General features: G+C 65.9%; 50 protein-coding genes, 1 tRNA gene and 1 pseudogene (1 of these 52 cut by a window edge). 19 read left to right on the top strand and 33 right to left on the bottom strand.

Annotated features, from left to right (window positions below):
* The 8 genes from purL to BLT73_RS09480 form a co-directional block, all read left to right on the top strand.
* A protein-coding gene (purL, locus tag BLT73_RS09515; RefSeq protein WP_090523247.1) for a phosphoribosylformylglycinamidine synthase subunit PurL crosses the window boundary here: on the top strand, positions 1–1,429 show its 3' portion. The gene continues 749 nt to the left of window position 1, outside the view; 1,429 of the gene's 2,178 nt are visible here — the last part of the coding sequence; its start codon lies beyond the left edge, outside the window; the stop codon is at positions 1,427–1,429.
* A gap of 349 nt (positions 1,430–1,778) precedes the next feature.
* Positions 1,779–2,159: a HesB/IscA family protein gene (locus BLT73_RS09510; RefSeq protein ID WP_090523245.1), complete on the top strand. Its 381-nt coding sequence runs from the start codon at positions 1,779–1,781 to the stop codon at positions 2,157–2,159.
* Between the two features lie 51 nt (positions 2,160–2,210).
* Positions 2,211–2,945 carry a triose-phosphate isomerase gene (gene tpiA, locus BLT73_RS09505; RefSeq protein ID WP_090523243.1) on the top strand — a complete coding sequence of 245 codons (735 nt, stop codon included), beginning with the start codon at positions 2,211–2,213 and terminating at the stop codon, positions 2,943–2,945.
* 7 nt (positions 2,946–2,952) lie between these two features.
* A complete protein-coding gene (locus tag BLT73_RS09500; RefSeq protein WP_090523241.1) occupies positions 2,953–4,023 on the top strand; it encodes an Mrp/NBP35 family ATP-binding protein in 1,071 nt (356 codons plus the stop codon).
* Positions 4,020–4,625 (top strand): molybdenum cofactor guanylyltransferase MobA, encoded by a 606-nt coding sequence (gene mobA, locus BLT73_RS09495; protein ID WP_090523239.1) that lies wholly within the window; start codon positions 4,020–4,022, stop codon positions 4,623–4,625. The genes BLT73_RS09500 and mobA overlap by 4 nt, the downstream gene beginning before the upstream one ends.
* A 224-nt stretch (positions 4,626–4,849) precedes the next feature.
* Positions 4,850–5,056 carry a 50S ribosomal protein L32 gene (rpmF, locus tag BLT73_RS09490; protein WP_090523237.1) on the top strand — a complete coding sequence of 69 codons (207 nt, stop codon included), beginning with the start codon at positions 4,850–4,852 and terminating at the stop codon, positions 5,054–5,056.
* Between the two features lie 22 nt (positions 5,057–5,078).
* Positions 5,079–6,182: a phosphate acyltransferase PlsX gene (gene plsX, locus BLT73_RS09485; protein ID WP_090523623.1), complete on the top strand. Its 1,104-nt coding sequence runs from the start codon at positions 5,079–5,081 to the stop codon at positions 6,180–6,182.
* Complete coding sequence (locus BLT73_RS09480) at positions 6,179–7,138, top strand: beta-ketoacyl-ACP synthase III (RefSeq protein WP_090523235.1); 960 nt, start codon at positions 6,179–6,181, stop codon at positions 7,136–7,138. The genes plsX and BLT73_RS09480 overlap by 4 nt, the downstream gene beginning before the upstream one ends.
* 27 nt (positions 7,139–7,165) lie before the next feature.
* Here BLT73_RS09480 and BLT73_RS09475 read toward each other — a convergent pair whose 3' ends face one another.
* The 4 genes from BLT73_RS09475 to BLT73_RS09460 all read right to left on the bottom strand — a co-directional run bounded on the left by BLT73_RS09475 (position 7,166) and on the right by BLT73_RS09460 (position 11,783).
* The gene (locus BLT73_RS09475; RefSeq protein ID WP_090523233.1) at positions 7,166–8,131 is read right to left on the bottom strand and encodes a GNAT family N-acetyltransferase; all 966 of its coding nucleotides are present in this window, start codon (positions 8,129–8,131) and stop codon (positions 7,166–7,168) included.
* A 27-nt stretch (positions 8,132–8,158) separates the two neighbouring features.
* A complete protein-coding gene (rnd, locus tag BLT73_RS09470) occupies positions 8,159–9,337 on the bottom strand; it encodes a ribonuclease D (RefSeq protein ID WP_090523231.1) in 1,179 nt (392 codons plus the stop codon).
* A gap of 102 nt (positions 9,338–9,439) precedes the next feature.
* On the bottom strand, positions 9,440–10,567 hold the full coding sequence (gene tgt, locus BLT73_RS09465) for a tRNA guanosine(34) transglycosylase Tgt (protein WP_090523621.1): 1,128 nt from the start codon (positions 10,565–10,567) through the stop codon (positions 9,440–9,442).
* Between the two features lie 28 nt (positions 10,568–10,595).
* Positions 10,596–11,783, bottom strand: a complete 1,188-nt coding sequence (locus BLT73_RS09460; protein ID WP_090523229.1) for a BaiN/RdsA family NAD(P)/FAD-dependent oxidoreductase — start codon at positions 11,781–11,783, stop codon at positions 10,596–10,598.
* A gap of 94 nt (positions 11,784–11,877) precedes the next feature.
* On the opposite strand from BLT73_RS09460, the gene BLT73_RS09455 reads away from it, so the two are divergent.
* The 3 genes from BLT73_RS09455 (at position 11,878) to BLT73_RS09445 (ending at position 14,596) form a co-directional block, all read left to right on the top strand.
* A tRNA-Gln gene (locus BLT73_RS09455) sits at positions 11,878–11,952 on the top strand.
* A 376-nt stretch (positions 11,953–12,328) separates the two neighbouring features.
* Positions 12,329–13,273: a class I SAM-dependent methyltransferase gene (locus tag BLT73_RS09450; protein ID WP_090523227.1), complete on the top strand. Its 945-nt coding sequence runs from the start codon at positions 12,329–12,331 to the stop codon at positions 13,271–13,273.
* Positions 13,274–13,900: 627 nt separating this feature from the next.
* Positions 13,901–14,596, top strand: coding sequence for a sugar transferase (locus BLT73_RS09445; protein ID WP_090523226.1), 696 nt, complete (start codon positions 13,901–13,903; stop codon positions 14,594–14,596).
* Positions 14,597–14,824: 228 nt separating this feature from the next.
* On the opposite strand, the gene BLT73_RS09440 is transcribed toward BLT73_RS09445, so the two are convergent.
* The 4 genes from BLT73_RS09440 to BLT73_RS09425 all read right to left on the bottom strand — a co-directional run bounded on the left by BLT73_RS09440 (position 14,825) and on the right by BLT73_RS09425 (position 19,398).
* Positions 14,825–16,189 (bottom strand): O-antigen ligase family protein, encoded by a 1,365-nt coding sequence (locus BLT73_RS09440; RefSeq protein WP_090523224.1) that lies wholly within the window; start codon positions 16,187–16,189, stop codon positions 14,825–14,827.
* Complete coding sequence (locus BLT73_RS09435; RefSeq protein WP_090523222.1) at positions 16,186–17,028, bottom strand: glycosyltransferase; 843 nt, start codon at positions 17,026–17,028, stop codon at positions 16,186–16,188. Before BLT73_RS09435 ends, BLT73_RS09440 begins: the two co-directional genes overlap by 4 nt.
* The gene (locus BLT73_RS09430; protein ID WP_176805023.1) at positions 17,025–18,035 is read right to left on the bottom strand and encodes a Wzz/FepE/Etk N-terminal domain-containing protein; all 1,011 of its coding nucleotides are present in this window, start codon (positions 18,033–18,035) and stop codon (positions 17,025–17,027) included. The genes BLT73_RS09435 and BLT73_RS09430 overlap by 4 nt, the downstream gene beginning before the upstream one ends.
* 322 nt (positions 18,036–18,357) lie before the next feature.
* Positions 18,358–19,398 carry a glycosyltransferase family 2 protein gene (locus BLT73_RS09425; protein ID WP_090523218.1) on the bottom strand — a complete coding sequence of 347 codons (1,041 nt, stop codon included), beginning with the start codon at positions 19,396–19,398 and terminating at the stop codon, positions 18,358–18,360.
* A 232-nt stretch (positions 19,399–19,630) separates the two neighbouring features.
* Between BLT73_RS09425 and BLT73_RS09420 the strand changes: the two genes are divergently transcribed.
* Both BLT73_RS09420 and BLT73_RS09415 read left to right on the top strand, forming a co-directional pair.
* Positions 19,631–20,575, top strand: coding sequence for a glycosyltransferase family 2 protein (locus BLT73_RS09420; RefSeq protein ID WP_090523216.1), 945 nt, complete (start codon positions 19,631–19,633; stop codon positions 20,573–20,575).
* Complete coding sequence (locus tag BLT73_RS09415; RefSeq protein WP_090523214.1) at positions 20,568–21,683, top strand: glycosyltransferase family 4 protein; 1,116 nt, start codon at positions 20,568–20,570, stop codon at positions 21,681–21,683. The genes BLT73_RS09420 and BLT73_RS09415 overlap by 8 nt, the downstream gene beginning before the upstream one ends.
* Before the next feature lie 24 nt (positions 21,684–21,707).
* On the opposite strand, the gene BLT73_RS17780 is transcribed toward BLT73_RS09415, so the two are convergent.
* The 15 genes from BLT73_RS17780 to chvE form a co-directional block, all read right to left on the bottom strand.
* Positions 21,708–23,141: a M10 family metallopeptidase C-terminal domain-containing protein gene (locus BLT73_RS17780; RefSeq protein ID WP_090523213.1), complete on the bottom strand. Its 1,434-nt coding sequence runs from the start codon at positions 23,139–23,141 to the stop codon at positions 21,708–21,710.
* Between the two features lie 114 nt (positions 23,142–23,255).
* Positions 23,256–24,335: a cellulase family glycosylhydrolase gene (locus tag BLT73_RS09405; RefSeq protein ID WP_090523211.1), complete on the bottom strand. Its 1,080-nt coding sequence runs from the start codon at positions 24,333–24,335 to the stop codon at positions 23,256–23,258.
* 46 nt (positions 24,336–24,381) lie between these two features.
* Positions 24,382–25,371, bottom strand: a complete 990-nt coding sequence (locus BLT73_RS09400; RefSeq protein WP_090523209.1) for a hypothetical protein — start codon at positions 25,369–25,371, stop codon at positions 24,382–24,384.
* A 60-nt stretch (positions 25,372–25,431) separates the two neighbouring features.
* Entirely contained in the window at positions 25,432–26,877 is a 1,446-nt protein-coding gene (locus tag BLT73_RS09395; protein WP_090523208.1) for an oligosaccharide flippase family protein, read from the bottom strand.
* A gap of 108 nt (positions 26,878–26,985) precedes the next feature.
* Positions 26,986–28,020, bottom strand: a complete 1,035-nt coding sequence (locus tag BLT73_RS09390; RefSeq protein ID WP_245727209.1) for an aldose epimerase family protein — start codon at positions 28,018–28,020, stop codon at positions 26,986–26,988.
* Positions 28,017–28,991 (bottom strand): galactofuranose ABC transporter, permease protein YjfF, encoded by a 975-nt coding sequence (gene yjfF / locus BLT73_RS09385; protein WP_090523618.1) that lies wholly within the window; start codon positions 28,989–28,991, stop codon positions 28,017–28,019. Before yjfF ends, BLT73_RS09390 begins: the two co-directional genes overlap by 4 nt.
* On the bottom strand, positions 28,988–30,007 hold the full coding sequence (locus BLT73_RS09380) for an ABC transporter permease (RefSeq protein ID WP_090523206.1): 1,020 nt from the start codon (positions 30,005–30,007) through the stop codon (positions 28,988–28,990). Before BLT73_RS09380 ends, yjfF begins: the two co-directional genes overlap by 4 nt.
* Positions 30,004–31,521 (bottom strand): sugar ABC transporter ATP-binding protein, encoded by a 1,518-nt coding sequence (locus tag BLT73_RS09375; protein ID WP_090523205.1) that lies wholly within the window; start codon positions 31,519–31,521, stop codon positions 30,004–30,006. The genes BLT73_RS09380 and BLT73_RS09375 overlap by 4 nt, the downstream gene beginning before the upstream one ends.
* A 59-nt stretch (positions 31,522–31,580) precedes the next feature.
* The gene (ytfQ, locus tag BLT73_RS09370; protein WP_090523203.1) at positions 31,581–32,540 is read right to left on the bottom strand and encodes a galactofuranose ABC transporter, galactofuranose-binding protein YtfQ; all 960 of its coding nucleotides are present in this window, start codon (positions 32,538–32,540) and stop codon (positions 31,581–31,583) included.
* Positions 32,541–32,703: 163 nt separating this feature from the next.
* Positions 32,704–33,627 carry a Gfo/Idh/MocA family protein gene (locus BLT73_RS09365; protein WP_090523201.1) on the bottom strand — a complete coding sequence of 308 codons (924 nt, stop codon included), beginning with the start codon at positions 33,625–33,627 and terminating at the stop codon, positions 32,704–32,706.
* On the bottom strand, positions 33,627–35,369 hold the full coding sequence (gene araD, locus BLT73_RS09360) for an L-arabinonate dehydratase (protein WP_090523199.1): 1,743 nt from the start codon (positions 35,367–35,369) through the stop codon (positions 33,627–33,629). The genes BLT73_RS09365 and araD overlap by 1 nt, the downstream gene beginning before the upstream one ends.
* A gap of 8 nt (positions 35,370–35,377) precedes the next feature.
* Positions 35,378–36,367 carry an AraD1 family protein gene (gene araD1 / locus BLT73_RS09355; protein ID WP_090523197.1) on the bottom strand — a complete coding sequence of 330 codons (990 nt, stop codon included), beginning with the start codon at positions 36,365–36,367 and terminating at the stop codon, positions 35,378–35,380.
* 3 nt (positions 36,368–36,370) lie between these two features.
* Positions 36,371–37,558 (bottom strand): multiple monosaccharide ABC transporter permease, encoded by a 1,188-nt coding sequence (mmsB, locus tag BLT73_RS09350; protein WP_090523195.1) that lies wholly within the window; start codon positions 37,556–37,558, stop codon positions 36,371–36,373.
* A 3-nt stretch (positions 37,559–37,561) separates the two neighbouring features.
* Entirely contained in the window at positions 37,562–39,091 is a 1,530-nt protein-coding gene (gene mmsA / locus BLT73_RS09345; RefSeq protein WP_090523193.1) for a multiple monosaccharide ABC transporter ATP-binding protein, read from the bottom strand.
* A gap of 62 nt (positions 39,092–39,153) precedes the next feature.
* Positions 39,154–40,209, bottom strand: a complete 1,056-nt coding sequence (gene chvE / locus BLT73_RS09340; RefSeq protein ID WP_090523191.1) for a multiple monosaccharide ABC transporter substrate-binding protein — start codon at positions 40,207–40,209, stop codon at positions 39,154–39,156.
* 134 nt (positions 40,210–40,343) lie between these two features.
* Here chvE and BLT73_RS09335 point away from each other — a divergent pair, with 134 nt between their 5' ends.
* On the top strand, positions 40,344–41,312 hold the full coding sequence (locus BLT73_RS09335) for a LysR family transcriptional regulator (protein WP_090523189.1): 969 nt from the start codon (positions 40,344–40,346) through the stop codon (positions 41,310–41,312).
* A 23-nt stretch (positions 41,313–41,335) separates the two neighbouring features.
* Here BLT73_RS09335 and BLT73_RS09330 read toward each other — a convergent pair whose 3' ends face one another.
* From BLT73_RS09330 to BLT73_RS09305, 6 genes are all read right to left on the bottom strand, one after another.
* Positions 41,336–42,337 carry an ABC transporter ATP-binding protein gene (locus BLT73_RS09330; protein ID WP_090523187.1) on the bottom strand — a complete coding sequence of 334 codons (1,002 nt, stop codon included), beginning with the start codon at positions 42,335–42,337 and terminating at the stop codon, positions 41,336–41,338.
* 10 nt (positions 42,338–42,347) lie between these two features.
* Entirely contained in the window at positions 42,348–43,370 is a 1,023-nt protein-coding gene (locus BLT73_RS09325) for a Gfo/Idh/MocA family protein (RefSeq protein WP_176805021.1), read from the bottom strand.
* A complete protein-coding gene (locus BLT73_RS09320; RefSeq protein ID WP_090523614.1) occupies positions 43,367–44,206 on the bottom strand; it encodes a carbohydrate ABC transporter permease in 840 nt (279 codons plus the stop codon). The genes BLT73_RS09325 and BLT73_RS09320 overlap by 4 nt, the downstream gene beginning before the upstream one ends.
* 12 nt (positions 44,207–44,218) lie before the next feature.
* The gene (locus tag BLT73_RS09315; RefSeq protein WP_090523185.1) at positions 44,219–45,139 is read right to left on the bottom strand and encodes a carbohydrate ABC transporter permease; all 921 of its coding nucleotides are present in this window, start codon (positions 45,137–45,139) and stop codon (positions 44,219–44,221) included.
* A gap of 123 nt (positions 45,140–45,262) precedes the next feature.
* Positions 45,263–46,522: an ABC transporter substrate-binding protein gene (locus BLT73_RS09310; RefSeq protein WP_090523183.1), complete on the bottom strand. Its 1,260-nt coding sequence runs from the start codon at positions 46,520–46,522 to the stop codon at positions 45,263–45,265.
* A gap of 66 nt (positions 46,523–46,588) precedes the next feature.
* Positions 46,589–47,470: an N-acetylmuramic acid 6-phosphate etherase gene (locus tag BLT73_RS09305; RefSeq protein ID WP_090523182.1), complete on the bottom strand. Its 882-nt coding sequence runs from the start codon at positions 47,468–47,470 to the stop codon at positions 46,589–46,591.
* Between the two features lie 174 nt (positions 47,471–47,644).
* Between BLT73_RS09305 and BLT73_RS09300 the strand changes: the two genes are divergently transcribed.
* Genes BLT73_RS09300 through nagA form a run of 4 tightly spaced genes read left to right on the top strand, consistent with a single transcriptional unit; the run spans position 47,645 to position 51,412 of the window.
* Positions 47,645–48,484 carry a glucosamine kinase nucleotide-binding domain-containing protein gene (locus BLT73_RS09300; RefSeq protein ID WP_090523613.1) on the top strand — a complete coding sequence of 280 codons (840 nt, stop codon included), beginning with the start codon at positions 47,645–47,647 and terminating at the stop codon, positions 48,482–48,484.
* Positions 48,481–49,251: a GntR family transcriptional regulator gene (locus BLT73_RS09295; protein WP_090523180.1), complete on the top strand. Its 771-nt coding sequence runs from the start codon at positions 48,481–48,483 to the stop codon at positions 49,249–49,251. Before BLT73_RS09300 ends, BLT73_RS09295 begins: the two co-directional genes overlap by 4 nt.
* Positions 49,248–50,273, top strand: coding sequence for an SIS domain-containing protein (locus BLT73_RS09290; protein WP_090523177.1), 1,026 nt, complete (start codon positions 49,248–49,250; stop codon positions 50,271–50,273). The genes BLT73_RS09295 and BLT73_RS09290 overlap by 4 nt, the downstream gene beginning before the upstream one ends.
* Positions 50,273–51,412, top strand: a complete 1,140-nt coding sequence (gene nagA / locus BLT73_RS09285) for an N-acetylglucosamine-6-phosphate deacetylase (protein ID WP_090523161.1) — start codon at positions 50,273–50,275, stop codon at positions 51,410–51,412. Before BLT73_RS09290 ends, nagA begins: the two co-directional genes overlap by 1 nt.
* A gap of 284 nt (positions 51,413–51,696) precedes the next feature.
* On the opposite strand, the gene BLT73_RS09280 is transcribed toward nagA, so the two are convergent.
* On the bottom strand, positions 51,697–52,140 hold the full coding sequence (locus tag BLT73_RS09280) for a hypothetical protein (protein WP_090523159.1): 444 nt from the start codon (positions 52,138–52,140) through the stop codon (positions 51,697–51,699).
* A gap of 116 nt (positions 52,141–52,256) precedes the next feature.
* Between BLT73_RS09280 and BLT73_RS09275 the strand changes: the two genes are divergently transcribed.
* Positions 52,257–52,502 (top strand): DDE-type integrase/transposase/recombinase, encoded by a 246-nt coding sequence (locus BLT73_RS09275; protein ID WP_425438815.1) that lies wholly within the window; start codon positions 52,257–52,259, stop codon positions 52,500–52,502.
* A gap of 216 nt (positions 52,503–52,718) precedes the next feature.
* On the opposite strand, the gene BLT73_RS09270 is transcribed toward BLT73_RS09275, so the two are convergent.
* From BLT73_RS09270 to BLT73_RS17585, 3 genes and pseudogenes are all read right to left on the bottom strand, one after another.
* Entirely contained in the window at positions 52,719–54,716 is a 1,998-nt protein-coding gene (locus tag BLT73_RS09270) for a Stf0 family sulfotransferase (RefSeq protein WP_090523151.1), read from the bottom strand.
* A 100-nt stretch (positions 54,717–54,816) separates the two neighbouring features.
* A complete protein-coding gene (locus tag BLT73_RS09265; protein WP_090523149.1) occupies positions 54,817–55,206 on the bottom strand; it encodes a hypothetical protein in 390 nt (129 codons plus the stop codon).
* Between the two features lie 660 nt (positions 55,207–55,866).
* Positions 55,867–56,646 (bottom strand): annotated as a pseudogene (locus BLT73_RS17585) (IS3 family transposase); the annotation flags it as partial.
* Between the last annotated feature and the right edge of the window lie 94 nt (positions 56,647–56,740).

Here is a 56,740-nt window from a genome sequence, read left to right as displayed (position 1 = left end):
AGCCTGTCTGGAGCTGATGGCATCGGGCAGCGTCATCTCGATCCAGGACATGGGCGCGGCCGGGCTGACCTGTTCCGCCGTGGAGATGGGCGATAAGGGGGGCTTGGGCATCCGGCTCAACCTCGACCATGTACCGCAGCGCGAGACGGAGATGACGGCCTATGAGATGATGCTGTCGGAAAGCCAGGAACGCATGCTGATGGTGCTCAAGCCCGAGAAGGAGGCCGAGGCGCGGGCGATCTTCGAGAAATGGGATCTGGATTTCGCCATCGTCGGCGAGACGATTGCCGAGGACCGCTTCCTGATCCTGCACGGCAACGAGGTGGTGGCGGATCTGCCGCTATCGAAACTCTCCTCGAGCGCGCCGGAATATGACCGGCCCTGGGTGGAGACGCCCCCGGCCGGGGCGATGCCCGATCTGCCCGAGATCACCCCGCTCAATGCGTTGCGGGCGCTGATCGGGTCTCCGAATTACGCGCATAAGGGCTGGGTGTGGGAGCAGTATGACACGCAGGTCGGTGCCGACACGGTGCGCCGTCCCGGACTTGGCGCGGGGGTGGTGCGGGTCCACGGCACGGGCAAGGCGCTCGCCTTCACCGCCGATGTCACCCCGCGCTATGTCAGGGCAAACCCGGTCGAGGGCGGCAAGCAGGCCGTGGCGGAGGCCTATCGCAACCTCTGCGCGGTGGGGGCGCGGCCGCTGGCGACGACGGACAATCTGAATTTCGGCAATCCCGAAAAGCCCGAGATCATGGGCCAGTTCGTTGGCGCGATCAAAGGCATTGGCGCGGCGGTGGCCGCGCTCAACATGCCGATCGTGTCTGGGAACGTTTCGCTGTACAATGAAACCGACGGTCAGGGGATCCTGCCAACGCCGACGATTGGTGCGGTGGGTCTGCTGGAGAGCCTCGACGATCTGATCGCAGGCGTGGCCGAGGAGGGCGATGTGGCGGTGCTGATCGGTGAGACCGCCGGGCATCTCGGACAGTCGGCGCTCGCGGCCGAAGCCTTCGGGATCGAGGCGGGCGATGCGCCCCCCGTCGATCTGGCGGCGGAGCGGCGCCATGGCGAGTTCCTGCGCGCCAACCGCGCCCTTATCCGCTGTGCGACGGATCTGTCCGATGGCGGGCTGGCGCTTGCGGCCTTCGAGATGGCCGAGACGGCGGGGATCGGGGTGCGGCTGCACACCGACGATATTGCCGCGCTCTATGGCGAAGATCAGGCCCGCTATCTGGCGGTCTGCGACGCGGCGGGGGCGGATGCGCTGCTGAAAGCCGCCGAAGCCGCCGGGATTCCCGCGGCGGAGGTTGGGCAGTTCGGCGGCATGGCCGTTCAGATGGGCGAAGATGCGGGCGATCTGGCGGAGCTGTCGGCGCTGTATAGGCGGGCGTTTTCGGATGCGATCCACGGCGAGGAGCCGCTGGGGTAAGGCCGGATTGCGATTTGGTCGTCGATTTGCAGGCCCGGCCCGGAATCAAGGCGCGCAGCCCCGCCGGGCCAGCGGCCGTCCGCCCCATCGGGCGGCCGCTTCGGTGCCGCCCCACGCCGAACGGCTGTTCAGCGGGTTTGAACGATAAAGCGCCTCACCCGGCTGCCGGATGCGGCCGCCCACGGACGACCGCCGGCCCTCTGTCAGGCAGTGTTGGCGACGCGGCGCGGTGCGCGAGGGCAACTTTTGCTTGCGCAATTATTCCGGCTGACGGTCCGCAACCGCTGTAGTCTTGAGAAATCGGCGTCAACTTCTTACCTTTGTCACAGCGCAACCAAAGGCTGACATCATGTTCTCGATCCCCGGACAGGCCCCGGTCACCATCACCCCGGCGGCGGAACGCCAGATCACCCGGCTGATGGCCGGCAAGGAGGCGTTCGGCCTGAAGATCGGGCTGAAGAAAGGCGGCTGCGCGGGGATGGAATACACCATGGACATGGTGGCCGCGGCAGACAAGGCCGATGAGGTGATCGAGCAGAACGGCGCACGCGTGCTGATCGCGCCCACCGCGCAGATGTTCCTGTTCGGCACCGAGATCGATTATGAGACCGGGCTGCTCGAATCGGGCTTCAAGTTCCGCAACCCCAATGTCACCGATGCCTGCGGCTGCGGGGAATCGGTGTCGTTCTCTCTCGATGAGCTGGCCGCCGGGACGCAGCCCAAGGCTTGAAGCCCGCGCGGCACCCGCCTATCCCTGTCGCATATTTCAGGAGGATCGCGCATGTCCGCAAGAAAACTCGCCGCAGGGAACTGGAAGATGAACGGGCTGACCGCCGCGCTGTCCGAGCTGGACGATCTGGCCGGGCGCGAGAATGGCTGCGACGTGCTGATCTGCCCGCCTGCCACGCTGATTACCCCGGCCGTGGCCCATGCGGGCGAGATCGCGATTGGCGGTCAGGATTGCCACGCGAAGGAGAGCGGCGCCCATACCGGCGATATTTCGGCCGCCATGCTGCGCGATGCGGGCGCCACCCATGTCATCCTGGGCCATTCCGAACGCCGCGCCGATCATGGCGAAACGGATGCGCAGGTCGCGGCCAAGGCCGTTGCCGCGCATGAAGCGGGGCTGACGACCGTGATCTGCGTGGGCGAGACCGAGGCACAGCGCGATGCGGGCGAGACGCTGGACGTGATTGCCGCGCAGCTTGCCGGATCGGTGCCGGATTGCGCCACCGCCGCGAACACCGTCGTCGCCTATGAGCCGGTCTGGGCCATCGGCACCGGGCGCACGCCGACGGGAGAGCAGATCGCAGAGGTCCATGCGCTGATGCGCGAGACGCTGTCGGCCCGCTTCGGGGATGGCGGCGATGTCAGCCTGCTCTATGGCGGCAGCGTGAAGCCCGGCAATGCCGCGGAGATCTTTGCCATCGACCATGTCAACGGCGCGCTTGTCGGCGGGGCCAGCCTGAAGGCCAGCGATTTCGGACCGATCATCGATGCTCTGGCGCAAGCGTAAACCCGCCATGGCCCTGACCCGCGACACGGTGATCGACGCGCTGCGCGGCGTGGCCGCCCCGGACGGGCGCGGCAATCTGGTCGATGCCGGCATTGCGCGGGCGATCAGCGTCGAGGAGGGCGGCGAGGTCCGTTTCGTGCTGGAGATCGACCCGGCGCAGGCCAAGCCCATGGAGGCCGCCTTGGCCGAGGCCGAGGCGGCGGTGCGCGCGCTTGACGGGGTCAGCAAGGTCAGCGCGGTGATGACCGCGCATAGTGACGCGCCGCCGCCGCCGGATCTGAAGGCGCAGTCGCAGAAGAAGCCCAACGCGCCGGAGCGCGTGCCGGGGGTGAAACATGTGATCGCCATCGCCTCTGGCAAGGGCGGGGTCGGGAAATCCACCGTCGCCGCCAATCTCGCCGCCGCTCTGGCCGCCGAAGGGCGGCGGGTCGGGCTGCTGGATGCCGATGTCTACGGCCCCAGCCAGCCGCGCATGCTGGGGGTGACGGGGCGTCCCTCCAGCCCCGACGGCAAGACCATGATCCCGCTGGAAGGGCATGGGGTGAAGCTGATTTCGCTGGGCCTGCTGACGCAGGAGGATGAGGCGATCATCTGGCGCGGCCCGATGCTGATGGGCGCGTTGCAGCAGATGCTGTTCCAGGTGCAATGGGGCGAGTTGGACGTTCTGCTGGTCGATCTGCCGCCGGGGACCGGCGATGTGCAGCTTTCGCTGTCGCAGCGGGCGCATCTGGACGGGGCCGTCATCGTCTCCACCCCGCAGGACATCGCGCTGCTCGATGCGCGCAAGGGGATCAACATGTTCAAGCGACTGAACGTGCCGATCCTCGGGCTGATCGAGAACATGGCGGTGCATGTCTGCCGCAATTGCGGACATGAGGAGCATATTTTCGGCGAAGGCGGCGTGGCGGCGGAGGCGAAGACGCTGGGTGTGCCGCTGCTTGGCGCGTTGCCGCTGGAACTGGCGGTGCGCGTGGCCGCAGATGACGGCACGCCGGTGGCGGTCTCGGCCCCGGACAGCGCCGCATCGCAGGCCTTCCGCAAGCTGGCGAAGGGTCTGGTGGCGGCCGGGGTGGCGTGACCTCCGCCGCCCCCCTGCCCGCGGTGATCCTGGCCGGCGGGCGCGCGACGCGGATGGGGGGCGGCGACAAGGTTTTGCTGTCCCTCGGCGGGGCCACGCTGCTGGATCAGGTGATCGCGCGGCTGCGCCCGCAGGCCGGTGCGCTTGCGATCAGCGCCAATGGCGATCCGGCGCGGCTGGCGCGGTTCGGACTGCCGGTGCTGGCCGATCCGCTGCCCGGATATCCCGGACCGCTGGCCGGAGTGCTGGCCGCGATGAGATGGGCCGCCGGGCGGGGGGCGCAGGCGGTGATCTGCGTGGCGGGCGACACGCCGTTCCTGCCCGCCGATCTGGCCCGCCGCTTCGACCGCACGGCCCCGCCGGACCGGATCGTGCTGGCCGCCGCGCCGGGACCGGATGGCGCGCGGCGGCTGCACCCCACATTCGGGCGATGGCCGGTGGCGCTGCGCGACGCGCTGCGGGCGCAGTTGCAGGACGGGCGCGGCCGCATCCTCGATTTCGCCGCGTGCCACGATCACCTCATCGCGGATTTCGATGACGACGCCGCCTTCTTCAACGTCAACACGCCCGAGGATCTGGCCCGCGCGCAGCACCTTGGCTGAGCGGGTGGCCGATCTGCCGCAGTCGCGCGGCGCGGGCATATACGGCTTGAACATCGGCCGAGAATCGCTATGTTCCGGCCTTCACGAGCCGCGCGCTCGGGCCCAGCCGACCGGACAGGTTTTCACTTGCCTCCGGCACGGTTGTGACCTATTGCCGCGGCTCTGATCCGTTTTCTGACACCGGCCCCGCATGGGATGCGCGGCCCCTGACCCGAGGTTGAGACATGGCTGTCCCTCAGAACCGAGTGACCCGTTCCAAGCGGAACATGCGCCGCGCGCATGACGCATTGTCGGCGGCGAACCCCAATGAATGCCCGTCCTGCGGCGAGCTGAAGCGCCCGCATCACGTCTGCCCGTCCTGCGGCCATTACGCCGACCGTGAAATCGTGGCGCAGACGGCCGAGATCGACCTGGACGACGACGCGGCCTGATCGGCTTTCGCTGATGTCGCAGATGACGGACAGCAATTCACCGCGCCGCCCCTCTCACGGGGGCCGCGTGGTGATTTCCGTTGATGCGATGGGCAGCGATCACGGCCCGTCCGCGATTGTCGATGGCATCGCCAAGAGCGCCGACAAGAATCCCGATATCAGCTTTATCGTCCACGGCCCGAAGGACGAGCTGACGCGGCTCATCACCCGCCGGAGCGATCTGGCCGATCGCTGCGAGATCCGCGACATGCCGGGCGTCGTGTCCATGGATGACAAGCCCAGCCAGGTGATCCGCGGCGCGCAGGGCACCTCGATGCTGTCGGCGGTCGATTCCGTGCGCGCGGGCGAGGCCTCGGTCGCGGTCTCCTGCGGCAATACCGGCGCGCTGATGGCGCTGTCGATGATCCGGCTGCGCAAGCTGCCGGGCGTGAACCGGCCCGCCATTGCCTGCCTGTGGCCGTCGCGCAACCCGCAGGGCTTCAACGTCATGCTGGATTGCGGCGCCGATATTCGCGCCGATGCGCCCGATCTGCTGCAATATGCGCTGATGGGTGCCGCCTATGCCCGCAACGGGCTGGGGGTGGAGCGCCCGCGCATCGGCCTGCTGAATGTCGGCACCGAGGAGCATAAGGGCCGGGCCGAGCTGCGTCATGCGCATGAGATGATCCTCGACGCGCAGGAAACCGGGAATTTCGATTATGTGGGCTTTGTCGAGGGGGGCGATTTGCCCTCGGACAAGGTGGATGTGATCGTCACCGACGGCTTCACCGGCAATGTCGCGCTGAAAACCGGCGAGGGCACGGCCAAGCTGGTCGGCGCCTTCCTGAAGGACGCATTCGGCAACTCCATCATGTCGAAATTCGCCGCGCTGCTGGCGATCACCTCGCTCAAACGCCTGCAGAAGCGGATCGACCCGCGCCGCGTGAATGGCGGGGTGTTTCTGGGGCTGAACGGGATGGTGGTGAAATCGCACGGCTCGGCCGATGCGACCGGCGTGTCGGCGGCGATCAAGCTGGCCTTCCGGCTGGCGCAGTCGGGCTTTCAGGACCGGCTGGCGGAGCGGGTGGCCCGCGCCGCCGCGAGCGTCGAGGAAACCCGGCCCGCGCCGGACGAGGAGCGCACGTGACACGACGCGCCGTCATTCGCGGCACCGGCCGCTATCTGCCCGAGCGCGTGGTGGAGAATGCCTGGTTCGAGGACAAGGTGGACACCTCGGACGAATGGATCCGCTCCCGCACCGGGATCGAGCGGCGCCATTTCGCGGCCGAGGGCGAGACCACCTCCGCCATGGCGATCCGCGCCGCCGAACAGGCCATGTCGCGGGCGGGGCTGTCTGTCGATCAGATCGATGCGGTGATCGTGGCCACATCGACACCGGACCTGACCTTTCCGTCGGTCGCCACGATGGTGCAATCGGGGCTGGGGCTGACCAGGGCCTTTGCATTCGACGTGCAGGCGGTCTGCGCGGGCTTCGTCTTTGCGCTTGCCAATGCCGACGCCATGATCCGCGCGGGCCAGGCCGACCGGGTGCTGGTCATCGGGGCGGAGACGTTCAGCCGCATTCTCGACTGGTCCGACCGCGGCACCTGCGTGCTGTTCGGCGACGGCGCCGGGGCGGTGGTGCTGGAGGCCGCCGAGGGCGCGCGCGGGATCCTGTCATCGGATCTCAACAGCGACGGCTCGTTCCGCGATATCCTTTATGTCGATGGCGGGGTCTCGACCACCGGCAGTGCCGGCAAGCTGCGGATGCAGGGCAATGTGCTGTTCCGCCACGCGGTCGAAAAGCTGGCCCAGACCGCGCATCGCGCCATAGAGAAGGCCGGGCTGACCACTGCGGATGTGGACTGGCTGGTGCCGCATCAGGCCAATGCCCGGATTATCACCGCCACCGCGCAGCGGATGAGCCTGCCGATGGAAAAGGTCGTGCTGACCGTGGCCGATCACGGCAACACCTCCGCCGCGTCGATCCCGCTGGCGCTGTCGGTCGCGGATGAGGCCGGGCGGTTCAGCGAAGGCGACGTGATCGTGACGGAAGCCATCGGCGGCGGGCTGAGCTGGGGCAGCGTGGTGGTCCGCTGGTAAGCACCCGTCGCGCCTGCGCCGGCCCGTTCAGCCGCGCCGCATGACCAGCCCTGTCTCGGGCCGTGCCCGCCCGGCGGAGACGAGCAGCCGCGTCTCGCCTGCCGCGAACCCCGCTTTCTCCAGCACCCGGCGCGAGGCGGCATTATCGGCAAATACCTGCGCGGTCAGCGTGTCGAGATCGAACCAGTCCTGCACCGCGTCGCAGAAGACCGGCAGCACCTCCGACGCGATCCCCTGCCCGGCCGCCTCCGGCGCGAGGAAATAGAATACCGCCGGATCCGCGCCCGCATCGACGCCGATGGAGCCGATGCAGCGCCCGTCCCGGCGGATGGCCAGCCTGACGGGACGCGTGACCGGATCCATCGCCGGGCGCATGATGCGGGCGAACTCTGCCCCGGTCTGGCCGGGGAAGAAGCGCATCAGCATCCGCGCCGTCGCGGGCTCAGTCGCAATGCGGTGGAGCGCCGGGAAATCGGCTTCGGTCATCGGGGTCAGCAGGCCGCGCGGGGTGCGGATCGACAGCGCGGCGACGAAGGCGCTGCGGGTCAGCTCCATGTGCCGCTGCGGCACGCTGCGCCCGTCGAAGCGCCGCGTGACCTGCCCGGCCCCGGTCTCGCGGAAGCCCACCCCCTCCAACAGCGCGCGGGAGGCGATGTTGCCGTCGAGATGGTTGGCCCGGACGGGATCGTCACTGGCGGCGAAATGCCGGAACAGGGCGATCTGCAGCGCCCGGCGGGCGATGCCGCGCCGGCGCAGCGGCGGTGCGATCCAGTATCCGATCTCGCCCCGCACCCGGATCACCCCGGCGAACTCGCCATCCGCGATGATCGCCATGTCATCCGGCGTGGCAATCTGATCGACGAATGCCACCGCATCCGAGCGTTGATAGGGAAACGGCAGCGTGGTGAGCCACTGCACGGTCTCCGCATCCTGAAGATTGCGCCAGATCGCATCGACATCGCCGTGCGCGGGCGGGCGCAGGGTGATGCGCATCTCAGCCCGCCGGCCGGGGCGCGGCGGTCATGCCAGTTCGACGACGCTGACCGCCCCGCCTGCCGCGGACAGCGCGATCTCGCCATTGGCCAGGCGCAGCGCGTCGCGGCCGAACACCTCGGCCCGCCAGCCCTGAAGCGCGGCCACGTCGCGCGCGCCCTGGGCGATGGCGTCCAGATCGGCGGTGGTGGCGATCAGCTTGGGCGCGACCTGCGCGGCCTCGGCCTTGGCTTTCAGCAGCACCCACAGCAATTCGCCGAGCGCCCCGTTGCCGGGCGGGCCGGGCTGTTCCTTGGGCAGGCGCGGCGGGTCGGGACCCTCCATCCCGGCCTTGATGGCCGCAAGGATCCCCTGCGCAATCTCGGGCTTGCGCCCCTCGCGCAGCAGCAGGCGCGACTTGCCCAGCTCCGCCTCGCTTTGCGGCTTGGTCGAGGCCAGCTCGACAAGCGCGTCATCCTTGAACACGCGCGCGCGCGGGACGTTCCGGCTCTGCGCGTACTCCTCGCGGAACTCGGCCAGCTTGCGCACGATGGCCATGAAGCGGGGCGAGTTGGACCTTGTGCGCACGCGCTGCCAGGCCTCGGCGGGGCGGGTGATATAGGTTTCGGGATCGACGAGCACCGCGGCCTCCTCCGCCACCCAGGCGGCACGGCCGGAGCGGTCGAGCTGACCCTTGAGCGATTCGTAGATCGCGCGCAGATGGGTCACATCGGCGATGGCGTAATTCTGCTGCGCTTTGGAGAGCGGGCGCTGCGACCAGTCGGTGAAGCGCGAGGATTTGTCGAGATTGGCCTTGGCGATCTTGCGCACCAGCGTCTCATACCCCACCTGCTCGCCGAAGCCGCAGACCATCGCAGCGATCTGGGTGTCGAAAAGCGGTGTGGGAAAGATCCCGGCATCGTGGAAGAAGATCTCCACATCCTGGCGCGCGGCGTGGAACACCTTCACCGTCGCCTCGTGGCGGAACAGATCGTACAGCGGCTCCAGCGACAGGCCGGGCGCCAGCGGATCGACGAGCACGGCCGGCCCGCCATCCGATTTCGGCCCCGAGGCCGGGGGTAGCGCCATCTGGATCAGGCAGAGCCGGGAGTAGAAGGTCCGCTCGCGCAGGAACTCGGTGTCGATGGTGACATAGGGCTGGGATTTCGCATCTTCGCAGAAGGCCGCCAGCGCGTCGGTGGTGGTGATCGTGGTGAACTCGGTCATTCTGGCCTTTCCGCAAGGTGGCGGGTCATCCGCCAGCACCGTTCGGCATAGGGTTTCCACGGTATACTGAAAAGGAAATTCGATGAATCGGCCGATATCCGCTCAGACCGGCGGGATATCGCCGCCGGCGCGGGTGGCGTGGAAATCGGCGGCGAACCCGTCCAGCCCGCCCGCTGCGATGGCGTCACGCAGCCCCTGCATCAGATCCTGATAATAATGCAGGTTGTGCCAGGTCAGCAGCATGCCGGAAATCATCTCGCCGGCGCGGAACACGTGATGCAGATAGGCGCGGCTGTAACCCGTGCAGGCGGGGCAGCGGCATTCCTCGTCCAGCGGGCGCGGATCGTCGGCGTGGCGGGCGTTCTTGATGTTGACCTGCCCGCGCCGTGTCCAGGCCTGCCCGGTCCGGCCCGAGCGCGAGGGCAGCACGCAATCCATCATGTCCACACCGCGCTGCACCGCGCCCACGATGTCATCGGGCTTGCCCACCCCCATCAGATAGCGCGGCTGTGCCTGCGGCAGCAGGTCGGTCGCGTAATCCAGCACGCCGAACATCGCCTCCTGCCCCTCGCCCACGGCCAGCCCGCCAATGGCATATCCGTCAAAACCGATGGATGTAAGCGCCTCGGCGCTTTCCTCGCGCAAATGGCGGATCACCCCGCCCTGCATGATCCCGAACAGCGCATGTCCGGGCCGGTCGCCGAAGGCATCGCGGGACCGCTGCGCCCATCGCATCGACAGCCGCATCGCCTCGGCCTGCCGTTCCTCGGTCGCGGGCAAGGCGGGGCATTCGTCGAAGGCCATGACGATATCCGAGCCGAGCTGGCGCTGAATCTCCATGCTGGTTTCGGGGCTGAGGACATGACGCGACCCGTCGATATGGCTGGCAAAGGTCACGCCGTCCTCGTCAAGCTTGCGCAGATCGGCCAGCGACATGACCTGAAACCCGCCCGAGTCAGTCAGGATCGGGCGATCCCAGTTCATGAATTTGTGCAGCCCGCCCAACCGCTCGATCCGGTCGGCACCGGGGCGCAGCATCAGGTGATAGGTGTTGCCGAGCAGGATATCCGCCCCCGTGGCGCGCACCGAGTCCGGCAGCATCGCCTTGACCGTCGCCGCCGTGCCCACCGGCATGAAGGCGGGGGTGCGGATCTGGCCGCGCGGCGTGTCGATCACGCCCGCCCGCGCCCGCCCATCCGTGGCGTTGAGGGTAAAGGAAAATCGGCTCATCTCGCGCCCTTTCTTGCGACCCCGCCTTCTAGCGTCCGCCGCGCGCCAGCGAAACCCCCGCCGCATGGGCCGAGGCCCAGGCCCATTGGAAATTATACCCGCCGAGCCAGCCGGTCACATCGACACATTCCCCGATGAAATACAGCCCCGGCGCGTCGCGGGCCTGCATGGTCCTGGCGTCGAGCCCGCGCGTATCGACGCCGCCCACCGTCACCTCGGCGGTGCGGTATCCTTCGGAGCCGACGGGCCGGACCTGCCAGCGATGGATCCGCGCGGCGATGCCGTCGAGCGTCTTGTTATTCTGGTCGGCCAGCCTCGCGCCGGTCAGCCCCAGATCGGCTGTGACCGCCTCGGCCAGCCGCGCGGGCAGATGCGCAGACAACACCGTGCCTACCGCCACGCGCCCGCCCTGCCCCCGGCGGTCCCGCAGCGCCGCCGCCAGATCGGCGCCGGGGCACAAATCGATCTCGACCGTATCGCCGGGCTGCCAATAGCTGGAGATCTGCAGCACCGCCGGACCCGACAGCCCGCGATGGGTAAACAGCAGCGCATCGCGGAAACGGGTCTTGCCGTGCCGGATTTCGGCCTCGACGGACAGGCCGGCCAGCGGTTTGCACAGCGCCAGATCCTGCTCGGCAAAGGTCAGCGGCACCAGGCCGGGCCGCGTCTCGACAATGTCCAGACCGAATTGCCGCGCGAGGTCATAGCCAAGCCCGGTCGCGCCCATTTTCGGGATCGATTTCGCGCCCGAGGCGACCACCACGCAGCCCGCCCGCACGACCCCGCGCGAGGTCTGCGCGATAAACCCGTCAGCACCGCGTGTCAGGCCGTTTAGCGTGGTTTCCAGCCACAGCTCTGCGCCCTCCATCCGGCGGATCAGCATCTCGGTGATCTGGGTGGCCTTCCCGTCGCAAAAGAGCTGACCCAGCGTCTTTTCATGCCAGGCAATCCCCGCCTGATCGACAAGTGCGACGAAATCCTGCGGGCTGTATGCGGCAAGCGCCGAGGCACAGAAGCGCGGGTTTGCCGACAGGAACCGCTCGCGCGACGTGGCGAGGTTGGTGAAGTTGCACCGCCCGCCGCCGGAAATGCGGATCTTCTCGGCCGGGCGCGTCGCGTGATCCATGACCACCACCCGCGCCCCCTGCGCCTGCGCGCTGCCCGCACAGAACAGTCCCGCCGCACCGGCCCCGATAATCAGAATATCGCACTCCATCCCGCCGCCATACGCGCCGCGAAATCCGCCCGCAAGTTTTTCGCGCCTCCCCCTTGCACCGCCCCGAAACGGGCGCTAGATACGCCCGCACCGTTGGGGCGTAGCCAAGTGGTAAGGCAGCGGTTTTTGGTACCGTGTACCGTAGGTTCGAATCCTACCGCCCCAGCCAGTCACTCTCGGAACAGCCATTCCCGGACCGGACGACGCGGCGATCCGCTAGCGGGTTTTTTGCAGTTCGGCGGACAGGTGGCGTTCGGGTCCGCCGCACGGTGCCGACCAGATGCAGGCCGCGCCCCGCGAGGCGCCGCAGACCGGCTTGTCGTGAAATCGTCATCTCCTGTTCGACATCCTGCGTGGCCGCCGTCAGTCGGCCTGTCCGGTGGCGCCGGCCCCCTTCGGCGGATCCCGGTTCGGCAGGGTTTTGCCGGCGGACGCGTTATGGGCAGCCGCCAACGCAAACGTGAATGCGCCGTCAGGCGCGTCTTGCAAATCGGCGGTATAAGGTCTTCATTCTGCCCCGTGTCTTTTTAACGAGGTCTGGTCACATGCTTATGACCGTTGATGAGTGTTTCCCGCTGCTGCGCTGTCCGCGCAGCGGGTCCGAGCTGCAGCGCGACGGGGATGGCGCGATCCGATGTGCCGAAGGGCATCATTACAACTCGGTCGGCGGAAAGCCGGTGCTGGTGGATTTCTCGGATTCGGTGCTGGTTCGGGACGAGGTCATGGCCTCGCAGGCCGACAGCCAGATCCATCGCAGCGAATATCGGGGTCTCACCGCCGGGGTGAAGCGCCTGCTCTCGCCGCAGAAGCAGGCGACCGTGCAGAACGTCGCGCGGCTGGTTGCGGATCTGGAGGCGATGGGCCGGCCGGTCCGGCTGCTGGTGATCGGTGGCGGCAGTGTCGGCCAGGGGATGCAGCCGCTCTACGATCACCCCGATATCCGCATCGCCGGGTTCGACATCTACGACACGCCCAATGTGCAGTTCATCGCCGACGGCCATCACCTGCCGCTGGCGGATGACAGCATCGACGCGGTGGTGATCCAGGCGGTGCTGGAACATGTGCTGCAGCCGGGCGAGGTCGTGTCGGAGATCTGGCGGGTGCTGAAACCGGGCGGGCTCGTCTATGCGGAGACCCCGTTCATGCAGCAGGTCCACGAGGGCCCCTATGACTTCACCCGCTTCACCGAGAGCGGGCACCGATATCTGTTTCGCCGCTTCGATTGTGTCGCCTCGGGCGCGAGCGGCGGGCCGGGGATGCAGTTCATGTGGTCGGTCGATTACCTGGCGCGCAGCCTGTTCCGCTCGCGCAGGGCCGGGAAGCTGGCCAAGCTGGCGTTTTTCTGGACGCAGTATCTCGACCGGTTCATCCCGGACGATTACGCGCAGGACGGGGCGAGCGGCGTGTTCTTCTACGGCCGGAAATCGGCGGAGACGCTGACGCCCCACGGCATCATCGCGCATTACCAGGGCGCGCAGAAAACGGGCTGAGCCGCCGCCTTCGCTCCTCAGGCGATCTGGCGACGCGTGGTGCCGCACCCGTGTCGCGTCCGGCGGTTCATCTGCGCCCGACAGCGCAAGGCGGCCGCCGATTGCCGATTGACGCTACGACAGCTTCCCGAAAAGCAGCCTCGCCGCCGCCATCCCCTCTCGCATGAGGCGAGTTGCGCCGTTTATCTGCATGGCTGCCATGCACGAGGCGCGGAAAACCGTCCCTCGGCGCCGCGACGAGCCGGATTTCCGGCAAATTCCCGCCACCCTCAAAAGTTTATGCCGGCGCCACGACGACATCCTGGGATTGAGTTCTGGTTGGTTCCCGTCGGAGCCGGAGTTTATACGCTAACAGCTACCTCGATTTGTAATTGCAACTGCCCGAAATCGCGCAGGAAATCACGCGTCATAACCAATGTTAGCCGATCACATTTCCGCCATCCCTTTAGTTGCAACTGAAATGATCAGCTAGAACGGACTTGTCCGTTTAGAAATGCATTGCCCCACGCTGCGGCGCAGCACTTTACAGCATTATAGCCGGTGATTAATTGGTCTCACGAGTCAGGCGAAAGCCTCGAATGAGTGCCCGACGCGGTTCAGCCGCCAGGAAATAATCGGTGAAGATAAATGGTAAATGTTGAAAATCAACTTGTTACGAATGCTTCAAACGGTGGGGCAGCCCTGGGTCGCCCGCAGGGCGGTCCCGCGGAGTGGTATCGGAACGGGGGCAAGCGCGTCTTTGACGTGGTGGCGAGCCTGTTCGGGATATTAATACTGGCTCCCGTTCTGATTGTATTGGGTAGCGTAATTTATCTGCATGATAGAGGTAAACCATTCTTTGTTCACAAGCGCCTCGGCCAGGGTGGCGAAAGCTTTGGCTGCATCAAGATGCGGTCAATGGTTGCCAATGCGGAGGAGAAGCTGAACGAGGTGCTGAAAAAGCACCCGGAATGGCGCCAGGAATGGGAAGAGAGCCAGAAGCTGACCAATGATCCGCGCGTCACCCGCGTCGGCAATTTCATCCGCAAGACCAGCCTCGATGAGATCCCGCAGCTCTTCAACGTGCTGCGCGGAGATATGAGCCTGGTGGGGCCGCGCCCGATCGTGCGTGACGAGTTGCCCCGCTATGGCGAAGACGCGGTCTCCTATTTGCGGCTGCGCCCCGGTTTCACCGGGCTGTGGCAGACCACCGGCCGCAATGACGTGTCCTATGACGAGCGTGTGGCGATGGACGTCACCTATGAGCGCAATGTCTCCTTCACGGAAGATCTGCGTATCCTGGTGATGACCATCGTCACCATGCTCAGACGGACCGGTAAGTAACGAGTGTCGTGTAACCAAAACCCGGATCGGGGGCAGATGCGCAAGCATCTGCCCCCGTGACGTTTCGGCGGGGCGGCAAGGCAGGTCGTTGCGGTCCGACCGGGTCGAGGCAGGGACCGCAAGCAAGTCCGTCAGGGATCGCGGCGGCTTGTGCCACATCGCTGCTCGGAGATTGCAGTCCCGATCCTTGACGGGGCCATTTCAGCCAGAGGCGCCGTCTCGGCTCCGTCAGCGCCGCGTGACCCCAACTGGCGGCCTGGGCAGCGCATAGCCCACGCCGAGCGCGATCCAGCCACCGAAGAAGCGGAAACTGTCGATGCTCGCCCCCAGCAGCATCCAGCCGATCAGCGTCGTCGCCACCGCCAGATGCATCCGCCCCAGATAGGTCACACCGCTGGCGTAACGCAGGGAGCGGAACAGCGACGGAAGGATCAGCGCCAGCCACAGCCCGTATCCCACCACGCCCAGCTCGGAAAGCAGCCGCACATGCAGCGAATAGGCCGGGGGCCAGCCCAGTTCGATATCCGCTTCGGTCAGATAGGAGCGGACCTCCCAGCTCCGCAGATCCTCCCCGCGGACATGGGCGGGATAGTTGAACCCGTATTGGCCGAACCCCACGCCGAAGACCGGCGCCTCGCGAAACATCGAGACTCCGGCCTGGATCGCCGCCAGCCGCGTGACGTTTGACATGTTCTCATCGCCGCCGGACGGGTCGATCAGCCCCTCCGTGCTGCCATATTCGATCATGTTCGAGACAACCTCGACGACGGATCTCTGCCCCCCCGGCACCAGGAACAGCGCCAGCAGGGCCGCACAGCCGAGCGTCGCGAGATGGATCATGTGGTCGCGCCGGTGCCGCAGGAAGGCCCAGATCAGCACCAGGAACTGGATCCCCATGACCAGCATCGCGGTGCGCGACTGCATCAGCACCATCGCGATCACGACGATCAGCGTATAGAGCACGAGCTGGCCGCGCGTGGCATGGGTGACGGCGAAGGGAAAGATGAATGTCAGCATCACCGCCGCCCAGGAGGATTCGAAGGCGGTCAGGCGCAGCCGGATCGGGTAGAACTCGCTGGTTTCGGCATGGACGAAAACCGACAGCGCATCGAAAAGCTGGGTCAGCCCCGGAATGCCGTACCAGGAGGCGACTTCCAGCACGCCGAAGCCCGCCATCACCAACAGCCCCCATTGCGCACCCCTGGAGATGTCGCGCATCTGGCCGTTGCGGGCAAAATTATAGAACATCATCGCCACCACCACACCCAGCACCATCGCCATGGCCTGGGTGATGATCCGGCTCATGCCGCTGCGGCCCTTGAAATGGGCGACCGCGATCTCGTCGTAATTCACCACGACACTGGCCACGATGGCGAGGATCAGCGCCAGGAAGATCAGGGTGAAGGCGGTCGGCATGGCCAGCCGCGCCGGGCGGCTGAACAGGAAGATCAGCCCCAGCGGCATGACATAGATGAAGGCGTCCTTCGACAGCTCGCCGGCCGGGATGAGCGGCAGAAGATCGTTGAAGACCGTCGACACCACCAGCAGGATGACGACCGCCGCGGGCGCGAGCCGCCGGGCCGAAGCCGTCATCTCCAGACCTTCTTCTTGACCGCCGTGATCCAGTCGAAGGGGATGGCCATGAACCCGACCGTGCGCGCCAGACCCAGATACGCATGGGGATCGGTGGCGCCGAAATTGTCCCGCTGCACCCGCAGCCGCGCGCGCAGGTTGCGCTTGCGCTTGGCGGCGGTGGTGCCGGTTTCGCTGACGATATACTGTGTCAGCACCTCGGGGATATTGGCGATGCGGAATTTCCGGGCCATGCGCAGGAACAGGTCGTAATCCTCCGCCGTCTTGTAGCGGTCGGAATAAAGCCCGACCTCGCGCAACGCCGCCGCGCGGATCATGATCGTCGGATGCAGCATCGCGGGGACGTAGCGCTGCTTGCGCCGCATCTCGGCCTCGTCGCTGGGGAAGCGCAGGGTGAACAGATATTCCCCGTCATCGTTCACGCAGCGTGCCCAGGTGCCGACGATGCCGACATCGGGATTGGCGTGCATGAAGGCCAGTTGCTTCTCGAACCGGCCGGGCAGCGGGATGTCGCCGCAATCCAGCCGCGAGATGAACGGATAGCCGCGATCAAAGATGGTCTCGATCCCGGCGTTCAGCGCGTGCTCGATGCCCTGGTTGCGCGCCAGCCGGTGCAGCGTGACCCGATGCGGCCCGGCCATGTCATCGGCCCGGATCGGCTCCGGCGAGCCGTCATCGACGACGACGATATCGAGCGGGTGCGGCTCCTCGGCCAGAATGCGCAGCGTCTCGGTCAGCCCGTCCTGGTCGCGGAAGACGGGGATCAGCACGCAGATCTCGGGACGATCGCGGCCGCTTGGCGGGGTGGCGGACGGCGCCCGGCTCTCGCCCTGGCTCATCGCGTCACCTCCGCCGCATCCGCGGCCCGCCGCCGCTGCCGATTGGCGCGGATCATCCCGATCGAGAGACCCAGCAGGAACCCGGCCATGACGCCGAGCGCCAGGATCACCGGCTTGACGTTGAAGCCGCTGGGGCGGGTCGGCACCACCGCCGGAGAGAAGAGCTGGACATAAATCTCCGGCTCGCCCATCCGGCTCTGGATCTGGCGATGCTCCAGCAGAAGCTGCTCATACACCACGGCGGTCGCGGCCACCTCGCGCTCGGCCTCTCGCTGGCGGGAATAGAGCTCGGCATTCTCCGCAATCGCCTCGTCCTGGCGCCCCTCGGCCCAGACATCGGAGCGCTGTGACAGCAGGCGCAGCCTTTCGCGCATGGTCTGCGCGGTCTGTTCGGCGGTCTCCAGCCCGTTGGTCAGCTCGGTGATCTGGCTCTGGAGATTGTTCAGCATCTCCTCATAGACCTCGTTGCGCATCTCCAGCCGGTATTGCAGATAGCCCTGCGCCACCGCATTCGCCATGACCGCGGCAAGCTCCGGGTTTTCGGAGTTGAACTGGATGTTCACCACGAAGGACCGGCCGCTATTCGAGGCGTCGAAATTCTGCGAGACATGGCGCAGCAGGCCCTTGCGGTGCTCCTCCTCCGACAGCTCCTCCTCTCGGGGCTGATCGGGGGGATAGGCGGCCTCCTCCAGCATCGCCATTTCCTCGGGCGAGAGCTGTTCGAGCGCGTGGTTCAGCACGACATTGGTGCCGATCGTCTCCACCATGGTCGAGGTGGCGGTGGCATCGCCGGTCTCGTCGGCGATCTGGTCGTCCACGGTAATCAGGCCGGACCGCCCGGCATCGGAGATCAGCCGCGCGGTGGCCGAATAGGTCTCCGGCAGGGAGTTGGCGACGTAATAGGCCCCGGCCCCGCCCAGCACGCTGAGCAGGATAATCAGGATCAGGTTGCGCCAGAGCGCGCGGAACACGTCACCGAAGGTGAAAGAGCTGGGCGGTTTATGCATGACACTGGCTCCGGGGCCGGGCGCGACGGGGCAACGAATGCGGGGGCAGGCTGGCATGGGACCGGGCCGCGCGGAGGGGCCGGATCGGCAGACCCCGCGCCATCTTGGCCGGCGGGGCGGAAACTCGAGAATACAACGTCGTCACCTTCTACAACAGGATCGGCCCGCCGCAGAGCAGCAAGCCAACGCGCCGCTCTTATCGCAACAGGCCGGGGAAGGTCGAGCGCGGATGCGCGCGGACGGGTCGAAATCGCGTGAACGCCACGGAAAACGCGCCTTTCCGCCGATGGCGACCCGACGCGCGGTCGGATGGCTATGGCGCCTAGGGATCGGGTGCCGCGTCCTCCCCGCCCGCCGCGTCCTGAAGCGCCGCGCAGATCTCGCGCGCTCGGCGGTCCAGCCGGTTCCACCTTGCCAGCATCTCGCCGCCATCCCGCGCCAGCGCCGGGTCGCCGCGCAGCTTGCGAACGGCGCCGCGCAGCGTTTCGTAGCCGCCCTGCCCCAGCACCATGCCGACCCCGCGCCGCGCCGATTCGCGGGCCGAGACCGGCGGGAACAGGCTGCGGGCCAGGCTGGCATAGGCTGCCCCGCGTCTGCCGGAATCGGCCAGCCGCCAGACCCGGTCCTGCAGGTGATAGCCGCTTTTCGCCGCGCGCGACCAGTCATGCGATTCGCGCCGGAACCAGTCATAGGACAGATCGGCGGTCTCGCGCCCCATGGTCAGCCGTCCGGGATCGGGGGTCTCATCCTTGACGAGCGTCGGCACGGTCGCGATCTCGAACCCGATCCCGGCGCGATCCATGCGCATGGCCAGATCGGTGTCCTGATTGACCCGCAATGTTTCGTCGAACGGGAAGCGATGGGCCAGCGAGACCGGCATGGTCAGCATCGAGGTCTGCACCCGACCCGCGTCGCGATAGACATACTCGACCAGCGATGCGCCCGCATGCCAGACTGGCTGGGCGATGTCGCGCAACTCTCCGTCGATATGGATGGCGGCATGGCTGACCAGAACCCGCTCGCCATTTTTCGGATCGGCATAGAAACTGCGGATCTCGTCGTAGCGGCCGGACAGCCAGATATCGTCCGAATCGAGGAAGCTGACATGGCTGCCGCGTGCCTCGCGCGCGCCGCGATTGCGGGCGGCCGGGCCGCGCTGATGGCGGGGCTGGCGCAGGATGCGGACGCCCATCTCCTCCAGCATCGCGTATTCGGCGCTCAGATCGGTGCGGGAGAAGTCATCGACGACGATAATCTCGATCGCGTCTGCAGTCTGATCCTGCACCGACAGAACCGCGCGCAGCAGAAGATCGGCGCGATTGCGGTTCGGAATGACAACAGAAAGTGAAAATGGCTCTGACATGAAATAACGCGCAGCTGGAAGACGGCTCCACTTGTAAACCGCTGGAACCGATCCCTCACTGCCCTATGTCCCGATAGGCCGCAACCCGAATGCTCGGCAATTCTCCACCGGGACGGTACCGGATCGACGAATCCGCTTGCGGCGGCGCGATCCGGCCATAGGATCCGCGCGGTTCGCCGGATCGCCCGGCGGCGTTTGACGATTGTTCCGGTTTCTTGTTGTGGACTGCCTGATGGAAGACGACCCCTCCCCCGACGATGCGGCGCAGGCGGCGCCGTTTTTCTCCATCGTGATTCCGGCCTATAACCGCGCCGACAAGATCGGCCGGACGCTGCAATCCTGTCTGGCGCAGACCGAGCCGGATTTCGAAATCGTCGTGGTCGATGACGGCTCGATGGACGGCACGGCAGATCGGGTCGAGGCCATCGACGACAGCCGCATCCGCTGCATCCGGCAGGAGAATGCCGGCGCATCGGCGGCCCGCAATCGCGGCGTTTCGGCGGCGCGGGGCCGGTTCATCGCATTTCTGGATTCCGACGACGAGTTCCTGCCGGAAAAGCTCTCCCGGTTCCGCGCCGCCATCGAGGCCGCGCCGGACGCGGCCCAAGCCGCATGGTATTCGCCGCTGTATTTTCACCGCGGCGACGACAACCGCATGGTCAAGCCCGACCGCGCCATAGAGGCGGGCGAGACGGTGGGGGATTACCTCTTTGCCGCTGACGGGCTGATGCAGACCTCGACGCTGGTGATTCCGCGCGGGATGATGACCCGCCTGGGCTTCGATTCCTCGCTGCGCTGCCTGGAGGATCTCGATCTCTGCCTGCGTCTCGAAGAGGCGGGTGCCACCTTCCGCATGCTGCCCGACCCGCTGGTGATCTGGTATGACGATCAGGCGGAGGGGCGGCTGTCCTATACCACCTCCCCCCAGGAAATCGCGGATTGGGTGCGCCACCAGGCGCACCGGCTGACCGCGCGGGCGGAAAGCGGGTTCATGGCGCGCTTCATGGTGCCGGAGATCGCCCGGACGCAGCCGGTTCGCGCCCTGCGGATGTTGCGCCGCGCGGTCCGGCTGGGCGGGGTGTCGGCCCGGCGTGCCGGGGCGATCCTGGCCCGCGGCGTGGCGCCCGGCCCCTACCGCATTCTGCGCGACCGGCTGGTGAGGCGGCGTCATGGCTGAGCGGAGCGGGGCCGGCCGGCCCAGGCGCGTCGTGCATGTGACCGAGGCGCCGCTTGGCGGCGTGGCCACCTATCTCGACGAATTGCTGACCGCGCAGCTTGCGCTGTCACCGGACACGCAGTTTGATCTCATCAGCCCGGAGGTGAACCGCGCAGCGCTGACCTTTGGCGAGCGGTCTAATTTCACCTTCATCGGAATGGAGATGCGCCGGGGAAACCGCCGCGATCTGATCTCGCTGGCCTGGCGCACGATCCGCCATATCCGCCGCACACGGCCCGCGATCCTGCATATCCATTCCAGCTATGCCGGGGCCGCGATCCGGGCGCTGTCGGCGTTCATTCCGCGCGGAACACGCGTGGTCTATTGCCCCCATGGCTGGGCCTTCTCGCGCGAGGGCAGCCGCAAGATGCAGCGCGGCGTGGCCGCCGTGGAACGGGCGCTGAGCCGGGTGACGGACCGGATCATCTGCATCTCGGATTACGAGCGGCGCGAGGCGCTGTCGGTCGGCATCGGCGCGGCCAAGCTGGCGGTGATCGACAACGGGATCAGCCCGCGCGGCGACCGCCCGGCCCTGCCCGCAAGCGATCCAGACGCGCCGTTGCGCATCGCCTTCGCCGGGCGTTTCGACCGGCAGAAGGGCTATGACGCCTTCCTTGAGGTGATGGAACGGCTCGGTCCGCGCGCCACCGGCCACGCCATCGGCAGCGCCATCGTGTCGAGCGACGCCCTGCCGCCGGTGCCAGAGAATGTCGAATTGCTGGGCTGGCAGAAGCGCGAGGCGGTGTTCGATCTGTTCCGCCGCGCCGATCTGCTGCTGGTGCCGTCGCGATGGGAAGGCTTCGGACTGGTCGCGGTGGAGGCGATGCAGGCGCGGCTGGCGGTGTTTGCCAGCCGGGTGGGCGGCCTGCAGGACATTGTCGTCGATGGCGAGACCGGACGGCTGTTCACCCCCGATCGCGTCGATGAGATCGTGGCGCTGATCGAGGCCGCGCGCTCGCACGACCTCCGCCGCTACGGCGACGCCGGCTATGCCCGATTCGTGGAGAAATACACGGCCGAGCGGATGGCGCGCGAGGTGAATGCACTCTATGCCGAGTTGCTCACCTGAGCACGCGCCATCGCCCGTGCCGGATCACAGGATGAAATCATCCACGCTCAGCGCATGAACCCCGTTCAGCCTGATGCTGAAATCGAAGGCGCGGTCGCCGTTCAGATCCCCCTGCACATAGGTCCTGGCGTTCTGGTGATCGACATAGACCCCGAGATCACCCGCCTCGCGCAGATAGGCCCCGCCGATGAAGTCGAATGCCTGCATCCCCGATGCGGTGCTGTCGGCATCAATGGCGCTGAGGTCGATCACGTCCTGCCCGCTCGTGAAATCGGTGATCTTGTCCCAGCCCATGCCCTTCGCGAACAGGAACACGTCGCTGCCCGATGCGCCGGTCAGCACGTCATTGCCTGAACCGCCGGCAAGGTGGTCATCGCCGCCATGTCCCAGCAGCGTGTCATTGCCGCCCAACCCGTTCAGCACGCTGTCGCCATCCATGCCGGACAGGCGGTCCGCCCCTCCGGTGCCGTCCTGCAGATCGACGGCGGCGGGCGCGATGCTGACGGCCTGGCGCACGTTGTCGGCATTGCCCAGCTCGCGAAACGCCCAATAGGCCTCGCGCTGCGCCCCATCCGCGCCGACGAGGCCGAAGCCCGGCTCGAAGGTCGAATCCTGATAGCTAAACCACATGATCGGCCCGGCCCAATCGGTGTCCTGCGCCAGATCCACCGCCTCGCGCAGGATCCGGGCCTGATCGGCCTGCGACACGGTCACGGACTGGCCCCATGTCGGCGCGCCAAGTTCGGTCATCCAGACCTTCTTGTCGGCATCGCCATTCGCGATCATCGTGTCGCGGATGCCGTCCTCCATGATCTGCCAGCCATTCCAGGCCTGGCTGCTGCCGGGAAACAGCGGAAAGGTGTAGGGGTGGTATCCGACCGCGTCGAAATAATCCCCGCCGCCGCTGGCATAGATGCGCTGCAGGTAATCCACCGCGCCGTACATGCCGTTTCCGGTCTGGGGCACCGCGGCCGTGCCGCCGCTGATGATGACGTCGTTGCTGTCCACGGCCTTGATCGCGTTCCAGCTTTCCCGCAGCACGCCGGAATAGCTTTCCGGCGAGACGCCACCCTTGTTGGGCTCGTTCAGGATTTCCCAGTAATCCACGATATTGCCGTAGCGCGCCGCCGCAGCCCCGGCAAACTCGCCGAAGGCGCGCTGTTGCCAGCCGCTGGACAGGCTGCTGCCGACCCAATCGGGGGTGTTGTTGAGCACCGCGACGATCTCGATCCCGGCCGCGTCGACGGCATTGAACACCTTGTCCACCAGCGACCAGTCCATCCGGCCGCCCGCACTGCGCTGGATCGAATCCCAGTGCAGGTCTATGCGCAGCCAGTCGACGCCCAGGCGGACGTAATCCGCCAGCTCGGCCTCCATCTCCGCGGTGGATGTTCCCAGCAATTCGCCAAACGGCGTGGCCATGCCAAGCTGGCCAGGTACAACGTCTCGTGTCGCCATGTTATGATCTCTCAATCAGGGTATGAATAGGAAGTCCGGCCGCAACCATCGGCCGAAGCGGAAAAATTTCACCGTGTAACCCTAACCGTGAGTATAACTTTTCCCTATCTTACCCTATCTCGTGAAGCCCCGCATTTCATGCCACGCAGGTTTCCGCCGACCGTCATGGTCGATCACGCCGAACCAGTTCTCATTGCTCTGCGGATCTTCGCCGAGATCCCGGTAACTGTACCAGAAGAGCGGCCCCGCCCAGTCCAGTTGCCGCGCCAGGCGCAGCGATTCGGCAAACATCTCGGCCTGCGCCGCTTCGCTGATGCCGCCGTGTCCGTCATTGGTCGGCGCGCCGTATTCGGTGATCCAGATCTTCTTGTCGGAATCGCCGTTTTCCCGCATGATGTCACGGATTTCGCCGGTCATCATCGCCCAGCCATTCGCCGGATCGCTGCCCGACGGCCCCTCGGGATAGCTGTAGGGGTGAAACGCCACCGCATCGAAGCTGTCACCCGCCCCCGCCGCATAGATCGCGGCCAGGAACGCGGGCGCCGCGTAGTGTCGCATGATGACGGGCGGGCCGGTCCAGGCCGCCGGGGAAAGCCCGCCCAGCAACACCGTCGCCTCGGGGTCGGCGGCATGGATCGCGTCATAAGCTGCGGCAAGAACGGCTGCGTAAGCCGCAGGATCGGGGCGCGGCGGCCAATTACTCGCCAGGTTGGGTTCGTTCCAGATTTCCCAGACATGAATGTCGCGCGGCGCATAGCGTCGGACGGCCCGCTCGACAAAGCGCGCATAGAAATTCGGATTGCCCGGCGAGGATGCGGCATCGCGGTCCGCCCGCGCCCAGTCCGGCGTCGTCCCCACTACCGGCAGAACGTTCAGATCATGCCGTGCGGCATAGTCCACGATCCGGTCGAATTCGGACCAGTCGGCATTGCCCGGCCCCCCGGCCTGCACATCCGCCCAGTAGAGATCGGTGCGCACCCATTCCATCCCGAGCGCCGCATATTCCGCGAACTCGGCATCCAGCCCGGCATCGTCCAGATCGCGCAGCGCGTTTAGCCCGACCGCCATGCCCAGCACGCCCGGCGCGTGATCGGGATCCTCCTGCGCCGCAACCCGCCCCGGCATCGCCATCACAGCAAATGCGAAAAGAATTGCCACGACCGCGCATCGCAGCACCCGGTTTGCGTTCGCCATGATCGCGCGCCTTTCCCTGTATTGCCTTGCCGGTCCGACAGCCGGATCAGAGCAGATGCAGCCCGCGCAGCCGGCCCATGACGCGGGTCTCGTGCTGCAGCCCGCCGAGACGGCACAGAAGCCTGCGGAACAGGCTGCGGCGGTTCAGCTTGAATCCTCGCGTCGATCGGCGCGCGCCGGGAACCTCGATCCAGTCCGGCGCGTCGATCCCGGAGTCGCGGTCCAGCCGGTGCAGACCGGCCAGGAAGCGGTCGATCATCACTAGGGCGCCCTGCCGTGCCACGGGGGGCACGTTCTCCGGCGGCTCCAGCCAGGGGTTGGTGTTGATCTCGAAAAGCTGCGGCCGGCCGTCGATGATCGCGTAATCGGCGCGGCCGTAATCGACCCGGGCCACATCGAAGGCCCGGCGCAGCGCCGCACCGTCCTCGTCGCCGGACAGGAACTCCAGCTCGCGCGCGCCCTGCGGCACCGTGGCCGGATCGGCGTATTCACCCTTGCACACCCAGTGATGGCTGGCATCGAGCGCCGAGGCAAAGACGCTGTCTCCCACCCGCATATAGCCGCGCTTCTCGAACAGCCCGTCGGCGTTGCGCGCATCGACGAATTCGGTGATGCCGTAGCCCTCGCGCGAGGGCAGCGCGGCGAGTGCCGCCGCCAGTTCCTCGGGCGAATGAAGAAGCTGCGAGCGGGGTCCGCTGTGGTCCTGCACGTTGCGCAGAAACACCGGGTATAGCAGATCCGCGGCAGGCGTCGCGGCGGGCATCAGCCGGAACCCGTTGATCCCCGCCTCGTGCAGCCGCGCCATGACCTCCATCCGCGTGCCGACCCGGTCGGGCCGGTTCAGGATGCGCAACTCCGGTGCAACCGCGAGCAGAAAATCCAGCCGCGCGGTGCTGTCGGAGAGCTGGTCCGGGCTCAGCCGTTCGATGTCGAGGAACAGATAGCTCGCCCGCGGCAGGCGCGGCGCCGAGATGAATTCATCATAGGACAGGATGATGATGCGGCCATGCAGCGCGTGGTCCCGCGTCTCGAGCACGTCGCGGACCGTGTATTGATGCGACTCTGAGATGACAAATACTAACACGACCAACCAGAACTATCTGTCACGGACGAACCCGATGAAACCACGCAGGCAGGCAGGGCACACCACCAGCATGGCGACCGGATAGACGACCATGCCGGTCAGCACAATAGCCAGCAACTTCGTGCCCGACACGGCGATCTCGGGGTCGCGCAGATACAACCAGTGGATGATCCCTGCCATGATCAGCGCGCCCAGCCAGATGCGCGCCATGCGGGTGAGCGCGGGGACCATGTCTCGGCCCAGCAGGAAGATGGCAAAGGCCACGGCGACGACGACGGTGGCGGCCTCGTAGGACACGAAGGCGATCCCGGCCGCCGCATCCAGCCCGGCCCGCGCCGCCAGCACGAAAAGCAGCGCCATCGCGGCAAGCGCCAGCGTGCTGCTGATGAGCCCGTATTCCGGCCGGCCGAGCGCCGAGTAGCCCGAGAAATAGAAGCGGAACGGCAGCGACAGCCCGACACCGAGGCAGAGCATCTGCGACAGCGGGATCGAGGCCTCCCATCCCGGCCCGACCAGCATCGGCAGCAGCACCGGGGTGCTGATCGCCAGCCCGACAAAGGCCGGGATGATGACGAAGCCGGTGGCGGCGGCGATGTCGCCGGCTTTCGCGGTCAGCCGGCTAACATCGGTCTGCAGGCGCACCAGCACCGAGAAGGCGAGGTTGTGGCCCACGCTCATCAGCGCCATGCGCAGCGGATCGACGATGCGCAGCGCGATGTTCAACTGACCCAGGATCGCCTGCCCGAAATAGGCGTTGACCAGAAAGGACAGCGCCGCCGGCCCGGCATTGGTCACGCCCACATCGGCCAGGTGCAGCCAGGAGAAGCGGAACAGCTCGCGGAACCGCACCGCGTGCCAGCGCATCGGCAGCCAGATCCGCTGGCCGCGCCAGTGCAGGAACCCCAGGGCGAGGATCGGGAAGAACACCAGCGGCAACAGGCGTTGCAGGACCAGGGCATAGACCCCCCAGCCCGCGAAGGCGGCCAGCACCGCGGCGCCGCAGGCCAGCACGGTGCTGGCGGCGGTGCAGATCGACAGATCGACGAAGCGCCGGTGCCGGCGGGCGATGGCCCGCGCCACGGCGCCGGGGCCTTGGGCGAATAACAGCAGGCTCGACACGATCAGCGCCATGGCAAAGCCCGGCGCATCGGCCAGATGCTCGATCGCCGGGCCGCACAGCACCGAGATCAGCACCGAGACCACGGTCAGCACTGCCGACACGAACAGCGCGGTTTCCAGATGCGCGGTATAGAGCTTGCGGCGCTGCGCCAGCGATTCCTCGAATGGCAGGCCGATGAACGCCGCCATGATCGTGTTCACCCCCAGCACCATGCTGGCCAGGCCGAACTCCTCCGGCGACAGGATCCGAGCCACGACCATCGTGCTGCCGAGTTGCACGGCCAGACGGGTGATTGTATCGGCGGCCGACGCACCGATCCACAACTTGAAACGCGCCATAACAACCTCGGCAAAAACGAGCGGGTTTTGCAGCGGATTCCACCAAGGCGCAAGGGTGCATCCGGGGCCCGGCCCGGATCGCCGCGGGAGTTCGCCTATGACGCCGGGTCAGGTCCGTCCGGGCCGCGCGAAGCGGTAGCGCGTGGTTTCGGAAAAAACGTCACCGGGCCGCAGGATCGGGTCAGGGAAATCCGGGCGGTTGGGCGCGTCGGGCCAGAACTGCGTTTCCAGCGCCACACCGGCATGGGTTTCATAGATGCGCCCCTCCAGTCCCGGCAGCCCGGACAGATGCGCGCCGTCATAAAGCTGGAGCCCGCAGGCCGTCGTCTCGACCTGCATCGCAAGCCCGCCCTGTCCGGTCAGCCGCGCGACCGGGCGCAAGGTTCGCGGCGCGTCGGAGAGGCAGAAATTATGATCATACCCGCCGGGTCCGATCTCGCGCGCCTGCCGGAAATCGAAACGCGTGCCCGCGACCGCCGCGATCTCGCCGGTCGGGATCAGATCGTCATCGACCGGCAGATACCGCTCCGCCGCGATGGACAGGCGGTGGCCGCGTATGTCGCCGCCACCGTCGAGATCGAAATAGCCGTGATGGGCCAGGCTGCATGGCGTCGCCGCGTCCGACCGGGCGGAGAGCGTGATGGTCAGCGTAGCATCGGCCAGCGTGAACTGGGCGGTAAGATTCAGATGGCCGGGAAATCCCATATGGCCGTCCGGCAGGCTCAGACCCAGCGTCACCCGATCGCGACGGTGCGACCGGACCTCCCAGATCTGACAATCGGTGCCGTCCGAGCCGCCATGCAGCGTGTGACGATCCAGGAAATTGCGGTCGGTCTGGAAATCCTCTCCGCCCAGAGAAAACCGCCCCTGCCCGATCCGGTTGGCATAGCGCCCGACAATGGCGCCGACATAGCGCATCTCGCCGAGATAGGCGGCGATGTCCGGCGATCCCAGCACCAGCGGATGATCGATCCCGTCGAGCCGCAGCTCCTGCACGATGGCACCCAGCGTCAGCACGCGCGCGCGCAGCCCGCCGCCCTCCAGCGTGATGCCGCGCACCGGGCGCCCATCGGGCAGGATCGCCTCGTCCGTCTGCATCGCCGCGGCGCCGGTCGCGCTGCCGTCCGATCCGTTCCGCGTCATCCCGCCTCTCCCGAAAAAGATCCGCGGGTCAGGCGCAGCAGCGCCTTTTGCAGCAGGATGAACACCAGCAGCAGCACCCCGATGACGATCTTGGTCCACCAGCTCGACAGCGAGCCGTCGAACACGATATAGGTCTGGATCAGCCCCATGGTCAGCACCCCGACCAGCGTGCCGAACATGTAGCCCGCCCCGCCGGTCAGCAGCGTGCCGCCGATGACCACCGCGGCGATCGCGGTCAGCTCGGTCCCCACCGTAGCGAGCGAGTAGCCCGACCCGGTATAGACCGAGAACACGATACCCGAGAGCCCGGCCATCAGCCCGGAATACGCATAGACCAGCATGATCGTGCGCCCCTGCCGCACCCCCATCAGCCGCGCCGTCTGTTCGCCACCGCCAAGCGCATAGACGCTGATGCCGAACCGCGTACGATGCGCGATGACCATGCCCAGGGCCACACTCAGCAGCATCAGCACCCCGATCAGCGTCAGCCGCCCCTTGCCCAGCATCAGCCAATAGGCATCCTGCAGAACGTCATAGAAGGGATGCTGGATCGGCACCGACTGGATGGACAGCATATAGGCCGCACCGCGCGCCAGGAACATCCCGGCCAGCGTCACGATGAAGGGCGGCATGGCCAGCCGGTGGATCAGGACCCCCATCGCCGCGCCAAAGCCGGTGGTGATCGCCAGCAGCAGCGCGAAGACCGCCAGCGGGTGCAGCCCGGTGTCACGCAGCATGACCGCGATGAACACGCCGGAGAAGGCGATCACCGATCCCACCGACAGATCGATCCCGCCCGACAGGATCACCAGCGTCATGCCGACCGCAACGATGCCCAGATAGGCATTGTCGGTCAGCAGGTTGCCGATCACCCGCGTCGAGAGGATGAACGGAAATTGCAGCCAGCACAGGAAAAAGGCCAGCAGGAAGATGGCGATGGTGGCATAGAGCGGAAGCGCGCGTCGTGTCATGCCCCGCCCTCCGTCCGGGTCCGGTCGGGCGGCGGCGCGCGCTGTGTCTCGCGCCAGACCCGCCATTCCGCCGCGATGCGCGGCGATTGCAGCACCAGGATGATCAGCACCAGCCCGGCCTTGATGACAAGGTTGTATTCGGGCGGAAACCCGGCCAGCAACACGCCGGTATCGATGGTCTGGATAATCATCGCCCCCAGCAGAGAGGCTGTGACCGAGAACCGGCCGCCGAGCAGCGAATTGCCCCCGATCACCACGGCGAGGATCGCGTCCAGCTCCAGCCACAGGCCGGCATTATTGGCGTCCGCGCCGCGGATATCGGCGGTCACCACGATCCCGGCAAGCGCCGCGCAGAGGCCGGAGGCGACATAGACCGCGATCAGCAGCACGGTGGCGTTCACCCCCGAAAGGGCGCTCGCGCGGCGGTTGATGCCGATCGCCTCGATCAGCAGGCCGAGCGCACTGAGCCGCATCAGCAGCGCCGTGCCAAGCCCCGCGATCAGCCACATCCAGGCCGGCACCGGCAGGCCGAGCATCATTCCCGAGCCGAAAAACGCGAAACCGGCATCGGTGAAGGTCAGGATCCGGCCTTCGGTGATGAGCTGCGCGATGCCGCGCCCCATGGTCATCAGGATCAGCGTCGCGACGAAAGGCTGGATGCCGACCACCGCCACCAGCACCCCGTTCCACAGCCCGGCGAGCGCCCCCGCGCCGAGCGCCAGCAGCAGCGCCGGGCCGACCCCCAGCCCGCCGGCAATGGCCGAGGCCGCGACCGCGCCGCAGATGGCCATCACCGTGCCGACCGACAGATCGATGCCGCGGGTGGCGATCACCAGGGTCATGCCGATGGCCAGCAGCGCCACCGGTGCGCCGCGCTTGAGCACGTCGATCACCGGGCCGACCAGGCGGCCGTCATGGTAGGAGATGCTCAGGAAGCCCGGAAAGAAGAAGGACACGAGTGCCACGAGCGCGGCGAGCGCGATCAGTTGCGGTGCGATGCGACCCAGCAGGCTCATGCCGGCACCTGCCCGCGTCTGTCCGTCGCCTCGCTGGCTATGGCGCGCATGATCTCGTCGCCGGTCACGCGCGGCCCGGTCAATTCCGCCACATGGCTGCGGTCGCGCAGCACGATCACCCGGTCGGCCACGGCGACGAGTTCGTCGATCTCGGAGCTGATGACCATGACCGCCATACCGGCCTCGGTCAGCTCGTGGATCAGGCGCAGGATTTCCGCATGCGCGCCCACATCGATGCCGCGGGTCGGCTCATCCAGGATCAGGAAGCGCGGATTCATCGCCAGCCAGCGGGCCAGCACCACCTTCTGCTGGTTGCCGCCCGACAGCTCGCCCACCGGTTTCTCGCGGCTCGTGGTGCGGATATCCAGCCGCCGGATGTAATCCTCGGCCAGCCGGTTCTGCTCGGCGCGGCCGATCGGCCTGGCCCAGCCACGCCGCGCCTGCAGCGCCAGGATGATATTCTCGCGGATGGACAGATCGGCTACGATCCCGTCGGTCTTTCGGTCCTCGGGCGCGAAGCCGAAGCCCTCGGCGATGGCGGCGGCGGGGCTGGAGAGTTTCAGCGGGCCGTCCATGTCCCTTGCGCTGCCGGTCTGGGCCGGGCGGACCCCGAAGATCATCTCGGCGGTCTCGGTGCGCCCGGAGCCAAGGAGCCCGGCCAGCCCGACCACCTCGCCCTGCGCGATTCCCAGATCGAAGGGGGCAACGACGCCGCTCCGGCCATAGCCCTCGAACCGCAGGAAGGCCGGACGGTCCGCGTCGGGCTCCTCGGCGCTCTGCGTCTCGACCTCGTCTTCCAGTTCGCGGCCCAGCATATGCTCGATCAGCGCCACCCGGCTCAGATCCGCGGTCGCCGCCGTCACGATTTTGCGGCCGTTGCGCAGCACCGTCACCCGGTCGCTCAGATCGAAAACCTGATCGAGGAAATGCGACACGAAGACGATGCCCAGCCCGTCCGCCCGCAACCCGCGCACCACGTCGAACACCATCTCCACCTCGCGCGCATCGAGGCTCGCCGTCGGCTCGTCGAGGATCAGCACCTTCCCCGACAGGGCCACGGCGCGGGCGATGGCGATGATCTGCTGGATCGCGACCGAGTAGCTGCCCAGATCGCGGTCCACGTCGATCTTTAGCCCGTAACGCGCCAGCATCTCGCGGGCGGCGCGGCGTGTGGTGGCGGCGTCGATCAGCCCGAACCGGCGCGGCTCGCGTCCGAAGATCAGGTTTTGCGCCACGGTCAGGTTGGGAAGAAGATTGACCTCCTGGTAAACCGTGCCGATGCCAAGATCCTGCGCTTCGACGGTCGAGCGCGGATCGATGTGCTGTCCGTCCAGCACCATCTCGCCGCCATCGCGCCGATAGGCCCCGGTCAGGCATTTGATGAGCGTCGATTTCCCGGCGCCGTTCTCGCCCAACAGCGCATGGACCTCGCCCGCCGCGAGATCGAAATCGACGGCGTCAAGTGCGCGCGTGCCCGGAAAGCTCTTGGTCAGGCTGCGGATCGACAGGACCATGTCACCCCCTCCACTGCGATGAGCGCCGGGCCGCATGGCGCGGCCCGGCCGACCGGGGATCAGTAGCCCAGATCCTTCCGCGCCTCGTATTCGCCGGCGGGATCGTCGACCTGGGTGTAGAGTTTCGACTCCGTCTGGATGAATTTCTCCGGCGCGGTGCCGTCGGCCCAATAGGCTTCCAGCGCGTCGAAGGCCGGCCCGGCCATGTTGGGGGTCAGCTCGACCGTGGCGTTGGCCTCTCCATCCGCCATGGCCTGGAAGATATCCGGCACGCCGTCGATTGACACGATCAGGATATCCTCGCCCGGTGCCAGCCCGGCCTCCTTGATGGCCTGGATCGCACCCACCGCCATGTCGTCATTATGGGCGTAAAGCGCGCAGATATCGGCGCCGCCATTCTCTGCCTGGAGGAAGCTTTCCATCACCTCCTTGCCCTGGGCGCGGGTGAAATCGCCGGTCTGGCTGCGCACGATTTCCAGGTTGTCGTGGCCTTGGATGGCGTTCTCGAAGCCGGTCTTGCGGTCGATGGCGGGGCTCGATCCGGTCGTGCCTTGCAACTCGACGATGCGGCAGTCTCGGTCGCCGACCTCGCCGACCAGCCATTCGCCCGCGACCTCGCCCTCATGGACGAGATTGGAGCCCACGGCGGTCAGGTAAAGTTCGTCGGCGCTGTCCACCTGCCGGTCCAGCAGCACGACGGGGATCTCCGCCTCCTGCGCCTCTTCCAGCACCGAATCCCAGCCTGTGGCCACGACCGGCGCGAGCAGGATCGCATCCACGCCCTGCGCGATGAAGGAGCGGATGGCCGCGATCTGGTTTTCCTGACGCTGCTGCGCGTCGGAGAATTGGAGCTGGTAGCCGCGCTCCTCGGCCTGGTTGCGGGTCAGCGTGGTTTCCGCCGCGCGCCACCCGGATTCCGAGCCGATCTGGGCGAAGCCCACCACCTCGCCCTCGGCGAAGCTGGCAGTGGCGGATGCGGCGAGTATGGCCGCGCCGGACAGGAATGTCGTGAATTTCATCGTCAGGTTCCTCCCTTTCTGGTTAACGGGGCGGCGTCTGCCCGGCCCCTTCAACAGCCGGCATTTTGCCGGTTCACCGCCGCAAGCGGCGCTGCCGCCGGTTGCGGATCTTCCCGTTCGATCCGACCAGCCCGCACCACGAAAAACCGCGCGGGCGGATGGGTCAGAACGCGAATGCCTCCACCACGTTGCGCCGGCCCAGCAGGAAGGCGTCGGCGACCAGCATCATTGGGGCGAGATCAACATCGCTCGCCCCGTCCCGCACCAGCTCGGCCATGCGCGCGTAGAGCGCTGGGTATTCGCCCATGATGCTGTTCTCGCCACCCGCCGGGGTGCCGTCGATTTCCAGCACATTGCCGCCCATGCGCAGGGCCAGATGCCCGGCATCTGTCTGAAACTCCACGTCCCAGGTTTGCGGCCCCTCCTGGCGGAAATCGAGATCGGCCGAGATTCTGCCGCCGAATTCCAGCCGCGCGGCGATGGGCGCCTGCCGGTTTTCCGGCACGTCCAGATCGGCCGAGATCAGGCGCAGCTTTTGCGGCAGGATCTCGGTCAGGATCGACAGCGCGTTGATGCCGGGATCGAACACGCCCATCCCGCCCGCCTCCAGGATCCAGTCCTGCCCGGGATGCCATTTGCGGATATCCTCGCGCCAGGTGATGCGGCCCTCGCGGATCTCGCGACCCGAAAGCCAGCGTTTCGCCGCCGCCACCGCCTCGGCCTCGCGCGAGTGCCAGGTGGCGAAGATGCTGACCCCCTGCGCGCGGGCCATCTCCTCCAGGATTCGCACCTCGGCCAGCGTGGCGCCGGGCGGTTTTTCCAGCATCAGGTGACGTCCGGCGCGCAGCACCGCCTGCGCGGCGGCGAAGCGCGGCACCGGCGGCAGGCACAGGCTGACCGTGCCGATCTTGGGCCGCGCGGCCAGCATCTCGTCCAGATCGGTGAAGCCCTCCACCCCCTCGATCCGGCCATTGCGCGAGACCGTTGCCGCAAGCGTCCAGTCCGGGCTTGCCGCGATGGCGGGCACATGCTGGTCGCGGGCGATCTTGCCGATGCCGACGAGCGCGATCTGTCCGGGCGCGGCCATCAGTGGCTGTCCTTTCCGACCGGATTGCCGCGGCAGCCGCGCAGAAAGTCCAGATCGGCGCCGGTATCCGCGCCCATCACATGGGTCTGATGCAACCAGCCATAGCCGCTTTCGGCCTGCTCATGGGTCGGGGTCCAGTCGGCCAGCCGCGCGGCCAGCTCGGCATCGCTGATATCCAGATGCAGGCGGCGGTTGGGCACATCCAGCTCGATCATGTCGCCATTGCGCACCACGGCCAGCGGCCCGCCCGCCGCGGCCTCGGGGCTGGTATGCAGCACCACCGTCCCGTAGGCCGTGCCCGACATGCGCGCGTCCGAGATGCGGACCATATCGGTAATCCCCTTCTTCAGCACCTTGGGCGGCAGGCCCATATTGCCGACCTCCGACATGCCGGGATAGCCCTTGGGTCCGCAATTCTTCAGCACCATCACGCAGCTTTCGTCGATATCGAGCGCCTCGTCATTGATCCGCGCCTTGTAGTCGTCGATATCCTCGAACACGACCGCCCGGCCGCGATGGCTGAGCAGATGCTCGGACGCGGCAGAGGGTTTGAGCACGGCGCCATTGGGCGCGAGATTGCCGCGCAGCACCGCGATGCCGCCCTGCGCGGTCAGCGCCTGATCGAGCGGCAGGATCACGTCCTCGTTGTGGTTGATGACGTCCCTGACCTCGTCCCATATCGTCTCGCCGCTGACGGTCAGCGCGTCCTTGTGCAACTGCCCGCCTTCGCCGAGCCGTTTCAGCACCACCGGCAGGCCGCCGGCATAGAAGAATTCCTCCATCAGGTATTTGCCCGACGGCATCAGGTTCACGATGGTGGCGACGTCGCGCCCGCAGCGGTCCCAGTCATCCAGCGTCACATCGACGCCGACGCGGCCGGCAAGCGCCAGCAGATGCACCACCGCGTTCGTTGAGCCACCGATCGCGCCGTTGGTGCGGATCGCGTTCTCGAAGGCCTGCGTGGTCAGGATGTCCGACGGTTTCAGATCGTCCTTGACCATCTGCACGATGCGCCGCCCCGAAAGCTGCGCCATCACCCGGCGGCGGCTGTCCACGGCGGGGATCGCGGCATTGCCCGACAGCGCCATGCCGAGCGCCTCGGCCATCGAGGCCATGGTCGAGGCCGTGCCCATCGTGTTGCAACTGCCCGAGGAACGGCTCATCGACTGCTCGGCCTCCAGAAACTCCGCCTGGGTCATCTCTCCGGCCTTCACCGCTTCGGAGAATTTCCACAGATGCGTGCCGGACCCGACCCGCTCGCCCCGGAAATAGCCGTTCAGCATCGGCCCGCCGGTGACGACGATGGACGGGATGTCGGTCGAGGCCGCGGCCATCAGCAGGCTGGGCGTGGTCTTGTCGCAGCCCACCAGCAGCACTGCGCCATCCATCGGCTGGCCCCGGATCTGCTCCTCGATCGACAGTGCGGCGAGGTTGCGGAACATCATCGCGGTCGGGCGGAAGGTGTTCTCGCTGGCCGAGAAGACCGGCACCTCGACGGGAAAACCGCCCGCCTCCCAGATCCCTGCCTTCACCTTCTCGGCCAGTTCGCGCAGATGGCCGTTGCAGGGCGTCAGGTCCGACCAGGTGTTCAGGATGCCGATCACCGGGCGGCCGTCGAACAGGTCATGCGGATAGCCCTGGTTCTTCAGCCAGCCGCGATGATAGATCGTGTCGCGCGATGTGCCGCCATACCATTCCTGCGAACGCAGCTTGCGGGGCCATGCGGCGGGTTTGAACGTCATGGCGAACCTCAGAGCCTGGCGACGGCGACGGGGGCCGCGAGGGAATCGCGCTGCCGGATCGGATTGCGCAGCGGCAGGCCGAAATCCGGGCAGGCGATCTCGAACATGTCGCCGGGGCTGGTGGTGATGCCATCCGCGAAGGACAGCGTGGCGGTGCCAAAGAAATGCACATGCACGTCGCCCGGCTGGCGGAACAGATCGTATTTGAAGTGGTGATGTTCCAGATTGGCGAGGCTGTGGGACATGTTCGCCTCGCCCGACAGGAAGGGTTTCTCCCAGATGACCCCATCGTCGCGGTAGAGCCGGCTGGTGCCTTCGACATGGTCCGGCAGATCACCGATCAGCAGCTCCGGCCCGTAGCTCGCCGGGCGCAGCTTGGAATGCGCGAGCCACAGGTAATTGCCGCGTTCTGTTACGTGGTCGGAGAATTCGTTGCCGAGCGCGAAGCCCAGCCGGAACGGCTGACCATCACCGGAGATCACATACAGACCGGCAATCTCCGGCTCCTCGCCCGCATCGAGCGCGAAATCCGGGGAATCGAGCGGCGCGCCGGGACGGGCGGCGGCGTAGCCATTGCCCTTGTAGAACCATTCCGGCTGCGCGCCGACCTGCCCCGCACCAGGCTTACCGCCCTCCAGCCCCATGCGGAACATCTTCATCGAGTCGGTCAGATCCTCCGCCGCGGCCTTCTGGTGCATCGCGTCGCGGGTCGAGGCCGAGCCAAGATGGGTCAGGCCGGTGCCGGTCAGATGCAGATGCGCCGGATCGGGATGATCGAGCGGCAGCAGCATCCGCCCGTCCGCCAGGGCCGCGGCCAGATCGACCGCATCGCCCAGGGTCCGCGACGCGATCTCTTCGCGCAGCGAGCGGCCCGCGGCGATGGCGGCAAGCGCCAGCTCGCGCGTCGTCTCGACCTCGGGCAGCAGCCTGGCATCCGCGCCGTCCCGCACCGCCACGGCGCGGCGCCCATCGGTTAGGGTGAGCTGTGACAGATGCATGGATCAGGCTTCCTTGTTCTTGTTGTAGACGTCGAAGAAGACCGCGGCGAGCAGCACCATCCCCTTGATGACCTGCTGGTAGTCGATGCCGATGCCCAGGATCGACATGCCGTTGTTCATCACCCCCATGATGAAGGCCCCGACCACCGCGCCGACGATCTTGCCCGAGCCGCCGGCCATGGAGGCGCCGCCGATAAACACCGCGGCGATCACATCCAGCTCGACCGCGAATCCGGCCTTGGGCGTGGCGGTGTTCAGCCGTGCGGCGAAGATCAGCCCGGCGAGAGCCGCCAGCAGCCCCATATTCACGAAGGTGAGGAAGGTCAGCCGCTCGGTGCGGATGCCCGACAGTTTCGCGGCCTTGGCATTGCCGCCCACCGCATAGACGCGGCGGCCGATCGTGGTGCGCTCGGTCACGAACACATAGATCACCGTCAGCACGACCATCGACAGCAGCACGTTGGGCAGACCGCGGAACCAGGCCAGTTTCCAGGTCACGAACAGCAGTGCCGCCGCCACGATGGCGTTGCGGAATACGAACAGGCCCCAGGGCTCGTCCTCGATCCCGTAGCGGGCATTCTGGGCGCGGGCGCGCAGGCCGAACCAGACCAGCAGGACCGCCGCCGCCACACCCACCGCCAGCGCCAGCCCGTTGGGCCGCCCGATCCCGAACAGATCGGGAATGAAGCCGGTGGACAGGGACTGGAAGCTTTGCGGGAACGGGCCGATGGACTGCCCGGCCAGCAGCCACAGCGACAAGCCGCGGAACACCAGCATCCCGGCCAGGGTGACGATGAAGGAGGGGATTTTCCAGTAGGCCACGAAATAGCCCTGGACCGCGCCGATCGCCATGCCGGTGATGAGACAGCCGATCATCGCCACGCCCACCGGCAGATCCCAGTTCACGATCATCACCGCGGCAAGCGCCCCGATGAACCCCATCACCGAGCCGACGGACAGGTCGATATTGCCGCCCACGATGACCAGCAACATGCCGAGCGCCATGATGATGATATAGCTGTTCTGCAGGAACAGGTTGGTGATGTTGACCGGGCGCAGCAGCACGCCGCCGGTGACGATCTGGAAGAACAGCATGATCGCGATCAGCGCGAAAAGCAGCCCGTATTCCCGGATATGGCGCGCGATATAGGCGCCGATGCCGATCCCGCCTGCGCGTTCTGCCTGTTCCATGACCTATTCCCCCTTGTCCCTGACAATCAGCGACATGATCGATTCCTGGCTGGCCTCAGCCGCCGCCAGCTCGCCCACGAAGCGGCCCTCGTTCATCACGTAGATCCGGTCGCACATGCCCAGCAACTCGGGCATCTCCGACGAGATCATGATGACGGCCTTTCCCGCCGCGCTGAGTTCGTTGATGATGCTGTAGATTTCATATTTCGCGCCGACATCGATGCCGCGCGTCGGTTCGTCGAGGATCAGCAGTTCCGGCTCGGTGAACAGCCATTTCGACAACACCACCTTCTGCTGGTTGCCGCCCGACAGGTTCATCACCTTCTGAAACACCGACGGCGTGCGGATGCGCAGCGCCTTGCGGTATGTCTCGGCCACCTCGGTCTCGCGCTTCTCGTCCAGAACGCCGCGCGCCGAGACCCCGTCCAGATTGGCCAGCACGGTGTTTCGCCGGATCGTGTCCTCCAGGATCAGGCCGAGCGTCTTGCGGTCCTCGGTCACATAGGCGAGCCCGGCATTGATGGCGCGATCCACGGTCGAGACATCGACCGGCTTTCCGTGCATCCGCACCTCGCCCGAGACATTGCGGCCGTAGGATTTGCCGAAAATGCTCATCGCAAGCTCGGTCCGTCCCGACCCCATCAGCCCGGCAATGCCCACCACCTCACCCGCGCGCACCGTCATCGAGACATCCTCGATCACCTGCCGGTCGGCATGTTCGGGGTGCCAGGCATTCCAGTCCGACAATTCAAAGATGACTTCGCCCGCCCGCGCCTCGCGTTCGGGATAGCGATGCGCCATGTCGCGCCCGACCATGTCGCGCACGATGCGGTCCTCGGTCAGTTCACCCCCGCGCGCGTCGAGGGTCGAAATGGTGGCTCCGTCGCGGATCACGGTGACGCTGTCGGCCACGCGGCGCACCTCGTTCAGCTTGTGGCTGATGATGATCGAGGTGACACCCTGCCCCTTCAGTTCCAGCAGCAGGTCCAGCAGCGCCTGGCTGTCGGATTCCGACAAGGCAGCGGTGGGCTCGTCGAGGATCAGCAGCCGGACATTCTTCGACAGGGCCTTGGCGATCTCGACAAGCTGCTGCTTGCCGACGCCCAGGCTGTCCACCTTGGTGCCCGGCGCCTCGCGCAGCCCGACCTTGGCCAGAAGCCCCTCGGTCTGCTGAAAGGTTTCGTGCCAGTCGATCACGCCGCTGCTGGCGCGCTCATTGCCGAGATATATGTTTTCCGCGATGGACAGCAGCGGGACGAGCGCCAGTTCCTGGTGGATGATGATGATGCCGCGATCCTCGCTGTCGCGGATGCCGCGGAATTCGGCGGTGTCGCCGTCATAGACGATCTCGCCCTCGTAGCTGCCGATGGGATAGACACCCGACAGCACCTTCATCAGCGTGGATTTCCCGGCGCCGTTCTCGCCGCAGATCGCGTGGATCTCGCCCTCGCGCACGGAGATGCTGACATCGTCGAGCGCCTTCACGCCGGGGAATGTCTTGGTGATGTTGCGCATTTCCAGAAGCGCGGTCATGGGCTTGCTCCGCTGGAGGCAGGCCGGGGCCGCGCGGCATGCGGCGGCCCCGGCGGATCGGGTTACTGGATCTGGCCTTCCTCGTAATAGCCGGACTCCAGCAGGATCTCTTCCCAGTTGGATTCGTTCACGCCGACCGGCTCCAGCAGATAGGACGGCACGACCTTGACGCCGTTGTCGTAGGTTTCGGTGTCGTTCACCTCGGGCTCCTCGCCCTCGAGCATGGCGTTGACCATATCGACGGTGACGCGGGCCAGCTCGCGGGTGTCCTTGAACACGGTCGAATACTGCTCGCCCGCGAGGATGGACTTGACCGACTGCACCTCGGCGTCCTGGCCGGTGACGATAGGCATCTTCATGTCGCCTGAGCCGTAGCCCACGCCCTTCAGCGAGGAGAGGATGCCGATGGACAGCCCGTCATAGGGCGACAGCACGCCATGCACCTGCTGGTCGGTGTAGTTGGCCGACAGGATGTTATCCATCCGCGCCTGCGCGGTGGCCGGATCCCACCGCAGCGTGCCGACCGTGTCCATGCCCATCTGCCCCGACGGGATCACGATGGAGCCGTCATCGATCAGCGGCTGGAGCACCGACATCGCGCCGTCATAGAAGAAATAGGCGTTGTTGTCGTCCGGGCTGCCGCCGAACAGCTCGACATTCCACGGCTCCTGATCGGGGAAGCGCTCTTCCAGACCGCTGACCAGCGAACTGGCCTGCTCCACACCCACCTTGAAGTTGTCGAAGGTGGCATAGTAATCGACATCCGGCGTGTCGCGGATCAGCCGGTCATAGGCGATCACCTTGATGTCAGCGGCCTTGGCGTTGGCGAGCGCGTTCGACAGCGTGGTGCCGTCGATGGCGGCGATCACCAGCACATCGACGCCCTTGGTGATCATGTTCTCGACCTGCGCGAGCTGGTTGGGGATGTCATCCTCGGCATATTGCAGATCGGTGTCGTAGCCCGCCTCCTCGAACTGCTTGACCATGTTGTTGCCGTCATCGATCCAGCGGGCCGAGGATTTCGTGGGCATCGCGATCCCCACGGTTTCGGCCATGGCCCCGCCGGCCAGCCACGAGACTCCGATCGCCAGCGCGACCGCCGCGTTCCTGATTTTCATGTTTTCCCTCCCAAGCGGCCTCGCGCCGCTCCCCTGTCAAAATTGTTCCCGCTTATGGGGACGCTGCACAGCGTAGCAATGGCGCGACATAATGGTAAAATGAGTATTCCGACGATCTGCATAACGGATTTGATATGTCTGACGGTCCCGCACGGCTGCTGCTGAAGCCCGCCCAGCTTCGCCTGATTCACGAGATTGCCGAGCATGGGCAGTTGCAGCTTGCCGCGGACGCCTGCGCGATGAGTCAGCCCGCCGCGTCGCGGATGCTGGCGGACACGGAGCGACAGGTCGGCGCGCCGCTCTTCCTGCGCGCGCCCAAGGGCATGACGCCAACCGAGATCGGCCGGACCGTTCTGCGCCGCGCCCGGGTGATCCTGCGTGAATTCAACAGCATGGCATCCGATGTCACCGCGCTGCGGGGCGGGCTGGCCGGGTCGGTCCGCATCGGCGCGGTCACAGGCCCGGCGGTGAACTACCTCGTCTCGGCCATCCGAGAGATCAAGCAGGCCGCACCCGAGGCCGACATCACCGTCGATGTGCTGCCGTCGCGCGAATTGCTGGGCGCCTTATTCGCCGGAGAGATGGATTTCGTGCTGGGCCGCATCCTGCCGGAATTCGAGAATCGCGACCTGAACATCCTGCCGATGCGCGACGAGAACGTGTCGATGCTGGTCCGCCAGACCCATCCGCTGGCCCGCGCGCCCGCCGTGACCCTGACCGAATTGTCGGAATACGAATGGATCATGCAGCGGCGCGGCGCCCCGATTCGCGAGGCCGCGCTTGATGCCTTTGCCAGTGTCGGGCTGGGAGAGCCGCGCAACATCGTCAGCAGCCCGTCCCTGCTGCTGACCATCGCCTATCTGTCGCAGAGCGATGCGATCTCGCCCATCTCGGACGAGGTGGCGCAGCTTCTGCTGCGCCCGCCGGTCAGCGCCGGATTCGCGGTATTGCGGCTGCAACGCGAGATCCGGGTGCCGCCCTATTACCTGCTCAGCCTGCGCCGACGGCCGCTCTCGCCGCTGGCAGCAAGGCTGCGCGACGGGGTGATCGCGTTCTCGGAACGCGGGGCGCGCGATCTGGGCGCGGGCACGGGGCGGTATTGAATGCCAGCCAGCCAGGCGATGGCTTACCGGCGCAACCGCTGACCGTCGGCATCGAAGTGGAACGCGCGCGCCTGATCGGGCGTCAGCCAGACCGTGCCGTCGACCTGATGGTCGTGCTCGCCGAACTGGCGCACCGTCAGCAGCCCGTGCGCCTCGGTGCGCACATAGGTCAGCGTCTCGCCGCCCAGCTTTTCCAGATGGCTGACCCGGCCTTCGATGTCGCCCTGGCTGGCGCTGATCGCCACATGCTCGGGCCGGATGCCAAGCGTGTCGGAGCTGAGGCCGAGCGAGGCGGATTTCAGGAAATTCATCTGCGGGCTGCCGATGAACCCGGCCACGAATGTGTTGTCGGGATCGTTGTACAGATCCATCGGGCGACCCACCTGCTCCACCAGCCCGGCGCGCAGCACCACGATCTTGTCGGCCAGCGTCATCGCCTCGACCTGGTCATGGGTGACATAGATCATCGTCGCGTCCAGTTCCCGGTGCAGCCGCGCGATCTCGATCCGGGTGGCGACGCGCAGCGCCGCATCGAGGTTGGACAGCGGTTCGTCGAACAGGAACAGCTTCGGGGTCCGCACGATGGCCCGGCCGATGGCCACGCGCTGCCGCTGCCCGCCTGACATCTCGGATGGCCGGCGATCCATCAGCGGCTCGAGCGCCAGCATCGTCGCTGCCTTCTCCACCGCCGCCGTGATCTGGGCCTTCGGCGTGCCGAGCTGTTTCAGCCCCAGCCCCATATTGTCACGCACGCTCAGATGCGGGTAGAGCGCATAGGTCTGGAACACCATCGCGATCTCGCGCTTGGCCGGGGCCAGATCGTTGATCCGGTCGCCGTCGAGCCGCACATCGCCCGAGGTCACGTCCTCCAGCCCCGCGATCATCCGCAGAAGCGTGGACTTGCCGCAGCCGGATGGCCCGACAAAGACGCAGAATTCACCGTCATCCACGGTCAGATCGACACCCTTGATGACCTCGACCTTGCCGAAAGTCTTGGTGACGTTGGAAAGAGACAGCGTTCCCATAGGGTTTCCTTCAGAGTTTGACCGGCGCACCGCTGCGCACACTTTCATCGGCGGCCAGGCAGATCGCCAGAGAGCGCACCGCGTCCTGCATGAAGCGGCTGAGGTCCAGATCCTCGCGAATGGCCTGCGCCACGAAGGCCTGTTCGCGGTCGCAAAGCTGCTGATGTCCCGGTTCGTCGGACATGTTCAGATCCTCGTCGGGCTGGCCGACGCGGTGGACCCGCAGGGTGGCGGTGCGGGTATGGGTGTCGATGTCGTCGGAGCGCGCATCCTCGGGCATGCGGATCGACACCGCGCCGTTGGGCGAGACGACGTCCTTCACGAAGAAGGCCGTATCCGACATCATCGGCCCCCAGCCGGCCTCGTACCAGCCGAGCGAGCCATCCGCGAACAGCACCTGGAAATGGCCGTAATTATACATCTCCGGCGCGATCTCGTCGCTGAGCCGCAGGCCCATGCCGCGCACCTCCACCGGGGCGGCGTCCGCGATCTGGCACATGACATCGACGTAATGCACCCCGCAATCGACGATTGGCGGCGTGGTTTCCATCAGCGATTTATGCACCTTCCAGGTCTCGCCCTTGCTTTGCTGGTTGAGGTTCAGCCGGAACACGTAAGGCCCGCCCAGATCACGCGCCGTGTCGATCAGACGCTGCCAGCTCGGGTGATGGCGCAGGATATAGCCGACCACCAGCTTGCGCCCGGTGCGGACGCTGCAATCGACGACGCGCTGCGCATCCGCCACGGTCGAGGCCAGCGGCTTCTCGACGAAGACATGCGCCCCCGCCTCCATCGCCTTGATGGCCAGATCGGCATGACTGTCGGTATAAGTCGCCACGCAGACCAGATCCGGCTTCAGCTCGGCCAAAGCGGCGTCGAAATCATGGCTCAGCGGATAGGCAGTGAGCGCGTCGGGCAGCTTGGGCGTGCTGCGGTTGACCAGCCCGACGATCTCGAAATCGGGATTGTGGTGATAGGCGAGCGCGTGGCTCAGCCCCATATTGCCCAGACCGGCGACGAGGACACGGATCATTTGACGGCTCCTGCAGTGATCCCGCGAATGAGCTGGCGGGAGAAGATCAGATAAAGGACCAGCACCGGCACGATGGCGAGGCCGAGCGCGGCGAGGACCGCGTTCCAGTTGGTCACGAACTGGCCGATGAAGACCTGGCTGCCCAGCGTGATCGTCTTGGTTTCCTCTGACGGCGCGAGGATCAGCGGGAACCACAGATCGTTCCAGATCGGGATCATGGTGAACACCGCCACCGTCGCCAGCGCCGGGCGCACCAGGGGCAGCACCAGCCGGAAGAAGATCTTGTATTCGCTGAGCCCGTCGATCCGGCCCGCATTCTTCAGATCGTCGGACACGGACCGCATGAACTCCGACAGGATGAAGATCGCCAGCGGCAGACCCTGCGCGGTATAGACCAGCACGAGCGCGGTGAGCGTGTTGACCAGCCCCGACGCCACCATGATCTGCAGGATGGCGACCGTGCCCAGCCGGATCGGGATCATGATGCCGAGCGCCAAGTAAAGCCCCATCAGCAGATTGCCGCGGAACCGGTATTCCGACAGCGCGAAGGCCGCCATCGCGCCGAACATCAGCACGAAGAACAGGCTGCCGACGGTGACGGTCATCGAGTTCAGGAAATACTGGAAGAAATCACCCTGTTTCAGCACCGTCTGGTATCCGATCAGATCGAATGTCTCGGGCGTGGGCAGGGCCAGCGGCTCGTTGAAGATCGCGCGGCGCGACTTGAAGCTGTTGATGACGATCACGAAGACCGGAAACAGCGCGATCACCGTGTAGAGGATCAGAATGCCGTGGGCGGCGACGCTGCGAAACACGGAGTGGCGGGCGGAATTCATGCGCATCCCCTCTCAGAACTGATAGCGGCGCAGCCGCGTCTGGATGGCGAACAGATAGATGCTGACCCCCACCAGGATGATGGCGAACATGGCCGTGGCGATGGCCGCCCCCATATGGGGATCGCCGAGCTGCAACTGGAAGCCGAAGAAGGTGCGATACAGGAACGTGCCCAGGATGTCTGTGGCATAGTTCGGCCCGGCAAGCGCCCCCTGGCTGACATAAACCAGATCGAAGGCGTTGAAGTTGCCCACGAAGGTCAGGATCGAGATGATCCCGATCGAGGGCAGGATCAGCGGCAGCTTGATCTTCCAGAACTGCGACCAGCCGGTGACGCCATCCATCTCGGCCGCCTCGATCACCTCGTCGGGGATGGACAGCATGGCAGCGTAGATCAGCATCATCGGGATGCCGACGAACTGCCAGACCGAGATCAGCGCCAGCGTGGTCAGGGCGTATTCCTCCTTGCCCAGCCAGGGCGCGAACAGCGATTTCAGCCCGACCGCGTCCAGCATGCCCGGCGCGATGCCCCAGATCGGCGACAGGATCAGCTTCCAGACGAAGCCCACGATCACGAAGCTGAGGATGGTGGGGATGAAGATCGCGGTGCGGTAGAACGCCGCCATGCGCAGACGCGGCGAGGACAGCAGCGCCGCGAGCATCACCCCGATCGGGTTCTGCACCAGCATGTGGATCAGGAAGAACCAGGCGTTGTTGATGAGCGCATTCCAGAAGCTCTCCGACCATCGCGGATCGCCGAACAGCGTGGCGAAGTTCTGCAGACCGACGAAGACGCGCTCGCCCGCTTCGGTCAGGCTGAACAGCGACAGGTTCAGCGTGCCGATCAGCGGCACGATCATGATGGCGGTATAGACCAGCACAGCCGGGGCGAGAAACACCACGATATGCCAGCGAAACGGCTTTCGCTGCGCCATGACCCTTCCTTTCATCTTCGTCATCCTGCCTTGCGGGGTGCCGCCCGCCGGATCAGGCGGGCGGCTGGGACCGCGCGGTCCCCGCGGTGCCGCCGCGCCATTCTGGCACGGCGACACGCGGCCTTATTGCTGCTGCGGCTCGTACCAGGAGGCGAGGCCGTCCTGCAGTCGCGCCGCCGCATCTTCGGGCGTCTCCGCGCCGTTGATGACATTGGCGCTGGCGTTCCAGGTCTCGTTTTCGAGGTTCGGCGTGCCGCGCGACAGGATCTGGTAGGTCGAACGGATCGTCGGCTCGCAATTCTCGCGCCAGCTCACGAATTTCTGCGCCACCGGGTCCTCCATCTCGACCGGGGTGGAGTTCATCGAGAAGAAACCGGGAAGCGCGTTGGCATAGAGCGTCGCGAATTCCGGTGAGCCGACCCAGTTGAGGAAGGTCCGCGCGGCCTCCGGGTTCTCGGTCGCGGCGTTCATGCCAAGCGCGATGTCGGTGTGGTCGCTGATATAGCAGGTGTCGCCCTCGGCCTGCACGGGCGGCGGGAAGGCGCCCATCTCGAACATGCCGTCGATCTGCGGGGTGAACACGCCGATCTCCCACGAGCCGGTCGGATAGATCGCGGCGCGGCCCAGCGTGAACAGGTTCTGGCTGTCGGGATAGGTCTGCGCCTCGAACCCGTCGCCCAGATAATCGCTCCACCGCGCGATCTGGCGGAACGGCTCCACCCAGGCCTCGTCGGTCAGCTTCTGGGTGCCTTCGATCAGCGCCCTGCGGCCCTCCTCGCCCTTCCAGTAGGTCGGGCCGATATTCTGATAGCCCATGGTCGCGGCTTCCCACTGGTCCGCGGTGCCCATCGCCATCGGGATATAGGTGCCGTCTTCCTTGATCGCGTCGAGGACGGCATAGAATTCCTCGTTCGTCGTCGGCACCTCCAGCCCCAGCTCGTCGAAGATCGACTTGTTGTACATGAAGCCGTGGATCACCGAGGCCATCGGCACGCAGAAGGTCGCGCTGCCATCGTCGGTCTGCCAGGCCGATTTCGCCACGTCGGAGAAATTCGACATCGCGTCGAGATCGGTCAGATCGGCAAGCTGGCCTTGCGAGAACAGCTCCAGCGAGGCGTCGAAGGGCCGGCAGGTAATCAGATCGCCCGCCGATCCGGCTTCGAGCTTGGAGTTCAGCACGGCGTTGTATTCGGCCGGCGCGCTCGGGGTGAACTGGACCTTGATGCCGGGATTGGCCTCCTCGAAGGCGGGAATGATGGTGTCCTGCCAGATGGTCAGGTCGTCATTGCGCCAGCTTTCGACGGTCAGCGTCACGTCCTGGGCGCTGGCGGTGCCAGCAAGGACGGTGCTGGCCAGCAGCGCGAGGCGTAGATTCTTTGTCATGTTACTCTCCCTGTGGTCGGGCCCGTAGGGGCCCATCGTGAAACCTTACCGTTCTGTCGTGACGGATCAATCGAGCAGCGGCGCCAGATGGCCGCCGGTCTCCCGCAGCCGCGCTTCGGCCCTCTCCGGGCTCATGCCGCGCGCGACCAGGATGGCGGGCTTGACCCCGCCGCCGGAGGCTGCCAGCGCCGCCTCGGCCATGGCGGCCGGCACCCCGGCCACCTCCGAGACGATGCGTGCGGCGCGGGCGACCAGCTTGGCATTGTCGGCCACCAGATTGACCATATGGCCGTCATGGACATGGCCCAGCCGGATCCCGACCAGCACCGACAGCATGTTCAGCGCCACTTTCTGCGCCGTGGCCGCTCCCATCCGCGTGGAACCGGCCACGATCTCGGCGCCGGTTTCGATCAGCACCGCGATATCGGCCATCTCCAGAAGGGGCGCGCCGGGCACATTGGCCAGCCCGACGATCCGCGCCCCGCGCTGGCGGGCCGCACCGGCGGCCGCCAGCGCATAGGGCGTGCCGCCCGATGCCGACAGCACCAGCAGCACATCGCCCGCGCCGATCCCGGCCGCCTCCACATCCCGCTGTGCCTGCGTGGAATCATCCTCGACGCTGCCCTTCATGTGCAGCAGCGCCGCCGCCCCGCCCGCGAACAGCATCGGCGTGCGCTCCGGCGGCAATCCGAACGTGCCCGCGAGCTCCAGGCAATCGGCCATCGCCATCAGCCCTGAGCTGCCCGCACCGGCATAGCCCATGCGTCCGCCCGCCGAGAGCGCATCGGCGCAGACCGCCGCCGCCTGCCCGAGCGCGGGAAGCGCCGGGCGCAGCGCGGACAACGCCGCGATCTGCGCATCCAGCAGCAGCGAAAGCGCCTCGGCCGGTTGCTGCTGATGCAGCCCGGCGGACTGGCTGTGCCTTGCCTCGGTCGGTCGGTCGGTCATGTGATTCCCCTCTTCAGACGAATAATGCCAAAACAATACCAATTGTAAACAGGAATTTTAATCTTTCTATCTGTAGCAGCATTAATCCCGATTAATCAGTTATCTGTGCGGAGTGGTATTTTCGGCCTTTTCATTTGGTATCTCTTTGGTATTGTCGTCTTGGAGGAGATCCGCATGGTGTTTTATCTGGGAATCGATGGCGGAGGCACGGGGTGCCGGGCGGCTGTGGCCGATGCCGATGGCCGCATCCTGGGGCGCGGCACGGGGGGGCCTGCCAATATCAACACGAATGTCGAAAGCGCCGCCGAGAACATCCTGGCGGCAACCGCCGAGGCGCTGCGCGGCACGGATATTCCGGCGTCGGATCTGGTGGCGACGCTCGGCCTGGCCGGGGGCGCGATGCAGGTCGCCCGCGACCGGCTGATGACGCTGCTGCCCTTCGCGCAGGCGCAGATCGTGAATGACGGCATGGCTGCGGCGCGCGGCGCGTTGGGCCAGGATGACGGCATCCTTGCCGCGATCGGCACCGGCTCCGTCTATGCCGAACAGCGCGGCGGCGAGATCCGGCAGGCCGGCGGGCGCGGCTTCCTGCTCGGGGACGAGGCCAGCGGCGCGGTGCTGGGCCGGACGCTTCTGGCCGAGGCGCTGCGCGCCGCGGACGGGTTCGCGGAGATGACGCCGCTGCTGGCAGAGGTGCTGGAAGAATGCGGCGGCATCCAGGGGATCATCGGGTTCTCGAACACCGCGCGGCCGGTCGATTACGGCGCCCATGCGCCGCGCGTCGTGGCGTCCGACGATCCGGCCGCACGGCGCATCTTCGACGATGCCGTGGCGCAGGTGCGACATGCCATCGCCTCGTTGCAGCGCGGCGACCGGCTGCCGGTGGTGTTCGTCGGCGGGCTGGGCGCGCGTTACGCGGCGCGGCTGTCCGGGGAATGGCCGGTGCATGAGGCGCGGGGCAATGCGGTGGACGGGGCGCTCGACATGGCCCGGCAGATGGGGCGGGACGCATGACCGGCCTGTTTACGCCTGATGCGTTCAGCGAGACGGGCGGCGGCCCGCTTTATGTCCAGCTTCACCGCCGCATTGCCGAGGCCATCGCCTCGGGCGAGCTGAAACCGGGCGACAGCCTGCCGCCGGAGCGTGAATTGGCGGCGATGACCGGGCTGTCGCGTGTCACCGTCCGCAAGGGCGTCGAGGCGCTCGTGGCCAGCGGCCAGCTTGTCCAGAAACGCGGTTCGGGCACGTTCGTCGCCCCACGGGTGGAGCGGCTGGAACAGGCGCTGTCGCTGCTGACCTCGTTCACCGAGGATATGCGCCGGCGCGGGATGCAGGTCGAAAGCCGCTGGCTGTCGCGCGCGGTGATGCCACCGGCCCCCGAAGAAGTGATGGCGCTCGGTCTCGGCGCCAATGACCAGGTGGCGCGGCTGGAGCGGGTGCGCAGCTCCGACGGGGTGCCGCTGGCCATCGAGCGGGCCTCGCTGCCCGCCTCGATCCTGCCCGATCCCGAACGGGTCGAGACCAGTCTTTACGCGGTGCTGGCCTCGCGCGGGCATCGCCCGGTGCGCGCGGTGCAGCGCATCTCCGCCGCGAATCTGGCGGAAAAAGACGCGATGCTGCTCGGCGTGCTGGCGGGCGTGGCCGGGCTGCGCATCGAACGCGTCTCCTACCTGCCCTCCGGTCAGGTCGTGGAGTTCACCCGCTCGCTCTATCGCGGCGACGCCTACGACTTCGCCGTCGAACTCAAACTGGCCCCCGAGGCCGAAAGGACTGCCGAATGACCCAATCGCACATGGCCCGCGAAGTGGCCGAGATCCCTGACGCCGTCGCCCGGTTCCTGGACCAGTCCCGCGATGCGGTGGGCCGGGCAGCCGAAGGGCTGCGCGCGCGCGATCCGGCGGTGCTGACCACCGTGGCGCGCGGATCGTCCGACCACGCCGCGACCTATCTGAAATACGCCATCGAGCTGCAGGCCGGCATCCCGGTCGCCTCGGTCGGCCCCTCGGTCGCCTCGATCTACAAACGCCCGCTGAGGCTGGAACGCGCCGGCTGCATCGGCATCTCGCAATCCGGGCAGAGCCCGGACATCGTCGACATGATCCGCGCCGCGGGCGACGGCGGCGCGCTGAGCATCGCCATCACCAACCATGCCGACAGCCCGATGGCGCAGTCCTCGGCCCATTGCCTGGCGCTGCATGCGGGCGAGGAGAAAAGCGTCGCCGCCACCAAGACCTTCGTGAATTCGGTCGTGGCCGGACTGTCGCTGCTGGCCGAATGGCGCGAGGATGGGGATCTGCGCGCCGCCGTCGCCGCCCTGCCCGACGCATTCGCGCAATCCGTGGCGATGGACTGGTCGCCCCTGTCCGACCGGCTGGCCCGCGCGGCCTCCGCCTATGTGCTGGGGCGCGGCCCCGGCAATGCCATCGCCAACGAGGTCGCGCTCAAGCTGAAGGAGACCTCCGGCACCCATGCCGAGGCCTACAGCTCCGCCGAGGTGCTGCACGGCCCCTCCGCCATCGTGCAGGCCAATTTCCCGGTCCTGGCCCTCGGGGTCGAGGATGCCGCCCTGCCCCATGTCGTGGCCACCGCCGAACGGCTGGCCGAGCAGGGCGCGGATGTGTTCCTGACCGGGGCCGATGCGAAGGGCGCGACCCGCCTGCCCGCCGTTTCCGGCCTGCATCCGATGGTCGCGCCCCTGGTACTGATCGGCAGTTTCTACGCCTGCGTGGAGGGGCTGGCGCGGCGGCGCGGCTTCGACCCCGACACGCCGCCCCATCTGCGCAAGGTCACGGAGACGGTGTGATGCGGCAGGTTCTGGGGGGGGCGCGGATCTTCGACGGCACGACGCTGCATGATGACGCCGCACTCATCATGGAGGGAGAGCGGGTCGCGGCGATCCTGCCCGCCGATCAGGCCGGGCCGTCCACCCGCATCTGCGAGGGCATCATCGCGCCCGGCTTCATCGATCTGCAGATCAATGGCGGCGGCGGGCGGATGGTGGATCGCGACACCGGTCTGGCCGGACTGCGCCATATCTGCGCCACCCATCGCGCGCTAGGTTGCGCGGGCGTGCTGCCCACGCTCATCACCGACACGCCAGAGGCCACGGCGCGGGTCGTCGAAGCCGGAATCGAGGCCGCGGCGGCGCAGGTGCCGGGGTTCCTCGGCCTGCATCTGGAAGGCCCGCATCTGGACCCGCGCCGCAAGGGCGCGCATGATCCGGCGCTCGTGCGGCCCATGGCAGAGGAGGATCTGGCCCGGCTCTGCGATGCGGCGCGCGCCCTGCCGGTGCTGATGGTGACGCTGGCGCCCGAGGCCGCAACCCCGCAGCAGATCGCCACCCTGTCCGGCGCCGGCGCGATCGTCAGCCTCGGCCACAGCGATTGCGATTACGACAGCGCCACCGCCGCCTTCGCCGCGGGTGCGCGCTGCGCCACCCATCTGTTCAACGCGATGAGCCAGATGGGCCATCGCAGCCCCGGACTGGTCGGCGCCGTGCTGTCGGGTGCCGCGCCCTATGCCGGGCTGATCGCGGACGGCATCCATGTCCACGAGGCCGCGATGCGCACCGCCCTGGCCGCGCGGCCGGACGGGATCTTCCTGGTCACGGATTGCATGGCCTTCGCCGGCACCGACCTGGCCGAGCTGAACCTGAACGGACGGCCGGTGCGGCGCGAGAATGGCCGGCTGACCCTGGCCGACGGCACGCTGGCCGGGGCCGATCTGAGCATGGACAAGGCGCTGCGCGTGCTGGTGCAGGATCTGGAGATCCCGGTCGAGCGCGCCCTCGCCATGGCGGCTGCAATTCCGGCCCGGCTTGTCGGCATGCAGGACCGGCTCGGCACCCTCGCGCAAGGAACCTCGCCAGTGCCGGTGCTGCTGGATGACGGGCTTGCGCTCACGGGCATCTGGAACGGCGAGGACTGGGACGCTCCCCAATGACCGGAGCACACGGTGCGAGGAATCCGGGAAAAGGGCTCAGGTCTGGCGCTTCCGTCTCGAAAAATGCGCCAGTTGGTGGGCGGTGAGGGATTCGAACCCCCGACATCTTCGGTGTAGACACCACGGTACGTCACAACCTGCTATTTTCTTGACAATCAGCCGCTTCCTAAAGGCTTGTCGCCGTCAATATCCTGCAGACAAGAAGTGCCATGGCGCTGCTGGCGCCGATGCGGAAATGCGCGGCTCTGGTGAGGACCACTCGGCGAAGCGGAAGGATCAATGCCTCAATACCCGCGAATTGCAGTAGGACCTCGCGGCGCGCCTAGGGCTATGTTTTGCAGTCTTGGCCTGCTCCAGATCGCAATCCCCAAGGCGATCATCGCCAAGACAGCGGCAGCGGCGAAGGTGATCTTGAAGGCGTAAGTGAATTTGGCGATCGGTGCTGTTGCCACGTCGCCTGCTCCAATCACTGCGACGAACAAGATCGACATCGCGGACGCGCCGCTCATCAGGCCAAGGCTACGTGACAGGCCAAGTAGACCGGATAGAGCACCGTGTCGCGCCTCCGGGGCACCCGACATCACCGCGCTGTTGTTGGCCGCCAAGAACATCTCTGATCCGGGGGGCAGTGCAGAGAGCGCGGCTTTATATCCCCCAACGCCGAAAAAGCGCGGCAGAAGCCCAAGGCTCAGAAGGCCGGGTATAGTCTGCACCAGGCCGGCAAGCATGACGCGCCGAGTTCCGGGGAATCCGCCAATTGCCCCGCGGGTACACATACCTGTTGGGTGGCCTGCGGGTCGACCGGCCCAAGCGGGTCTGGTACGCCGGCATCACCTGTCTGCCAATGCGAAGGGGCTTCCGCTACTTGGTCGCCACCATAGATTGGTTCACGCGGAAGGTCTTGGCCTGGCGCATCTGGATCACCCTCGAAGCGGACTTCTGCATCCAGGCATTGACCGATGCGGTCCCCAGCTTCGGCCCGCAAGGGATCATGAACACCGATCAGGGCTCGCAGTTCACACCCTTCGCCTGGGCCGTCCGGTTGATATGGATCCGCGCCAAGATCTCGATGGACGGGAAGGCGGCATGAACACCAAGCAACCCGCCCTCTGCGGCAGCCTGGGACGTCCTCCTGACCTCGCCATCATCGCTGGCCAAGTCGACTACTACCTTGGCGAAAGGGCACTGCCGGGTGGATTGCCATAGCCCAAATGGCTGCGCTGTGACCGTGCCTAATACCCGGACTGGGCATGGGAAGCGCTGAAATGCAAGGGGGTACGCGCCTGCATCCCACTTATCATGGTTTTCACCGGGCCAAATCGAACTTCCAGCGGGTCGTCATCGGCGCCGGATAGAGCACAATATTGTCCGATTGCGCAAAAAAGCGACCTCGATCGTCCGCCTGCTTCGAGCTAACGCCGTTCATGAAGTTGCTCTTTGTGCCGCGACGGTTGGGCAGGTACAGGGTGGTTTCAACTTGTTCATCCACCATCTCGATTACAGACGCGTAGGCGGCGTCAATATCTAGTTTGGCTTCGGAAATTGCTAGCGCGTAACGGTTGTCGATCTGAATCAGATTGCGGATCTCGTTCGTGCCGCAATCGCCGCCGAACAGGCGAACATGGCCGAGGGCATTTTTGTCCATAGTGCAGACCCGCGCGCCATTCCCGCGGAACGTGTCGTCGGTCGCCCAGATCAGCCGGTCGTCCAACTGGATCATGCCGGTGAAGCGGTAGACCAGCGGGTACAGCTCAGCGGGCAGGTCGTTCGCGCCGGGCCCATTGACGCTTTGCAGCGGGATTTCCTGCCATGTGACGCCATCATCATCCGACGTCCAGAATCGGCACTGGCTGAGGTGATCGCCGGAGGACAGATACCAGCGACCCGGCCAAGTGGTGCACTTCTGAACCAGATGGAAATGGCGAATATCCCCCAGCTTGGGATCGCTGCCATGGCCTTTTACACTGAAACAGATTGACCAGCTCTGTCCGTCGTCTACCGAGCGCCAGACATTCACCGTTTCGGCGCAATAGGGATATTCGGCCCACAAGATGGTTCCCGTGCTGGGACATTCGTCGATGCTCCAAGTGCCGTGCCAAGGATAGGGGCCGGTTTCAATATCGCCAATATGCGCCCAGTGTTCATCATAAAGCCCGATCTTGCCGGTCTTGTCCTGCAAAAAATGGCGCCCCGTCCGGGTCGTGAAGCATTTGCGCGCCGGCGCCGCGATATCATGTTGGCTCCAACTCATCCCAGCATCGGAGCTTTGCCAGATCGTCTCGCCCTGTAGCGTTATGATTCTGCGCGGCTGACCATTGTGAACCACGTCTTCAAGGAATACCGTGTTGGTGCGCAGTGCGAGCTTTTCCGCAACTAGACGCACCTTATGACCTGCGCGCGTCTCGCCGCAAAATTCAAGCGCTTTGTCCCATCCGTCCCGAATGCTCGCGCGCGCCGTGTCATGCGAATTCTTAGAGGCCTTCCCCGCATCGAACGGCTCGGCAGAGCCCGCCTGCGCGGCTAGTTCAGCATCATCCAACAGCCAGCGTTGAAGGCCCAGGACTTTCGCCTCGCGTGCGAGGTCATCGTAGTTAGCAATTGCCTTGGACAGATCACTTGATGTGACCTTAACCAATTCACTCTCGCGCAATGTGTCCGGCTTGATGGGGTTTAATCCGAGAAACCGGCAGATCGTACTAACAGTCTGCACCCGATCCTCGACAAGATCCTCATAGAAGACTTCGAGTGTTTCAAACTGAGATGCCGCCCACCGAAAGTACTCGGCGTCGAGCCGGTCACGCTCTTGCGCCTCTTTCAAGGCCCGCGGAACGTCTATCTCCGTCTTATCAAGCTTCGAAACCTCTGATTTTCTGAACAAATGCGCCTTGCCAGTCATCTTTTTCAATGCTTCGGCGTTCTGCTGTGAAATAGCGCCCTTCAGCTTGTTGCGTCGCTTCAGGTGTATGATCCTCACTGCCTGGGTGCGGGAAATCAAAAGTTCGGCGAATTCCGGGATCTCGGTGAAATGGCGCGGATAGCGGAACTGTATGCCGCGCTGCGGGCAGGACGTTAAAAGAACCTGCCCCAATCCGATAAACAGATCCTTTTCGGTCAAGAATTTCTTAGCACGATCGTGAAAAAATTCGCCAAAATCCTCGATGTCGGGATGCTGGTTCAGCAGGCTGCGTAGAAATTTTGAACCACTCCGCGCCATGAACAGAGTAACGAACAAGGGTTTTGGCAAGGGGTGCTCCATCAGGATACGTGGTTGTCGGGTCATATACGCCGAGACGAATGACCCCATACATCATGTTTTTTGTCTGCCCGGTCAACCTGCTCCAAGGTCACTCGATTGTAGTCGTCTACACTCGCGCAAGAACGGCCGGCGAATGATGACGCTGAAGTTACCGCCTTGCCGCGCGTTGTTGCCGTCGGGACAGGACATCACGCAGCTGCGGACCATCGGTGAAGTCCTCGGGGATGCCGCCGGCAAACGCTGCCGTCCCATCCTTCATTGCCCGATCGGTCGCCACAACGATCTCAAACCAGGTCATCGCCTGCGACACAAGGCTGGTTATCCGGTCGGGCGTGAGCGCCAGCATCCTGTCGTTACCCGTCCGGATGGTCAGCATGGGGTCGGTCAAACCGGCGGGCGTTCTTTCCTGCGCGCGGGTCAGTAGCGACAGGTACGCGGTCTGATCAAAGGCGCGGCCGGTCAGCGGAGCCGGCTCCCTAATGCCGTCGACGGCAAAGTCCGCGCCGACATCGATGCGGCGGAGGCGTTTTCCGTACACGCTCTCGCGCCGTCGCTAAACCAGCCATTCCGCCAAGTCATCGTCTGGAATTGAGGGTGCCGCGTCGCCCATGTCCTCGGCCTTCCAAAAGCGCAGCATCGGAAAGGCACCACCGGTAGGATCGCATGGTAGGCCAGCACGAAACAGCCAGACATGCAGATCACCTTTTACTCAGGCCGTCTACATCTCAACGCCATCAGGCGCTTGCATCTGCAAGCCAGCTTATGCCCGCGGGTGCGCGCCCTGACGAAGTTAATTTTTGCGCTAATGCGTTGCAAGTCCACGCCGACTGGCTAGTGCGTCTCCTCGATGCGTTCAAGCGCATCCTGAATCTATGTGAGACCCGTCCTATCATCGAGCGCGAGCACGGTCCCCACATTCGTCTTGCGCAGAACTTATTGTTAGGCATCTCCGCCCGCGTTGGCGCGATACTCGACCTGACCAGGAACCGCGTGGACTTCGAGCGAGACACCATCAGCCTGCGGGCCGACGGGGCATCAACGGGCGAGCGACGGGCAATCGTAGGCATGGACCCAGCCCACTCTCGCCGAACTCACCGTGGCTCATGAAACTGCGCTCGGCGACCACGTGTTCCGATGCGGAGCCAAGCCGCTGAAATCGATCGGTAAGGGCGTGACCCAGCCCCCTGATCCGGGCCGTTCAAGTGTAGAATCCGTTCCTGTTTCTTTCTGTTGATACGCTTGCGGTTAAGGCCTGTTGAGCGGAGCCCTTGCGGAGTTCAAGCGAGGCCGGCCGGGCGGCATTGTTGAGATTGGCGTAGACGGCTGGTGCGACCCCGCCAAGGGACGTGTGTGGGCGTTCTGTGTTGTAATCGATCCTCCAATTCTCGATGGTCTTCCGGGCTTCGGCGAGGTTGCCGAAGATATGTTCATTCAAGCATTCGTCCCTGAGCCTGCCGTTAAATGACTAGACAAAAGCATTTTGCATCGGCTTTCCCGGTGCGATGTAGTGACAGCCGACGCCCGTATCCTGGCACCATCTCAGCACGGCGTGAGATGTCATTTCCGTTCCATTGTCAGAGACAATCATGTTCGGCTGGCCGCGCCTGCTGATTAGATCATCCAGTTCACGTGTCATGCGGGCACCTGACAGGGAACGATCAACGACGGTTGCCAGCGCCTCGCGCGTATAGTCATCCACGATGCACAGCACCCGGTACCGCTGGCCATCTGCGAATGCGTCAGACACGAAGTCCAGTGACCAACGCTGGTTGACGCGATCCGGCACCAGAATAGGCCTGCGTGTGCCCAAAGCCCGCTTGCGCGACCGCCTGCAATGGACTGCAAGGCCTTCTTCGCGGTAGAGCCGGAACAGCTTCTTGTGGTTCACCACCAAGCCCTCTCTGGCCAGCAAGATGCCCAAACGACGATATCCGAACCGGCGACGGTCATTGGCCAGTTCGCGCAATCGCTTGCGCAGGTAATCCTCCCCATGGTTAAGGGGATGCGGAAGTAGAATTTTCTCGGCAGACTCGATGAGGAGATTCTGATGAAGAAGACGAGATTTACCGAGG

Source organism: Paracoccus isoporae (assembly GCF_900101865.1).
Lineage (GTDB): Bacteria > Pseudomonadota > Alphaproteobacteria > Rhodobacterales > Rhodobacteraceae > Paracoccus > Paracoccus isoporae.
Note: the sequence above shows the minus strand (reverse complement) of the source record. Positions and strands in the feature narration are given on the sequence as shown.

What these genes read in the sequence shown, in the direction of transcription:
- BLT73_RS09510 (WP_090523245.1), top strand. Translation starts at nt 1,779, where the DNA reads ATGTTCTCGATCCCCGGACAGGCCCCGGTCACCATCACCCCGGCGGCG.
- tpiA (WP_090523243.1), top strand. Translation starts at nt 2,211, where the DNA reads ATGTCCGCAAGAAAACTCGCCGCAGGGAACTGGAAGATGAACGGGCTG.
- BLT73_RS09500 (WP_090523241.1), top strand. Translation starts at nt 2,953, where the DNA reads ATGGCCCTGACCCGCGACACGGTGATCGACGCGCTGCGCGGCGTGGCC.
- rpmF (WP_090523237.1), top strand. Translation starts at nt 4,850, where the DNA reads ATGGCTGTCCCTCAGAACCGAGTGACCCGTTCCAAGCGGAACATGCGC.
- plsX (WP_090523623.1), top strand. Translation starts at nt 5,079, where the DNA reads ATGACGGACAGCAATTCACCGCGCCGCCCCTCTCACGGGGGCCGCGTG.
- BLT73_RS09475 (WP_090523233.1), bottom strand. Translation starts at nt 8,131, where the DNA reads ATGCGCATCACCCTGCGCCCGCCCGCGCACGGCGATGTCGATGCGATC.
- rnd (WP_090523231.1), bottom strand. Translation starts at nt 9,337, where the DNA reads ATGACCGAGTTCACCACGATCACCACCACCGACGCGCTGGCGGCCTTC.
- tgt (WP_090523621.1), bottom strand. Translation starts at nt 10,567, where the DNA reads ATGAGCCGATTTTCCTTTACCCTCAACGCCACGGATGGGCGGGCGCGG.
- BLT73_RS09460 (WP_090523229.1), bottom strand. Translation starts at nt 11,783, where the DNA reads ATGGAGTGCGATATTCTGATTATCGGGGCCGGTGCGGCGGGACTGTTC.
- BLT73_RS09450 (WP_090523227.1), top strand. Translation starts at nt 12,329, where the DNA reads ATGCTTATGACCGTTGATGAGTGTTTCCCGCTGCTGCGCTGTCCGCGC.
- BLT73_RS09445 (WP_090523226.1), top strand. Translation starts at nt 13,901, where the DNA reads ATGGTAAATGTTGAAAATCAACTTGTTACGAATGCTTCAAACGGTGGG.
- BLT73_RS09440 (WP_090523224.1), bottom strand. Translation starts at nt 16,189, where the DNA reads ATGACGGCTTCGGCCCGGCGGCTCGCGCCCGCGGCGGTCGTCATCCTG.
- BLT73_RS09435 (WP_090523222.1), bottom strand. Translation starts at nt 17,028, where the DNA reads ATGAGCCAGGGCGAGAGCCGGGCGCCGTCCGCCACCCCGCCAAGCGGC.
- BLT73_RS09430 (WP_176805023.1), bottom strand. Translation starts at nt 18,035, where the DNA reads ATGCATAAACCGCCCAGCTCTTTCACCTTCGGTGACGTGTTCCGCGCG.
- BLT73_RS09425 (WP_090523218.1), bottom strand. Translation starts at nt 19,398, where the DNA reads ATGTCAGAGCCATTTTCACTTTCTGTTGTCATTCCGAACCGCAATCGC.
- BLT73_RS09420 (WP_090523216.1), top strand. Translation starts at nt 19,631, where the DNA reads ATGGAAGACGACCCCTCCCCCGACGATGCGGCGCAGGCGGCGCCGTTT.
- BLT73_RS09415 (WP_090523214.1), top strand. Translation starts at nt 20,568, where the DNA reads ATGGCTGAGCGGAGCGGGGCCGGCCGGCCCAGGCGCGTCGTGCATGTG.
- BLT73_RS17780 (WP_090523213.1), bottom strand. Translation starts at nt 23,141, where the DNA reads ATGGCGACACGAGACGTTGTACCTGGCCAGCTTGGCATGGCCACGCCG.
- BLT73_RS09405 (WP_090523211.1), bottom strand. Translation starts at nt 24,335, where the DNA reads ATGGCGAACGCAAACCGGGTGCTGCGATGCGCGGTCGTGGCAATTCTT.
- BLT73_RS09395 (WP_090523208.1), bottom strand. Translation starts at nt 26,877, where the DNA reads ATGGCGCGTTTCAAGTTGTGGATCGGTGCGTCGGCCGCCGATACAATC.
- BLT73_RS09390 (WP_245727209.1), bottom strand. Translation starts at nt 28,020, where the DNA reads ATGACGCGGAACGGATCGGACGGCAGCGCGACCGGCGCCGCGGCGATG.
- yjfF (WP_090523618.1), bottom strand. Translation starts at nt 28,991, where the DNA reads ATGACACGACGCGCGCTTCCGCTCTATGCCACCATCGCCATCTTCCTG.
- BLT73_RS09380 (WP_090523206.1), bottom strand. Translation starts at nt 30,007, where the DNA reads ATGAGCCTGCTGGGTCGCATCGCACCGCAACTGATCGCGCTCGCCGCG.
- BLT73_RS09375 (WP_090523205.1), bottom strand. Translation starts at nt 31,521, where the DNA reads ATGGTCCTGTCGATCCGCAGCCTGACCAAGAGCTTTCCGGGCACGCGC.
- ytfQ (WP_090523203.1), bottom strand. Translation starts at nt 32,540, where the DNA reads ATGAAATTCACGACATTCCTGTCCGGCGCGGCCATACTCGCCGCATCC.
- BLT73_RS09365 (WP_090523201.1), bottom strand. Translation starts at nt 33,627, where the DNA reads ATGGCCGCGCCCGGACAGATCGCGCTCGTCGGCATCGGCAAGATCGCC.
- araD (WP_090523199.1), bottom strand. Translation starts at nt 35,369, where the DNA reads ATGACGTTCAAACCCGCCGCATGGCCCCGCAAGCTGCGTTCGCAGGAA.
- araD1 (WP_090523197.1), bottom strand. Translation starts at nt 36,367, where the DNA reads ATGCATCTGTCACAGCTCACCCTAACCGATGGGCGCCGCGCCGTGGCG.
- mmsB (WP_090523195.1), bottom strand. Translation starts at nt 37,558, where the DNA reads ATGGAACAGGCAGAACGCGCAGGCGGGATCGGCATCGGCGCCTATATC.
- mmsA (WP_090523193.1), bottom strand. Translation starts at nt 39,091, where the DNA reads ATGACCGCGCTTCTGGAAATGCGCAACATCACCAAGACATTCCCCGGC.
- chvE (WP_090523191.1), bottom strand. Translation starts at nt 40,209, where the DNA reads ATGAAAATCAGGAACGCGGCGGTCGCGCTGGCGATCGGAGTCTCGTGG.
- BLT73_RS09335 (WP_090523189.1), top strand. Translation starts at nt 40,344, where the DNA reads ATGTCTGACGGTCCCGCACGGCTGCTGCTGAAGCCCGCCCAGCTTCGC.
- BLT73_RS09330 (WP_090523187.1), bottom strand. Translation starts at nt 42,337, where the DNA reads ATGGGAACGCTGTCTCTTTCCAACGTCACCAAGACTTTCGGCAAGGTC.
- BLT73_RS09325 (WP_176805021.1), bottom strand. Translation starts at nt 43,370, where the DNA reads ATGATCCGTGTCCTCGTCGCCGGTCTGGGCAATATGGGGCTGAGCCAC.
- BLT73_RS09320 (WP_090523614.1), bottom strand. Translation starts at nt 44,206, where the DNA reads ATGAATTCCGCCCGCCACTCCGTGTTTCGCAGCGTCGCCGCCCACGGC.
- BLT73_RS09315 (WP_090523185.1), bottom strand. Translation starts at nt 45,139, where the DNA reads ATGGCGCAGCGAAAGCCGTTTCGCTGGCATATCGTGGTGTTTCTCGCC.
- BLT73_RS09310 (WP_090523183.1), bottom strand. Translation starts at nt 46,522, where the DNA reads ATGACAAAGAATCTACGCCTCGCGCTGCTGGCCAGCACCGTCCTTGCT.
- BLT73_RS09305 (WP_090523182.1), bottom strand. Translation starts at nt 47,470, where the DNA reads ATGACCGACCGACCGACCGAGGCAAGGCACAGCCAGTCCGCCGGGCTG.
- BLT73_RS09300 (WP_090523613.1), top strand. Translation starts at nt 47,645, where the DNA reads ATGGTGTTTTATCTGGGAATCGATGGCGGAGGCACGGGGTGCCGGGCG.
- BLT73_RS09295 (WP_090523180.1), top strand. Translation starts at nt 48,481, where the DNA reads ATGACCGGCCTGTTTACGCCTGATGCGTTCAGCGAGACGGGCGGCGGC.
- BLT73_RS09290 (WP_090523177.1), top strand. Translation starts at nt 49,248, where the DNA reads ATGACCCAATCGCACATGGCCCGCGAAGTGGCCGAGATCCCTGACGCC.
- nagA (WP_090523161.1), top strand. Translation starts at nt 50,273, where the DNA reads ATGCGGCAGGTTCTGGGGGGGGCGCGGATCTTCGACGGCACGACGCTG.
- BLT73_RS09280 (WP_090523159.1), bottom strand. Translation starts at nt 52,140, where the DNA reads ATGCTTGCCGGCCTGGTGCAGACTATACCCGGCCTTCTGAGCCTTGGG.
- BLT73_RS09275 (WP_425438815.1), top strand. Translation starts at nt 52,257, where the DNA reads ATGCGAAGGGGCTTCCGCTACTTGGTCGCCACCATAGATTGGTTCACG.
- BLT73_RS09270 (WP_090523151.1), bottom strand. Translation starts at nt 54,716, where the DNA reads ATGGGGTCATTCGTCTCGGCGTATATGACCCGACAACCACGTATCCTG.